Below are 56,927 nucleotides of genomic sequence, written 5' to 3' on the forward strand. Positions count from 1 at the left end.
CGGGTTGGCCGCCTGCGGCGGCGGAGGCGGAGACGAAGGCGGTGGCGGCGACGATCCGCTGCAGTACGGATACGTCTTCCCCGAGACCGGGGACCTCTCCCACCTCGGACCGCCCCAGATCAGCGCCGCCAAGTACGCGCTGCAGGAGATCAACGACGCCGGCGGCGTGCTCGACTCGGAGGTCCCCGGCATCCTGTCCGGGGACGAGGCCAACGACGCGGCCCAGGCCAACGACGCCGCCGGCCGCCTCATCGACCAGGACGCCGACATCATCCTGGGCGCAGCCGCCTCGGGCATGACCCAGGCCATCATGGACTCCGTCACCGGCGCCGAGGTCGTCCAGTGCTCGGGCTCCAACACCGCGCCCGGCCTGGCCGCCGAGGACGACACGGGCTACTACTGGCGCACCGCGCCCAGCGACACCATGCAGGGCCCGGTCCTCGCCCAGCAGATCGCCCAGGACGGCCACCAGAGCGTCGCGATCTCCTACCGGGCCGACGACTACGGCGAAGGCCTGGCGAACGCCGCCGCCGACGCGCTGGAGCAGAACGGCATCGAGGTCGCCGCGAACGAGGGGTACGACCCCAACACCGCCAACTTCGACTCGGTCGTCAGCGACATCTCCGCCGCCGACGCCGACGCGGTCGTGCTGGTCGCCTTCGAGGAGGGCGTGCAGATCATCACCGGCCTGATCGAGGACGGTGTCAGCGCCGACACGATGTACGGCACCGACGGCCTGAACGACGAGACCCTGGCCGAGAAGATCGACGCCCAGGACTCCAGCACCGTCGCCGGCTTCCAGGGCACCGCGCCCGACAACGGCGAGCAGGAGTTCATCGACGGCCTGCAGTCCTTCGACGAGGAGCTGGAGGTCCTCCAGTTCTCCGGGCAGGTCTACGACTGCGGCATCGTCACGGCTCTGGCCGCCGAGCAGGCCGAGAGCACCGATCCCACGGTCTTCGTCGAGGAGATCCGCTCGGTCTCGCGTGAGGGCACCGAGTGCTCCGGCTTCCAGGAGTGCAAGGACCTGATCGCCGACGGCGAGGACATCGACTACCAGGGTGTCAGCGGTCCGCTGAACTTCGACGAGGACGGCAACGTCACCTCGGCGACGTTCCAGATCTACGGCTACGGCGACGACGGGGCCCACAGCAAGCAGGACGAGATCACCGTGGACTCCGAGGCCTAAGGCCGCTTACGCGCAGGCGCGCACCGCCTGCGGCACAGGCCCCCGGCCGGTCTCCCCCGGACCGGCCGGGGGCTTTTCGTGCGCCCGGCCGGAGGAGCCCTCCGGAATCCGCACGGGCCGGGCCGCCCTGAAGCGGAGGCTGCGGCGACGGGGCCGGGCGCACGAAGCGCGTGGCCCCCGCCCGCTTCCGGCAGCCCCACCGGGGCACGCTCCACGGCACGCGGGGGCGGTGCGCCGTGCGCACCGCCCCCGCGTCCGGGCCGCCGTCTCCGCGGTCGCCGCTACTCCGCCTTGGCCAGGGTGCCCAGGTAGAGCTCGATGACGTTGGGGTCCTCCAGCAGCTCGCGCCCGGTACCGGTGTAGGCGTTGCGGCCCTGGTCGAGCACGTAGCCGCGATCGCAGACCTGCAGGCAGCGCCGGGCGTTCTGCTCGACCATGACGACCGAGACGCCCGTCGCGTTGATCTCGCGGACGCGGTGGAAGACCTCGTCCTGGAAGACCGGCGAGAGGCCGGCCGTGGGCTCGTCCAGCAGGAGCACCGACGGCTCCATCATCAATGCGCGGCCCATGGCCACCATCTGGCGCTCGCCGCCCGACAGCGCCCCGGCCTTCTGCTTGCGGCGCTCGCCCAGCAGCGGAAACAGCTCCGCCACGGCCGACATGCGCCGCCGGAAGACCTTGGGGCGCAGGAACACGCCCATCTCCAGGTTCTCCTCGACCGTCAGGCTCGGGAAGACGTTCTGGCTCTGGGGCACGTAGCCCACCCCGTTGGAGACCAGCTCGTGGGCACTGCGGTCGACGATGCTCTCGCCGCGCAGCGTGATGCTGCCGCCGCGGACCGGAAGCAGCCCGAAGACGGTCTTGACCAGGGTGGACTTGCCCGCGCCGTTGGGCCCGATGATGCCGACGACTTCGCCTTCGCGCAGCGTCAGCGTGCACCCGTCGAGGATGTTGACCTCGGGGACGTAGCCGGCCTTCACCTCGTCGGCGACCAGCAGGTACCGGGAGTGGTCCCCCACGCCTTCGGCGGGGCCCGCCTGATCCAGCACCTCCTCGCGGTGCTCCTGCAGCTGGCCGGCCTCGTCCGGGCTCTCCGGCGGGCGCTCGGCCGCGCCGCCTTGGGCCTGCGCTTCCCGCCCGGCCCGCTCGGCCCGCTCGGCTTCTTCGGACCCGCTCACGGCTGCCCCTCCTTCCGGTCGCCCCGGCCGTCCGCGCCGGCGTCGGGATCGTCGTGGTGCGCTCCCAGGTAGGCGTCGATGACCTGCTGGTCGGAGCGGATGTCGGCGGGCCGGCCCTCGGCGATCACCCCGCCTTGGGCGAGGACCACGATCCAGTCGCTGATGCCCATGATGACGTCCATGTCGTGCTCGACGAACAGCACCGTGGTGCCTTCGTCGCGCAGGGAGGTGATGTGCTCCAGCAGCGACTGCACCAGCGCGGGGTTCACTCCGGCCATCGGCTCGTCGAGCATCACCATGGCCGGCTCGACCATCAGCGCTCGGGCCATTTCCAGCAGCTTGCGCTGGCCGCCGGAGAGGCTGCCGGCGATGTCGTCCTTCTTGGCGTCGAGCTTGAACCGCGCCAGCAGCTCCATGGCGCGCTCGCGGTTGGCGGCCTCCTGGCCGGTCCACAGCCAGCGGCCGAAGGCGCCGACGAAGCGCTCGCCGCGCTGGCCGGGCGCGGCCAGCAGCATGTTCTCCAGCACGGTGAGCCGGGTCAGCGCCTTGGTGAGCTGGAACGTGCGCACCATGCCGCGCTGGGCGACCTTGTGCCCGGCCAGGCCGTCGAACCTGCGGCCCTGGAAGGTCCACTCCCCCGCGTCGGCCCGGTCGAAGCCGGTGAGCACGTTGAAGAGCGTGGACTTGCCGGCGCCGTTGGGGCCGATCAGCGCGGTGATGGTGCCCCGCTGGACTTCCAGGTGGCCCACGTCCACGGCGGTCAGGCCGCCGAAGGAGCGGCGGACCCCGTCGGCCCGCAGGATCGGGTCGGTCTTGCCCGAGCCGACCTCGGGTTCGGCGCCCGACATCAGGTCCCGGCCCGCCTCGGGCGCGCCGCGTGTCGCGTCACTTGACATTGACCAGCATCTCCTTGCGGTTTCCGACGATGCCCTGCGGTCGGTAGATGATCAGCAGCATCAGGACCACGCCGACGAGGGCGTGGCGCAGCGGACCGGAATCGGAGGTGGCCAGGAACGGCAGCACATCCGTCGAGGCGATACTGCGCAGGGTCTCGTCGAAGAGCGTGAGCAGGAACCACATGATCATCGGGCCGACGACCGGGCCCCAGAGGGTGCCGACCCCGCCCAGCAGCAGCATCGCCCACAGGTAGAAGGTGACCTGCGGCATGAACTGGTCGGGGTGGATGTTCTGCTGGTTGAGCGCGATCATGGCCCCGGCCAATCCGCCGAACACGCCGCCGAAGACCAGGCTCTGCAGCTTGTAGGTGAACGCGTCCTTGCCGAGGCTGCGCACCGCGTCCTCGTCTTCGCGGATGCCCTTGATGACACGGCCCCACGGGCTGTGCATCAGCAGCGCGGTCATCGCCACGCCCAGTGCCACCAGGCCCCAGCAGATCAGCGTCAGCCACAGCTGGTCGGCGTCGAAGTCGACGTCGCCCACACCGTAGGAGCCCGCGGGTACCGGGTTGGCCGCGTAGAAGGCGTCGGCGAAGCTGTTGCGGCCGTAGACGCCTCCGGTGACCGGGCGGGCGAACTCGGCACGGTAGACCAGCCGCAGCACTTCGGCCACCGCGATGGTGGAGATCGCCAAGTAGTCCGAGCGCAGCCGCAGCGTCGGGATTCCCAGGAGCAGCGCCAGCACCGCAGAGCAGCCCAGGCTGATCACGAAGCCCACCGACAGCGGGAGCCCGAAGGTCGTCACGCTGATCGCGACGCCGTAGGCGCCCACGAGCATGAACCCGACCTGGCCGAAGTTGAGCAGTCCGGTGTAGCCGAAGTGCATGTTCAGGCCGATGGCCGCGAGCACGTAGACGGCCGCGATCGGCCCGATCGCCGTCTCCAGGGACAAGGCGAGGATCGTCATTGTGTCCATCGTCCGTCTCCCTTAGCCGACCCGCTCGCGCCGACCGAGGATCCCCTGCGGTCGGACCAACAACACGACGATCATGATGAGCAGCGCCCAGACGTTCATCAGCTGCGGCGAGAACCACAGCGTCGACAGCTGGGCGATCAGGCCGATCGCCAGGCCGCCGACCATGGCGCCGTAGGCGGTTCCCAGCCCGCCCAGGATCACCGCGGCGAACATCAGCAGCAGCAGGTGGAATCCCATCTGCCAGTACACCGACTGGTTCAGCCCGAGGAACACGCCGCCCAGCGCCGACAGCGATCCGCCCAGCACCCAGACGTAGACGGTGACCCTGCCGACGTCGATGCCGGAGGATTCGGCCAGGTCGCGGTTGTCGGAGACCGCGCGCATGGCCTTGCCGATCCGGGTGAACTGCAGCATGCTCGCGACCAGGACCAGCACCAGGACCGACACCACCATGATCGACAGGTCGCGGGGCGTGACGGCGATCGGCCCCCACTCGATCATGTCCTGGATCCGGAACTGCACGTACTTCTGCCGGTTGGCGTCGAAGACCACCAGCAGGAGGTGGCGCAGCAGCAGGGCGATGCCGATGCTGACGATGAACATCTGGATCATCGCGACGTTGCGCCTGCGCAGCGGCCGCCACAGGAACCGCTCCAGCAGTCCGCCGAGCAGTCCGCCGCAGGCGACGGCGAGCACGGTGGCCACGACGAAGGGGTTGGTGAGCATGCTGAGGCCGGGGACGTCCCGGAAGGGCTCGTGCAGGGAGGTCAGCGCCGAGGTCCCGCTGAAGATCATCGCCATGATCGCGCCGAAGGTGACCATGTCGCCGTGGGCGAAGTTGATCAGCCGGGTGGTGCCGAAGATCAGCGAGAGTCCGACCGAGGAGATGGCGATGATCAGTCCGAAGAGCAGGCCGGCCAGCGTCAGCGAGACGACCTCGCCGGTCATGCCCGATCCTTCGGGTGCGGCGGGGGCGTCTACGCCACCCTCGCCGTCGCCGTCGGCCGATCCCGAACCGTCGGCGTCGCCGGTCTCCTCGGCGCCGTCCGACTCCGACTCGCCGGGAGAGGCGGGGGCCTGGCCCTGCCCGGCCGGGGCCAGTCGGTAGACGACGGCGAAACGCTGGTCTTCGCGGACCTCGACGTCGCGCTCGGCTCCCGCCGGGACTTGCATGACGTCGTAATCGTCGGGCACCGACTCCTCGTCGAGCACCACGTGGTAGCCGCCCGGGTCGGGCAGTTCCACTTCCCAATTGCCGTCGGAGTCGGTGGTCGCTTCGCCGACCTGTTCGCCGTCCTGCGAGACGGTGATGCCGATGTCCTGGACACCCGCGTCGTCGTCGCCGGGTTGGCGGATCTGGCCGAAGAGCGACGCACCGCCCTGGGTGTCTGCTGCTACCGGCCCCGGGATCGCCAGGGTGGCGGCGATCAGGGCGAGCAGCACCGTAACGAGGCGTGTGCGCACTCGCGCTCCTTGCGCATTCGTCAGTGGCCGGAGCCGGTCTGTGTCCGATTCCGGCTGGTTGCTGTTCGGTGGCGTGAGTTTAGCCCGCTTTACCGAGTGCGTTCAGCATCTCTTATGCCGCGTGATCCAAACTTCACCGCTTTGTGTGCATCCGTGATGGAAACGGGACATCGCTCCTGTTGACGGGGCATTTCCGCAGCGGCGTTCGGGGTGTTCCCGACGCCGGACGCGGACCGCCCCGTCGCCGCCCGTGTCGGTGCGCGGTCCCGGGCCGGCGGGGTGCGGGGGTGGGAATCGGCGGGGTGCGGGGGTGGGAATCGGCGGGCCCGCGGCCGCTGTCGCTCCTGCGCCGACCGGGCATACGCAACCCCGGCGCGAAGGCTCCGCGCCGGGGCGGGTCGAATGGGCCCGGATCGGGCTGCGGGGCTACTGCTCCTGCGGGCCCTGCTCTCCGAGGGTCTCGACGACGGTCTCGGCCACCTTGCGCATGGTGAGCCGGCGGTCCATGGAGTTCTTCTGGATCCAGCGGAACGCCTCGGGTTCGCTGAGGCCGTGCCGGCTCTGCAGCAGCCCCTTGGCGCGCTCGACCAGTTTGCGGGTGTCCAGACGCTCCTGGAGTCCGCTGACCTCGGCTTCCAGGGCCGAAAGCTCGGCGTAGCGACTGACGGCCATCTCGATGGCCGGTGTGAGGTCGGCCTTGTTGAACGGCTTGACCAGGTAGGCCATCGCACCGGCGTCGCGGGCGCGCTCGACCAGCTCGCGCTGGGAGAACGCGGTCAGTATGACGACGGGGGCGATGCGCTCGGCGGCGATGCGCTCAGCCGCCGACAGCCCGTCGAGGACGGGCATCTTGATATCGAGGATGACGAGGTCGGGCCGGTGCTCGGTCGCCAGGCGTATCGCCGTCTCGCCGTCCCCGGCTTCGCCGACGACGGCATAGCCGTCCTCCTCAAGCATCTCCTTGAGGTCGAGCCTGATCAGGGCCTCGTCTTCCGCGATCACCACGCGGCTCTGCGTCGTCGTCACCGTTCCTCCCGAAGGATGCCCCGGCCGTGCGGCCGAGGAGGAATCCGGGCCGCGTGTCCCCGGAATCGCTTATTCACGTGGTTCCCTTCTGCAAAACTGGAGGCATACGGGGGCCGACCGGTGCCGAACCCCGGGCCGAAGCGTCGGTGCAGGTGAACCGCACGTCGGCGGGCGCGCTACCCGGGTGGACCGTGGCCCCGGCCGACCGGCACCACGCCTACCATACCGAGGGCGCGAGGACCCGCTAAAGCAGGCCGACCCCGGCGCGGCCCGGTATGCGCCCGGTGTGCGCAGGCCACCGCCCGGCGCGACGCCCCCGTGCCGCGCACCGGAAGCGGCCCCGCCGGTCGGACGGGCGCACCGCCGCTCCGCACGGTGGAAGCCTCTGGCACACGGTTCCCGCGTTCCCTGAACGCTACCGGGATCCGCTACGATGAGCAGCAGCGGCCACGGGAACCGCAGCCGGGTTGCGACTCGGCTTCCGCGACATGTCGCCGGGTTTCGGCTGTGTCGACTCCGTTCCCGCTCCGCAGCCCTGATACGCCAACCGGCAGAGCGAGCGAGCTCAAACCTCGTACAGTGTGGGTTCGAATCCCACTCAGGGCACCGTGCACGCTTCCGCCCCGCGCCCGCAGCACCCGCGGCGCCGTCGGTGCCCGGCGGAGCCGCGCCCCGGTCCTCCCCGGTTCCCCGCTTCTCCTGCGGGCCCGATTCCGCTCCCCGGTGCGGCCACCGCACCGCCGGAGAGCTCCGCCCGGTCACAGTGCAGCCACAACACGAGCACGACCGGTGAGTACGGTCGCCATGGCCGCCGCGGGTCGCCGATCCTGGACTTCTGGCGGATACGTGGACAGCGACTCGGGCGGCACCTTGGGCCGCCGTGCGGAGCTGTCGGCAGCGAGCAAGAGGAGAGCCTGGTGCTGACCGCGGTGGCGGCGATCGCCGGGGCGCTGACGACGAGCGCCTGGATCCTGGTTTCGTGGGGCTCCCAGCGTCGGCAGCCCTGGCTGATGGCCCCGCTCGCCCTCGCCATCGTGCTGCTCGTCGTACTGGACCGGCCGGGCTGGGCGTTGGCACCCGCACTGCTGCTGGCCGCGGGCAGCTTCACGGAACTGGTGGTGGGTTCGCGCGAACCGCCGGGGCTGCACACCGCCGACCCCGAGGCCGCGCTCAGCACCGAGCGCTGGGCCGCGGCCGTAGCCGCTCCCTTCCGCACCGCCCTGGCCGAACCGTGGGACACGGTCGAGCGCCCCCAGCTGCGCCGCCGCTACCGGCGCACGCTGGAACGCGAATGGGGTGTCGTCGACCGTGCGTCGCTCCTGGCGGCGATCGAGCGGCTGTGGGAGGAGCTGCACAGCGGAGACGACGCCGACCTGCGCATCGACTTCGCCGCCGGGACGCTGCGCGGACGCCCCCGGCCCGGCACGCCCCGCGAACGGGTGGTGCGGCTCTCCGCCGAGCAGGTGGCGCGGCTGCGCGCCGTCACCGGCGCCGACGAGGGCACCGCGACCGTCGTCGTGGCCGCCCACCAGTGGTGGCGCTCGGCGCAGATCATCCGGTTGGCCTGCGGCGGGGCCGCCCTGGAGTGGCTCAGCCGGGTCGAAGTCCAGAGTCTGCTGCGCCGCACGGCAGCCGACCTGCAACGCCGCTACACGGGCTGGCAGCAGCTGGCCGAGGCCTTCCACGGGGGCTACCTGCTCACCTGCCCCCAGCGGGGGCCGGGCTGGGAGCGGACGTGGACCGCGCTGGGGCTGCTCGCCTTCGATCCGGCGAGCCCGTGGCAGCGGCTGCCCTGGGATATGCCGCTGGAGCGGGTCCCCTACGAAGGCGGGCTGCCCAGCGCCCTGCAGAGCTAGACGATCCACGAGGCCGGCGGGTCCCGCTCGGCCCTCCCCGGCCAAGCCCGGAGGGCCTGGCGGGGTGAGGGCCGGTGTGGGGAGGCGTCAGCCGCCTCGACCCGGGACCGGATCAGCGGCCGTGGGTGATGGCGTCGCCGATGCGGTGCACGCGCAGCGAGTTGGTGGAACCGGGTGTACCGGGCGGGCTTCCGGAGACGACGACGATCTTGTCGCCCTTCTGGTAGATGCCCATTTCCAGCAGTTCCCCTTCGACCTGGCGCACCATGTCGTCGGTGTGGTCGACCCAGGGGACGAGGTGGGTGTCCACGCCCCAGGTCAGAGACAGCTGCGACCGTGTCGACGCCTGAGTGCTGAAGGCCAGCAGCGGGACCGGCGAGCGGTAGCGGGCCAGGCGCCGGGCGGTTTCGCCGGACATGGTGAAGGCGACCAGGGCCTTGGCGCCGACGGTGGCTCCGACTTCGGCGGCGGCGCGGGCGATGGCCCCTCCGGTGGTCTCGGGGACCCGGTTGAGGACGTGGGAGGCCCGCAGGGACTCCTGCTCGGCGGCCGCCACGATGCGCGCCATGGTTTCGAGGGTCTCTATGGGGTAAGCCCCCACGCTCGTCTCACCCGAGAGCATGACCGCGTCGGCGCCGTCCAGGACGGCGTTGGCGACGTCGGAGGCCTCAGCGCGGGTGGGCCGGGCCGAGGTGATCATGGACTCCAGCATCTGGGTGGCCACGATCACCGGCTTGGCCTTGTCCCGGCACCGCTCGACGGCGCGCTTCTGCACCATCGGGACGTTCTCCAGGGGCAGCTCAACGCCCAGGTCGCCGCGGGCGACCATGACGCCGTCGAAGACCTCGATGATGTCCTGGAGCCGTTCGACGGCCTGCGGTTTCTCGATCTTGGCGATGAGCGGGACCCGCACCCCGACGTCGTCCATGATCCGGTGGACGTCGTCGGCGTCGGCCGGGCTGCGCACGAAGGACAGCGCGACCATGTCGACGCCCTCCTCCAGGGCCCAGCGCAGGTCGTCCTCGTCCTTCTCGGTCAGCGCGGGCACGCTGACCGAGACGCCGGGGAGGTTGAGCCCTTTGTGGTCGGAGACGGGGCCGCCGATGAGGACCCGTGTCTGGACCTCGGTGTTGGTGGCCTTGGTGCACTCCAGGACCACGTTGCCGTCGTCGATGAGGACGCGGTCGCCGGGCCGGACGTCGCCGGGCAGTCCCTTGTAGGTGGTGGAGGCCCGGTTGTGATCGCCGGGGACGTCCTCGACGGTCACCGTGAACTGGTCGCCGGCGGCCAGCTCGACGGGTCCGTCGGGGAAGCTGCCCAGACGGATCTTGGGCCCTTGCAAGTCGGCGAGGATGCCCACGCTGCGTCCGGAGGCCTCGGCGGCCGCTCGGACGTTGGTATAGCTCGCGTGGTGGTCCTCGTAGGTTCCGTGGCTGAGGTTGAGTCGCGCTACGTCGAGTCCCGCATCGACGAGCGCGCGGATACTCTCCGGGCTCGACGTCGCGGGACCGAGGGTCGCGACGATTTTGGCTCGACGTGTCACGCTTAACACTCTAAAGCGTATGGACAGTGCAGTGGTCTAAACCAGGTTGCGAGCGGGCGTACACCGGGCCGCTACTCGGCGAACGCGCTGAGCAGCGCTTCGTCGAAGGCCGGAATGTCGTCGGGGTTCCGGCTGGTGACGAGCTTGTTGGGCCCTGTGGAGCAGACCACGACCCGCTCGTCCACCCACTCCCCGCCGGCGTTGGTGATATCGGTCCGCAGACTCGGGAACGAGGTCAGGCTCCGTCCGGAGACGGCGTCGGCCTCGATCAGGATCCAGGGTGCGTGGCAGATGGCGGCGACCGGCTTGGCCCTGTCGAAGAACCCCTTCACGAAGGAGACCGCGCTCGGGACGGTGCGCAGGAAGTCGGGGTTGGCTACGCCGCCCGGCAGCACGAGCCCGGCGAAGTCGTCGGGGCCGGTGTCCTCGACGGTGGCGTGGACGGTGAAGGTGTCGCCCTTGTCGAGGTGGTTGAACGCCTGGATGCGCCCGGATGAGGTCGAGATCAGCTGCGGGAGGCCGCCGGCCTTCTCCACCGCCTCCCACGGTTCGGTGAGCTCGACCTGCTCGGTTCCCTCCGGAGCGGCGAGGAATGCGATGACGGATCCGTCGAGGTCGGAAGCCATAGGGGCGGGTCCCTTTCGTGCGACTGCGTTCCCGGCGGTCGCGGCGCCGCCTGGCGCCGCGGGCGCGTCCGGGCTCTGCCCGTGTCTCCGCTACCCACGGGCCGGCGGCTTACGCGCGTCCCGGGCGCGCCCCCGCACGGCCGGCCGGGTCCCAGCGCACCGGATCAGCCGCTGCGCACCGTGGGGACGTCGGAGGCAAGGCGGCCGTAGTCGCACAGGATCGTCAGATTGCGCACGGTCAGCAGGCCGCGCCATTCGTTGCGGGCGCTGGGTGCCCAGCTGTGCCAGGTGATGTCCCAGCCGCCGTCCTCGCTCCAGCGCTGCAGGAGCCCGTCGAGGTCGGCGGCGATCTCGTCGTCGCTGAAGAGGCGCCGCGCGATGTGGTCGGGGCGGCGGGCCAGGTCCAGGGGCCGGTGCACGTGGCCCTGGACCCGGGGGTCGGTCTCGATGACGGCGCGGATGGCCGGGGAGATCCGGTCGAACTCCTCCTGGGCGCGCCGGCGGTCGGGCACGTTCTCCAGGAAGGTGCATACGGCGATGGCCTCTTCGGGCGTGGTCCAGCGCAGCGCACCGATACGGGACCAGCAGAAGGCGGTGGCGCGGTCGCGCCAGCCGGGGCAGATGCGGTGGCGGTGCATGAGACCGGCCAGGGTCGCCGTGGGGTTCAGCGCTGCGTCGAAGTCGCTGCGTTCGCGCCACCAGGGCGCCGCCTCGGTGTGGCGGGCGGTGGGCAGCACGGGCGGGACTCCCCCGCTGTCGCGGGCGACGCCGGTGAGGTAGCGGCCGATGCCGTCGGCGATGCCTGCGGGGACGGGGCCGAGTTCGTCCAGGTAGCGCAGGGCGAGCGCGACGGCGGCGGGCTGGCTGCCGTGGCCGCGCAGGTCGGGTTCGAGGCCGTTGCCGAATCCGCCGTCGACGTTGCGGTAGGAGTCCAGGGCCGCGCGGATGGGCTCGCCGGAGCCGGCACGGAAGTGGTAGGCGAAGCGGTGGCGGTCGATCAGTCGGGCGTCGCGCGAGACGAAGTGCTCCGCGGAGCGGAGGGCTTCCGGGGTCACCATGCTCATACCCCCGAATGTACGCCTGCCCCTCGGGGCACCAACAAAGGGGAAATGCCCGCTATGCCCCGATATTACCCTTCCTTGCCTCACGGAATGCCCGCTTTGCGGGGATTTGCCGGAGCGAAATCCCCACGGTCCCTTAACGCGAGCCGGCTTGTCCCGCCCGTTCACCCGCGGCACGGCGCCACCGCAGCAGCAGGTACAGCGCCACCAGCCACGACAGCGCCACCACCACTCCCACGGCGAATTGGACCTCGGCCAGGTAGCGCTCCGGGTAGACGACACCGGTCAGGTAATGGTCGATGAACCCCTCGGCGGGCAGGCCCTCCAGGCCGGCTCGCTCACGCGCCCAGTGCTCGATCCCGGTGAGCGGGCACTGCCACTCGAAGTCGATGATGCCCAGCGCATAAGCGCATACCGCCAAGTGCGGCCAGAACGCCCGCGGCCACCGCCACACCAGGAATCCGCCCAGGGCCACGTAGCACAGGAAGCCGAAGTGCAGCAGCATGGCAGCATCGGCGAGCAGGCGGTAGCCCATGCCGGAATGCCTACCCGTCCCGCGCCCCGAATACCCGCTCGATACGGCGGTCCGGGGCGGGCGCCCGCCCCGCGGCGCACCGTGGCGCCCGGCGCGGGAGGGGCCGCCGGAACGGTGTCCGGCGGCCCCTCGCCTACGGTCCGGCCCGGGTACCCGCGGCGGGCGCGCACCCGTCCGCCGCGGGCCCGCCCGCGTTCAGCTCGCGGTCAGCGGCCGCTCCGTGGGCGGAACGGCGGTGGGCAGCACCGTTTCCTCGCCGCCGCTGAGGAAGCGGTCCACGCTCGCCGCCGCCGAGCGGCCCTCGGCGAGGGCCCACACGATCAGGGACTGGCCGCGGCCCATGTCTCCGGCGCAGAAGACGCCGTCGACGGTGGTCGTGTAAGCGGTGTCGCGGACGACGTTGCCGCGCCCGTCCAGGTCCACACCCAGGTCCTCGATCAAGCCCTCCTTCTCGGGGCCCACGAAGCCCATGGCCAGTGTGACCAGACCGGCGGGGATCTCGCGCTCGGAACCGGGCACCGGCTCGAACCCCTTGTCGGTGCGCTGGACGTCGACCAGCTTCAGCGCGCGCACGCGCCCCTGGTCGTCGCCCAGGAACTCCAGCGTGTTGACCGAGTAGATCCGCTCGCCGCCCTCCTCGTGGGCGGTGGAGACCTTGTAGACCATCGGCATGGTCGGCCACGGCTGGTTCTCCGGCCGCTCCGCGGCCGGCTTGGCCGTGATCTCCAGCTGCGTGACCGACAGGGCGCCCTGGCGGTGGGCGGTGCCCACGCAGTCCGCTCCGGTGTCGCCGCCGCCGATGACGACGACGTGCTTGCCCTCGGCGGTGATGGCGGGCTCGTCGGTGTCGCCCTCCTGCACCCGGTTGGCCAGCGGCAGGTACTCCATGGCCTGGTGGACGCCGTCGAGCTCGCGCCCGGTCACCGGGAGGTCGCGCGAGGCGGTGGCGCCGCCGGCCAGCAGAACGGCGTCGTGCTGGGTGCGCAGCTCCTCGACGGAGACGTCCGCTCCCACGTTCACGCCGGTGCGGAACCCGGTTCCCTCAGCGCGCATCTGGCCCAGGCGGCGCTCGATGTGGTGCTTCTCCATCTTGAACTCGGGGATGCCGTAGCGCAGCAGCCCGCCGATGCGGTCGGCCCGCTCGAAGACGGTGACGTCGTGGCCCGCCCGCGTGAGCTGCTGGGCCGCAGCCAGCCCGGCCGGACCCGAGCCCACCACGGCGACCTTCTTGCCGGTGCGGACCTCGGGCGGCTGGGGGCGCACCCAGCCCTCCTCCCAGGCCCGGTCGATGATGGAGTTCTCCACGTTCTTGATGGTCACGGCGGGCTGGTTGATGCCCAGCACGCACGCCGACTCGCACGGAGCCGGGCACAGTCGCCCGGTGAACTCCGGGAAGTTGTTGGTGGCGTGCAGCCGCTCGATCGCCTCGCCCCAGTCGTGGCGGTGGACGAGGTCGTTCCACTCGGGGATGAGATTGCCCAGCGGGCAGCCGTTGTGGCAGAACGGGATGCCGCAGTCCATGCAGCGCGACGCCTGCTTGACGACGGTGCCGCGGTCGGCCTCTTCGTAGACCTCGTTCCAGTCCTGGATGCGCACGTCGACCGGGCGCCGAGCGGGAAGCTCCCGCTCGGTGATCGTGAGGAACCCCTTCGGGTCAGCCATGTCGTGTCTCCCTCCTTTCGTGTCCGGCCGACGGTTCAGGACTGCGCTGCGGCCATGATGGCCTCGCCGACGTCGCGGCCCGCGCGCTCGGCCTCGGCCCGGGCCGCCAGGACCCGCTTGAAGTCGCGCGGCATGACCTTGCCGAACCGGGTGACGGCGTTGTCGAAGTCGGCCAGCAGTTCTCCGGCGACACTCGAACCGGTGGCCTCGCGGTGGCGGTCGAGGATGTCGCGCAGGAACGCGCGGTCGTCGTCGTCCAGCGGGTCGAGATCGACCATCCCGCCGTTGACCCGCTCGGGGTCGAGGTCCAGGACGTAGGCGATGCCGCCGGACATGCCCGCGGCGAAGTTGCGCCCGGTCGTGCCCAGGACGACGGCGCGCCCGCCGGTCATGTACTCGCACCCGTGGTCGCCCACGCCCTCGGCGACGGCCACGGCTCCGGAGTTGCGTACGCAGAACCGTTCGCCCACGACGCCGCGCAGGAACACCTCGCCGGAGGTCGCCCCGTAGCCGATGACGTTGCCGGCGATGATGTGCCGCTCGGGCGCGTACGGCACGTCCTCGGTCGGGCGGACCGTGATCCGGCCGCCCGAGAGCCCCTTGCCGACGTAGTCGTTGGCGTCGCCCACCAGCCGCAGCGTGACGCCCCGCGGCACGAACGCGCCGAAGGACTGGCCGGCCGAGCCGGTGAAGGTGATGTCGACGGTGTCGTCGGGCAGGCCCTCGGCGCCGTAGCGCTGGGTGATCTCGTGGCCCAGCATCGTGCCGACCGTGCGGTTGACGTTGCGCACCGGCAGGTCCAGCTTCAGCGGCTCACCCAGCTCCAGCGCACCCTCGGCCAGCTGGATCAGCGTGTTGTCCAGCGCCTTCTCCAGCCCGTGGTCCTGGCCGCGCACCCGGTGGCGGTGGTCGCCCGGCGCCTCCCCGACGTCCTGCAGCACCGGTGCGAGGTCCAGCCCGGAGGCCTTCCAGTGGTCCACGGCCTCAGCGGTGTCCAGCAGGTCGACGGCCCCCACGGCCTCGTCCAGGCTGCGGAAGCCCAGCGCGGCCAGGTACTCGCGGACCTCCTGGGCGATGAACTCGAAGAAGTTCACGACGAAGTCGGCCTGGCCGGAGTAGCGCTTGCGCAGCTCCGGGTTCTGGGTGGCCACGCCCACCGGGCAGGTGTCCAGGTGGCACACGCGCATCATCACGCAGCCCGAGACCACCAGCGGAGCGGTGGCGAAGCCGTACTCCTCGGCGCCCAGCAGCGCGGCCACGACCACGTCGCGCCCGGTCTTCATCTGCCCGTCGGCCTGCACGGAGATGCGGTCGCGCAGTCCGTTGCGCAGCAGGGTCTGCTGGGTCTCGGCCAGGCCGAGCTCCCACGGCGTGCCCGCGTGCTTGAGCGAGGTCAGCGGCGAGGCGCCGGTGCCGCCGTCGTGGCCGGAGATCAGCACGACGTCGGCGTGGGCCTTGGACACGCCCGCGGCCACGGTACCCACCCCGGCCTCGGAGACCAGCTTCACGTGCACCCGCGCCTGCGGGTTGGCGTTCTTCAGGTCGTGGATGAGCTGGGCCAGGTCCTCGATGGAGTAGATGTCGTGGTGGGGCGGCGGCGAGATCAGGCCCACACCGGGCGTGGAGTGCCGGGTGTCGGCGATCCACGGGTAGACCTTGTGGCCGGGCAGCTGCCCGCCCTCGCCGGGCTTGGCGCCCTGGGCCATCTTGATCTGGATGTCGTCGGAGTTGGTGAGGTAGTGCGAGGTGACGCCGAACCGCCCCGACGCGACCTGCTTGATGGCGCTGCGGCGGAGGTCGCCGTTGTCGTCGGGCGTGAAGCGGTTCGGGTCCTCGCCGCCTTCGCCGGTGTTGGACTTGCCCCCGAGGCGGTTCATCGCCACGGCGAGGGTCTCGTGGGCCTCGGCGGAGATGGAGCCGTAGGACATGGCACCGGTGGAGAAGCGCTTGACGATCTCGGAAGCCGGCTCGACCTCCTCGATCGGCACCGGCTCGCGGACCCCCTCCTTGAGGCGGAACAGCCCGCGCAGCGTCATCAGCTCGCCGGCCTGGTCGTCGATCTTGGAGGTGTACTCCTTGAAGATCTCGTAGCGGCGCGTGCGGGTGGCGTGCTGCAGCTTGAAGACGGTCTCGGGGCTGAACAGATGCGGCTCGCCCTCGCGCCGCCACTGGTATTCGCCGCCGATGGCCAGCCGCCGGTGGTCGGCGGGGTTGGCGGAGTAGGCGACGGCGTGGCGCGCGGCGACCTCTTCGGCCAGCACGTCGAAGCCGACGCCGCCCAGCGGCGAGGAGGTGCCGGCGAAGCACCGGTCGACGACCTCCGGGCCCAGGCCCAGCGCCTCGAAGATCTGGGCGCCGGTGTAGGAGCTGACCGTGGACACGCCCATCTTGGACATGATCTTCAGGACGCCCTTGCCGAAGGCCTTGACGGTGTTGGCCACGGCGTCCTCGGCGCTGATGCCGCCGACGACCCCGCGCTCGACCATGTCGCGCACCGTGGCCAGGGTCATGTAAGGCGCGACCGCCGAGGCGCCGTAGCCCAGCAGCAGGGCGATGTGGTGGCACTCGCGGGCGTCGCCGGACTCGACCACCAGGCCGACCTCGGTCCGGGTCTTCTCGCGCACCAGGTGGTGGTGGACGGCGCCGGTGAGCAGGAGGGAGGGGATCGGCGCCCGCTCGGGGCCGGCTCCGCGGTCGGAGAGTACGACGATGTGCGCGCCCTCGGCGATGGCCGCCGAGACCTCGGCGCAGAGTTCGTCCAGGCGCCGCGACAGTGCCGCCCCGCCGCCGGCGACCTCGTAGGTGCCGTTGGCGACGAAGGCGGCGAACGCCGGGTCGCCGTCCTCGGCGGTGCCGGCGCGCACGATCGCGGCCAGACCCGCCTCGTCGACGACCGGGGTGGGCGCCACGATCCGGCGGCAGTCCTCCGGGTCGGGCGAGAGCACGTTCTCCTCGGCGCCCAGCGCGGTGTGCAGGCTGGTGACCAGCTCTTCGCGGATGGCGTCCAGCGGCGGGTTGGTGACCTGCGCGAAGCCCTGCGAGAAGTAGTCGAACAGCTGGCGCGACCGGGACGACAGCGCCGCGACCGGGGTGTCGGTGCCCATGGAGCCGATCGGCTCGGCGCCGGTGCCGGCCATCGGCTGCAGGATCATGCGCAGCTCTTCCTCGGTGTAGCCGAATACCTGCTGCTGGCGCAGGAGGTCCTCGACCGGCTCGGCCTCGCCCGGCTCCAGGTCCGACAGCTGCACCACACCGCGCTCGAGCCACTCGGCGTAGGGGTGCTCGGCCGCGAGCTCGCCCTTGATCTCCTCGTCCTCGATGATGCGGCCCTGCTCGGTGTCGACCACGAAGATGCGGCCGGGCTGCAGCCGCCCCTTGCGGACGATGCGGGAGGGCTCGGCGTCGAGCACGCCGGCCTCGCTGGCCAGAACGACGACGCCGTCGTCGGTGACCCAGTAGCGGCCGGGGCGCAGGCCGTTGCGGTCCAGGACCGCGCCGATGAGGGAGCCGTCGGTGAAGGACACCGATGCGGGGCCGTCCCAGGGCTCCATCAGCATGGAGTGGAACTCGTAGAAGGCCCGCACCTGCGGGTCCATCTCGGTGTGGTTCTCCCAGGGTTCGGGGATCATCATCAGCACGGCGTGGGGCAGGGAGCGCCCGCCCAGGTGCAGCAGCTCCAGGGCGGCGTCGAAGGAGGCCGTGTCGGAGTCGTCGGGGGCGACGACGGGGCACACGCGCGCGATGTCGCCCGGCAGCAGGTCGCTGGCCAGCGTGGCCTCGCGGGCCCGCATCATGTTGCGGTTGCCCTTGACGGTGTTGATCTCGCCGTTGTGGGCGATGTAGCGGAAGGGGTGGGCCAGCGGCCACGACGGGAAGGTGTTGGTGGAGAACCGCGAGTGCACCAGGGCCAGTCCGCTGGCGTAGCGCCGGTCGGACAGGTCGGGGTAGAAGGGCTCCAGCTGGGGCGTGGTGAGCATGCCCTTGTAGGTGATCGTCCGCGGGGACAGGCTCGGGAAGTACACGCCCGTCTCGTGCTGGACGCGCTTGCGCAGGCAGTAGGCGTAGCGCTCCAGGTCGATGCCGCCCAGGCCGTCGGCGGCGGTGCCCTCCTGCCCGGCTACGAACAGCTGGGCGAAGTGCGGCATGGAGGCGCGGGCCGCGGGGCCGCAGAAGTCCGAGTCGACCGGGACGTCGCGCCAGCCCAGGACGCGCAGGCTCTCCTCGCCGGCGACGGCCTCGATGGTGGCGACGGCCGCGGAGCGCTCGTCGGCGTCGGCGGGCAGGAACGCGATACCGGTCGCGTAGCGGCCGGCCTGGGGCAGTTCGAAGCCGCAGACCTCGCGGTAGAGGGCGTCGGGCACCTGGGTACTGATCCCCGCGCCGTCGCCGTCCTCGGGATCGGCGCCGGCGGCGCCCCGGTGGTCGAGGTTGCGCAGTACCGTCAGCGCCTTCTCGACGATGTCGTGGCTGCGACGGCCGGAGAGGTCGGCCACGAATCCGACACCGCAGGCGTCATGCTCGTAGGCGGTGTCGTACAGGCCCTCACGGGTGGAGTCGGCGTCGGTCCGGGCGGACGAACGCTGCACCTGGCCAGCAGGCATCTACCCTCCTGTCGTCGTACGTATGGGCTTCGGGAAAGCGCATCCGGGACGACGTTGGCCCTGCTGCGTCAGCATGCGAAGGCGGCTCTGCCCGGAACCGGTCCCACAGCCGCGGGCGCCGGGCGCCCAGCTGCGTCACGTCCTCGTGTCGACCGGTGTCGGCCCAGGTCAGTGGCCGCACTCGTCAGTAGTGGTTGTACAAGGGTCCAGCCCCGAAACGGAATCGGAGGTCTAGACCGGGATACGGCCTCGGTGCGGCGGGATCGGACCCGCGGGCCCGGCCGCCGCGGGAAGGTCGGCGTCGACCCGCCCTTCGGGGCTAGCCGTGGTTCTTTCCAAGCGACACAACCCCGCAAACATCTCTTTCGCCCCGATCTCCACAGAGCGCGGCAAAGCGGAACGCATGAACCGTACACCGCCCCCGTGCGGCACTGAGCGCCGGGGGCGGATTCGTGTCACACACAGCGTACCCGCAGGCAACACGGGTGACATAAAGCGGCGGTGAGAAAAGGGCTGCGACTCGCGCCACATTCGCTCCGCGGATACGGGTCCGCCGGCACCGGATACGGGCCCGGGCCGCCGGCCCGGGACGGTCGGCAGCGGGCGGATCGGAGCCGCTGCGGGCGCACGCGGCGCGGCGGGTACGCGATCATCGGGGGATGAACGACCGCACCGGCGACGGCTCCGCTCCCCACGGCCCCGCCGATCCGCCCCCGGCCCTGACCGACCTCCTCGCGGGCCACGGCGTCGGCGCCGCGCGGCTGCACCGGGTACTCGCCGCGCTCGCCGACGGGGACTGGTGGTCGCCGCGGGAGCTGGCGCGCCGCACCGCCGTGGCCCACCGCGCGGTGCAGTCCGTGCTCGACGCCCTGACCGGCGAGGTCTGCTGGGACGGCGCGGGTGCTCGGGTGCGGCTCCTGCGGCCCGACGACTACGGCTCGTTCCACCGCCCGGAAACCGCCGACCCCGTCGCCCACCTGCTGGACGGCTACGGCGAGACCGCCGCCGAACTGCGCCGCCTGGTCGACGAGGCCCCCGCGCCCCGCACCGACCTGGACCACGTCGCCGCCACCGCCGAAACCGCGCTGCGCCGCGGACTGCTGCTCGCCAGCCGCTTCACGCTGGAGGGCGCGCAGCTGCTGTGCGTGGGCGACCACGACCTGACCTCGCTGGCGGCCACCCTGGTCGCCCCGGGGCTGCAGGCCGCCGTGGTCGACGTCGACGAGCGGATGCTGGCCTACATCGACGACGCCGCCCGCCGCCTGGACCTTGCGGTCCACTGCTACTTCGGCGACCTGCGGCTGGGCTTGCCCGACGCCGTGCGCGGCCGCGCCGATCTGGCCTTCACCGACCCGCCCTACACCCCCGAAGGCGTCGAGCTGTTCGTGCGCCGCGGCCTGGACGGGCTCGCCGATCCGCAGCACGGACGCGTGCTGCTGGCCTACGGCGCCAGCGAGACCACCCCGGCGCTGACGGCCAAGACCCAGTCGCGGCTGAGCGCGCTGGGGCTCGCCACCGAGGCGTTGTGGCCCGACTTCAACCGCTACCTGGGCGCCGAGGCGATCGGCGCGGCCAGCGACATGTACGTGCTGCGGCCGACCGGCCGCACCCCCGCGGCGGGACGCGGATCGGGGCGCACGGCACGGGTCTACAGCCGCGGCGCCAATGCGGCCGAGGCCCGGGGAGCGCTGGAGGAGTCGCACGCGCGCGCCGTCCTGCAGCGCGCCGGGGCCGAGACCGCCGTGGGCGAGTGGCCGCGCGCCGCTCTGGAACCGGCGCCGGGCGCCGACGGCGGCGCCGAGAGTCCCGCGCCGCACCGCGTGCGGCTGGACACCTGGCTGGAGAGCCCTGCCGACGCCGGGCGCGCGGCGCTGAACCTCACCGGCGGTTGGGAGGAGCTGCTGGGGCGGGCGCTGCTGGCCGCGCCCGGCCCCGAGGCGGCCGCCGTGGTGCCCGCGTCCCACACCGCGGTCCGCGACCGGGCGGGCCAGCGCGCGCTGGCCCGCCTCCTGGCCCCGCGCTTCCGGGTGCGCTTCCTGAGCGGAACCCCGGCACCGCGGCTGACGACGGTGCGGGCCGTGGAGAACGCGCAGGGCGCCGACTGGGCCGACGAGCTGCTCCTGTACTGCCAGCGCCGCCCCCACGGCCGACTCGCCGCCACGCTGCGCGCCGGGCTGGTGCGGGTTTCGAGCGCCGCCGGGGATCCGGTCAACAAGCGCACGGCCCGCCAGGAGGTCGCCGCGGCCGTGCCCTGGCTCAGCGGACACACGCTGCTCGACCTGCCGGAGCACCGCATGCCCCGCCTGCGCGCCGCGGTCGCCGACCTCGCCGCCCGGACGGTCACCGCCCCGTATCCCCCGCAGGGGGACTGAGCGGCTGCCGGGTATCCCGCGGCGCGCCGTGCGCCGACAGGTACCCGGCCGTCCCCCGGTCGAGGGCCGCCGGGACGCCGTCAGGCTCCCGGCACGGCCTCCTCCTGGTTCCCCTGGTTCCCCTGGTTCTCCTGGTTCTCCTGGTTCTCCTGGTTCTCCATGAAATTCTCCAGCTGGACCTCGCGGCTGTAGAGCGGGTCGCGGAAGTTGTTCAGCGCGATCAGCGGCGAGACCAGGCTCACGCGTTCGGCGGGGTCCTCGGAACCGAGCGGCTGCACCCACACGACGCTCAGGTAGTGGCCGCTGACGGTGGCCTCCGCGGCGCTGTACCCGCCGCCCAGAGCCGAGAAGGGATCCTCCTCGACGGCGGGCACGGTCATGAACCCGGACGGCTCGGCGTCGGCCTCCTTGGGCGGCTGCAGCGCCGTGGCCACCGACTGGGCGGCCTCGGCGTCGCGCAGGTTGAACATCACGGCCGCGCCGACGTAGTCGTCGGAGGTGTAGCCGGCCTGCGCCGCCTGGGTGCAGTCGGCGTCGGCCAGAGCGGTGCGCACCCCCTCGCCCCACACGGCCGAGGCGCAGTCCTCGCTCAGCGACGACGTCTGCAGACCGAAGGTGATGCCCTGGCTGGAACTGTCGATCTGCTCGGCGTCGCCGCCGAACAGCTCGCGCTCGCTGAGGGGGCGGGAGTCGACCTCGCGGGTCGACAGCACCTCGCTGCCCGAATCGTGGATCTGGAAGGCGGCGGGAACCGGGTTCTCCGGCGCGTCCGGGCCCCCGGTGGCGAACTGCAGGACGAGCACGACGACCAGGGCTACGACGGCCGCCCCGAGGGCGCCGAGCAGCAGGCGCAGCATTCTGCCGCCGCCGGGCGCTTTGGCGCGGGCGCCCTTGCGCCGGCGGCGGGCTCCCTTGCGGCGGACGGGAGGCGCGGCCAGACCCTCGATGGAGTCGGCTTCGTCGGGTTTCCTCCGCCGACCGGGGACACCGGACACGGACGACTTAGAAGACACCAGAACCTCTCGGACGGTCGCGGGGGCTGTGTTCTCATTCAGCGGGGGTGACGGCGACGCCGCATGCGCCCGTGCCGCCGGTGCGCAAATCCTAGCTTGCGGCGGCGACCGCCCGGCGCCCGCCGCCCGCGCACAGCGGCGCTCCCGCTCCCGCCTCCGCCGCGCCCGTACGGCGCCCCGCGGGTGAGCTACTTCTGCTCGGCCTCGCCGACCTGCCGGTAGACCCAGGTGGAGGCGTTCATCGCCGCGACGTTCACCGTGGAGAGGGTGTCGTCGTCGCCGGGCTCGGCACCGTCGGTGCGCGCCACCCAGTACACCGCGAGGTAGTGTCCCATGACCTGTGCGGTGGCCTGGCTGTAGTCCTTGTGCAGCCCGTCGACGCCGTCCTTCTGCGGCAGCAGGAACCCGGGGGCCGTGGAGGGCTCCCCGGGGTCGAGCGCCTCGGCCACCGACCCCGCCGAATCCTGCGAGGACAGGTCGAACAGGGTGAACTGCGCGATGTACTCCTCGCCGGAGTCCAGGAAGACGGCGCTGGCGGCCGATGTGCACTCGGCCTCGACCAGCGACTCGGCGGCGGCCTCGCCCCAGACCATGGACGTGCAGGTGTCGGTCGTCTCGGTCTGGTCGCGGATCAGCTTCTGGCCGTCCAGCTCCAGCTCCTCGGTGTCGGATCCGAAGAGCTCGTCCTCGGGGATCGGCCCGGCGCCGTCGGGCCGATCGGCGATGGGCTCGAACGCGTCGTCCTCGGGCTGGGACTGGTACAACTCGGGCACCAGGGTGGAGTGCCCCTCGGGCGGGGCGACGATGGCGCTGCTGCCGGTGGTACCGGTCCCGGCGACCGTGGCGTTGGCCAGTTGGTACGTCAGTACGCTCAGCAGCGCCACCAGGGCGACCACACACAGCGCCAGCAGGCCGGCCAGGGCCTTGGTGCCGTAGGCGCGGGTGCTCTGCTCGGCGAGGCCGTAGACGACCTGGGCAGGCCGATCGCCGAGCACGCTCACCCGGCGCAGCGCCGACGCGGAGAACTTGGATACGGGATCGACCGGGGCGCCCGGCCGGCCTCCGCGGCGGGCCTGGGACGCTCCGGTGCGCCGCCCGCGGCCTGGGGCCCCGGCGCCGCGCTGCGCTCCGGTTTCGGCATCGGAACCGCTGTCGCGGACGCCGCCGGCTTCGTCGGACTCCCGGGGTGCACGGTTGGGCGCGTCCGGGCGCGCACGCCGTCGGCCCCGTCCGGTTCGGTCGGAATTGCTCACGTGGTCATCCATCCTCGGACGACGCGGGGTCGGTGCCCCGGGGTCGCCCGGCTATGCCTGTCTCCTGGTCCGCGGACCCCGCTCCGCTGTCGCCGGACTCGGCGCCTCCGCTGTCCTGGGAGGTGGCGGGATCGGTATCGAAGACCTCGGTCCCGACGTCGTGGCCCACGGGGACCACCCGGCTGGAGAAGGCGTCCAGCCGCCGTCCGGCCCACACGAAGTAAGCGAGCGCGGCGGCGAACACCAGCACGGAGGTCCAGTTGTTCAGCCGCAGGCCCAGGATCTCGTTCGCGGGATCGACTCGCAGGTACTCGATCCAGAACCGACCCACACAATAGCCCATGATGTAAACCGCGAAGAGCCTCCCGCCGTCGAGGCGGTCGCCATAACGCCTGCCCAGCCAGGCGATCAGCACCGCGAGTGCGAGGCACCACAGTGACTCGTAGAGGAAGGTCGGGTGGTAGGTGCTGTAGTACTCCGTCGCGTTTCCGGGCAGCGGCTGCATACCGGGGCGGGGCGCACCTTCGGCGTTGTAGGTGTAATCCAGGGAGATGTGCACGGCCCACGGGAGGTCGGTGGGCTTGCCGAACAGCTCCTGGTTGAAGTAGTTGCCCCAGCGGCCCAGTGCCTGGGCGAGCGGAACGGCGGGGGCGATGGCGAACGACAGCTTGGACAGCGACAGGCCGCGCCGCCGGGCGACCCACCACACGCCCAGCGCCCCCAGCGGGATCGCGCCCCAGATGCCCAGACCGCCGTTGGTGATGTAGAGGGCTTCGACCGGGTTGCGTCCGGGGCCGAAGTACAGCTGGTAGTCGCTGACGACGTGGTAGATGCGGCCGCCGAGGAGCCCCAGCAGTACCGCGGGCACCGCGAGGTCGATGACGGTGCCCTTCTCGCCGCCCATCGCGGCCCACCTGCGCTCGGCCCAGAACACGGCGGCGAAGACGCCCGCGAGGATGCACAGCGCGTAGAAGTGGATGGTGACGGGTCCGAGCGAGATCGAGCTCACGTCGGGGCTGGGGAATGCGGCGAGGGCGCGGCCGGTCGCGGCCGCGCCCTCGGGGGCGATCAGCGGATTGGTCATCGCTCGGATCTGTCCTTGGGTCAGGGTGACACTTCTGGCTCAGGCGAGGCGCCGGCGTCGCCCGTACCCGCGGCGAGCGCTTCGGTGCTCACCTCGCCGGGGCCGGCCTGCTCGACGGCGTCGCGGACGCCGTCGCCGGAGAATGCGGCGTCGCCCATCTTCTCGCCGTTGACGTAGACCGAGGGTGTACCGGCGAACGCGTTCGCTCCGGCAGAGTACCTGTCCTTCACCGCCCCCGTGGCATCGATGACCTCCCGGACGTAGGTGTCCTCGAGGAAGGACCCGTCCACGCCGTTGTCGCCGCCCCATTCGATCAGACCGGCCACGCCCATCTCCTGGATCTCGGACTCGCTCAGCCGGTCCTGGGCCGCCGAGCGCAGCCGGGGCATGTAGTCGTCGGTGAAGGTCGCCGCGACCTCGCTTTCGTCTTCGACGCGCTGCGCGAAGGCGGGGTCGTCGATGCCGGCGTCCTCGCCCCACTGCTTGAGCTCCTCGACCGCGAAGCCCTCCGACCCCTCGGCGGGCTGGTTCTCGAACAGCAGGTCGTTGAACTGGACGAAGCCGCCGTGGTCGGCGGCCGCGCGGGCGGCGGCCGCGCCGCGCAGCGAGTTGGCGCTCAGCGGCGCTTGGGACTGGGCGAAGATGCTGACCGGCCGGTAATGCACGATCGCGTCGCCTTCGGCGGCCAGTTGCTGCAGTGTGGGGCCGCTGGCGTTCTCGAACTGCTCGCAGGCCGGACACTGGAAGTCGGCGTAGACCTCGACGACCGGGGCCTGGACGTCCTGGCCGGCGAGCACGACGCTGCCGTCCTCCTGCAATTCCTGCGCGGGCAGGTCCTCGTAGCGGTCGGCGAACTCCTGCTCCTGCTCCTGCTGTTGGGAGAACAGGAGGTAGCCGCCGCCCACCACGACCAGCACCACGGCCAGTGCGGCGCCGGCCACGCCGAGCATCCTGGTGCGCGCCGCCCGCTTCTTCTCCCTCTCCCGTTCCTGCCTGAGTCGCTCGCGGGACGCCTCCCGTGCAGCCTTGCCCATCAGCCGATCACCGTGATCCGTCGTGTCGTGTCGATTCGTCCGCCCGGCCCGGGCGGCGGGCCCGCGGGTCCCCGCCGCTCGGCGCCGTGTTCAGCGGTAGAGGCCGAACAGCCGGTCCAGCGCCAGCGGCGAGCGCGGCAGCACCGCGATGAACGCCGCCAGCGCCAGGAAGCCGAGGTCGCGCGCGATGTCGAGCCCGTAGCTCGTTTCGCCCTGGGAGACCTGGCCGCCGGTTCCGAAGCACCCGCAGTCGATGGCGAGGCCGCGCGCCCATGCCGAGGCGATCCCCGCGATGAACACGATCATCAGCAGGCCCGTGGCCGCGCCGGCGTAACGCGTGGCCAGTCCCAGAACCAGCAGCAGCGCGAAGGCGATCTCCAGCAGCGGCAGCGTGAAGCCGATGAACTCGGCGACCCCCGCCGGGAAGAGCTGGTATGCCTCGACGGACTGCACCGACAGAGCCGGCGGCAGCTTGCTCACCGCCGCCCACGCCAGCACGCCGGCCAGGACGAGGCGCGCGAGCAGGGTGAGCCAGGGCTGGGCCGCCGCCCAGCGGCGGTGCGCAGCCGACGGCTCGGTCGGCTCGGTCGGGGTCGCCGAACGGTCTGTGGTGTCCAAAGAGGGGTCCCGGGGAGGCGCGCGGTCACGTCGGTCAGGGCACCGGAACCGGTGCACCCTGCGGATACTACTCCAGGTGAATGCAGTGTAACCCGCAGCCTCGGTATTCCTCCGCTTCGGGAGGCCACCGCCCGGCGTCCTCGACGAACTGTAGCGGCGCCGGACCCGGCCGCCGGGCCCTCGGACGTCGTCCGGGGCCGAGTCTCACGGAACTCTTACCGTTCTTACCCGCAGCTCACCGGTGCGCGGGGCGCGCACCGGCGAGCTGCGGGTTCACACCCGACCGTCCCGCGCGCCCAGGGCCAGATCCTCGGCGAACGAGCGCACGGCACTGATACCGGTCTCCAGGTCGGGGGCGTCCAGCACCCGCTGGCAGAATCCGGCTCCGGCGATGACGCCGTCGGCGTAGGAGGCCACCTCGGCGGCCTGGGAGCGGTTGGAGATGCCCAGGCCCACGCATACCGGCAGCCCGCCGTCGCCGATGGCGTCGCGGGTGCGCGCGACCAGTCTCTCGGCGGTGCCCGAAACCTGGGCCCGGGTACCGGTGACGCCCATCAGCGAAGCGGCGTAGACGAACCCGCGCGAGGCCTGTGTCGCCAGCCGAAGCCGCCGGTCGGAGGAGGACGGCGCGACCAGGAAGATGCGGTCCAGCCCGGACGCGTCGGTGGCGGCGAACCAGTCGCCGGCCTCCTCGGGGATGAGGTCGGGGGTGATCACCCCGGATCCGCCGGCGGCGGCCAGGTCGGCGCAGAACCGGTCCGGCCCGTAGCGCTCGACGGGGTTCCAGTACGTCATCACCAGGGCCGCGGCGCCGGTGGCGGCGGTCGCCTCCACGACCCGCAGCACGTCGGGCGGTGTGGTTCCCGCAGCCAGCGCGGTGTCGGCGGCCCGCTGGATGGTGGGCCCGTCCATGGTGGGGTCGGAGTAGGGCAGGCCGACCTCGACGACGTCGCAGCCGCCTTCCACCATCGCCTCGACGACCTTGATCGAGGAGTCCGGGTCGGGGAAGCCGGCCGGGAGGTAGCCGATGAGGGCGGCCCGCCCGTCGGCCTTCGCGCGGGCCAGCGCGGTCTGCAGTGCGGTCCGGCTCATCGTCTCTCGCCCTCGCTCGTCTCGCCCATCGGGCTGTGCGCCCGCGCTGTCGCCCGCCGGCACGCTCACGCCGTCTCCCCTCCGCCGTCGACGAGCCCGAAATAGCTCGCCGCGGTGTCGACGTCCTTGTCCCCGCGCCCGGAGAGGTTGACCACGATTACGCCCTCGGGCCCCAGTTCGGCGCCGAGCTCGCGCACACCGGCCAGCGCGTGGGCGCTCTCGATCGCGGGAATGATGCCCTCGGTACGGCTCAGCAGCCGGAACGCCTCCATGGCCTGGGCGTCGGTGACGGCCCGGTAGGTGACACGGCCGCTGTCGGCCAGCCAGGCGTGCTCGGGTCCCACCGCCGGGTAGTCCAGGCCGGCCGAGATCGAGTGGCTGGGCAGCGTCTGGCCGTAGGTGTCCTGCAGCACGTAGGTGCGCGCGCCGTGGAAGACGCCGGGGGCGCCGCCGGAGATCGCGGCGGCGTGGCGGTCGGTGGACACGCCCTCGCCCCCGGCCTCGAAACCGTAGAGGCCGACACCGGTGTCGGGGACGAAGGCGGCGAACGCGCCCATCGCGTTGGACCCGCCGCCCACGCAGGCCGCCACCGCGTCGGGCAGCCGGCCGGTGAGGTCGAGCACCTGGGAGCGGGCCTCGTCGCCGATGACGTAGTGCAGGTCGCGCACCAGCGCCGGGAACGGGTGGGGGCCGGCTACCGTGCCGAAGAGGTAGTGGGTGGTCTCGACGTTGGCGACCCAGTCGCGGAACGCTTCGTTGATGGCGTCCTTGAGGGTGCGGCTGCCCACGGACACGGGCACGACCTCGGCGCCCAGCAACCGCATGCGGGCGACGTTGAGGGCCTGGCGGCGGGTGTCCTCCTCGCCCATGTAGATGACGCAGTCCAGCCCCATCAGGGCGCAGGCGGTGGCGGTGGCCACGCCGTGCTGACCGGCTCCGGTCTCGGCGATCACCCGGGGTTTGCCCATGCGCTTGGTCAGCAGCGCCTGGCCGAGCACGTTGTTGATCTTGTGGGATCCGGTGTGGTTGAGGTCTTCGCGCTTGAGCAGCACGCGGGCGCCGCCGCAGTGCTCGGCGAAGCGCGTGGCCTCGGTCAGCAGGCTGGGGCGGCCGGTGTAGTCGCGCAGCAAGGCGTCCAGCTCGGTGCGGAATCCCGGGTCGTTCTTGGCTTTCTCCCACTCCTCGGCCACCTGGTCGAGGGCGGCGACCAGCGCCTCAGGGCTGAAGCGGCCGCCGTAGGGGCCGTAGTGGCCGCCTGCGTCGGGGACTTCGGCGCGGTCGGGATCCGGTGTCGCGGGTGGCATGCGGTTCATCTCCATGTCGGCGCGCGGGGCGCGCCCTCGGCGATCGGAAGGCCGGCACGGTGCGGGGCGGATGCGCCCGGGACCGCCGGCCGGCCGGAGGTCGGCGCGGCAGCGGGGGCCGTCGCGCCGCTGCGCGAGGGCCCCCTAGAGCCATCGTCCGGCGGGGCGGCACCGCCGGGGCGCGATCGCCGGGCCGTCCACCGTCAGCCCCGGTCCCGCAGGGCGGGGTGGGCGCCCGCCGTGACCAGGTCGGCGACGGCGTCGCGGGGGTGGCCGCCGCTGACGAGGCTCTCGCCGACCAGTACCGCATCGGCACCGTGGCCCGCGTAGGCGAGCAGGTCGTGGGGCCCGCGCACGCCGGACTCGGCGACACGGACGCGGTCGGCGGGCACCAGCGGCGCCAAACGGGCGAAGGTGTCCCGGTCGACCTCAAGGGTTTTGAGGTTGCGGGCGTTGATCCCGACCACGGTGGCGCCGGCCGCGAGCGCGCGGCCGACCTCGTCTTCGGTGTGCACTTCCACCAGCGGGGTCAGGCCCAGCGAATGCGCCCGCTCGACGAGGGAGACCAGGGCCTGCTGCTCCAGCGCCGCCACGATCAGCAGCACGGCGTCGGCGCCGTGCACGCGCGCCTCCCACAGCTGGTAGGAGCTCACGATGAAGTCTTTGCGCAGCACCGCGGTGGACACCGACGCACGCACCGCATCGAGGTCGTCGAGACTGCCGCCGAAGCGGCGCCGCTCGGTGAGGACGCTGACGACGGCCGCGCCGCCGTCCGCGTAGTCGCGGGCGAGGGCGGCGGGGTCGGTGATGGCGGCCAGGGCGCCCTTGGACGGGCTGGAGCGCTTGACCTCGGCGATGACCTGTACACCGGGGCGGCGCAGCGCAGCGGCCGCGTCCCGGGGCCAGGGCGCGGATTCGGCCGCCTTCTGGAGCCGCTCCAGGGGTGCGGCCGCCTGCCGATCGGCGAGATCGGCCCGCACTCCCTCGACAATCTCGTCGAGCACGCTCACGTGGGACTGCCCCCTCATTCAACCGGTGTGTGGACCTGGACCGTCCCCGCGCCTGCGGATGAGCGCCGGGTATCCCGGGCGCCGCGGCCGAAGCGGTCACGGCGTACTCGGGCGGGGCTCGCCCGCCGCGGTCGCGCGCGGGGCCGGGCACCGGACCGCGGGGACCGCCCCGCGTTCGGGTACTACCGATCGTATCGAGTCCGGGCGGCGCCGTCGCCATCTCCCCCGGATTGCGGGGGCCGGTGCGGGGCCGGTGGCCTAACCCGGCGCGAGGACCTGGCCGAAGGGAACGTTGCGCAGGACCCAGAAAGCGGTGAGCGCACCCAGGAACAGGTAGAGCCACCCGGGGTGCACGGCCTTGGCGGGGGTGGTGCGCGGGGGCGGCGGGCGGAATGAGCGGTAGAGCCACCGGACGTAGCCGTAGGCCACGAACGGCGCCAGGGCGATCGCCGCGGGGTTCATCTGGAGGGCGCCGACGAGGTCCGCTTCGGTCAGCGCGTGGATCGCGCGCATGGTGCCGCAGCCCGGGCACCAGGTACCGGTTACCAGCAGCCACGGGCAGGTGGGGTACTGGCCCGGATCGTTGGGATCGACGAAATGGAGCAGGGCCGCGCCTGCGAGGCCCGCGGCTCCGACGAGCAGCGGCGCCGCCGCCGGATGCAGGCGGCGCCGCGGCGCACGGAGGTTCGGATGCTCCATCAGTAGGCGGAGGCGGGCGCGTTGCTGACGATCGAGGCGATGATCCCGAAGTAGCCGACGGTGGAGAGGAGGTACCAGATCACACCGACGATGACGGCGATGATCGTGAACCGTTTCGCCTTGGCGGCCCGATCCTGGGCGCCGGCGTAGTCGCCGAGGTTCCACAGCGCGTTGACCTTGGCCGCCGAGAGAATGGCGGGGATGGCGAACGGGAAGCAGCAGAACATCGACAGGATGGCCGGCACGAGGAAGTCGTTGGGCGGTTCGGTGCCGCCGGCGGCGTTCGGGAAGGAGCCCGGGCCCGCGGAAGGCGGGCCGTAGCCTCCCGGCGGCTGGTTCGGGGGCGGCTGGTTCGGGGGCGGCTGGTTCGGGGGCGGCTGGTTCGGGGGCGGCTGACCGTAGCTCATGGCGATGCGGCTTCCTGGTTGCGGTTTCAGGGAATGCGCCCCGCGCGGCGGGCGCCGGTGGCCGCCCTGCGGGGGGCTACCGGTCGCCGCACGTGGGGCCCACCGGGGCATCATGGCAAACCTGCGCCCTCCTGCACCGGAACCGCGCCGCGGCGTGCGGGCAGACCCGATCTCGTGCGGGCGGCGCGTCCGCTTTCGCGGATCGGCGCGCCCCTCCCGGACCGGCGGCGCCCCTGCCGGCTCAGCGGACCCCGGCGGCCTCGGGCTCCCCGGCGGCCTCGGGCTCCCCGGCGGCGTCGGCCCCGGCCTGGCCCGCGCCGGCGCGCTCGGACCCGCCCGCTTCCCACTGCTCGCGGGTGAGCGGTGCGGGGCGGGGGTGGGTGCGGCCCATCCCGGCCTTCTTCAGCAGACCGGCCACGGCGGCGCAGACGACGCTCGCGGCGAGGCCGACGACGGTCCACCGCACCACGTTCTCGTCGAGGAGGATGATCGCCAGTCCCGCGGCGGTCCACACGACGATCCAGGACACGGTCAGAAACCACGCCGCGACGGTGTTGCCGTGGTCCTCGTGGTGTTCGTCGGCCATCAAGGCTCCTTCTGCTTCTCGTGGTGGGTACCCGGCGCGGGCCGCCCGTCGCCGGCGGCGCCGGAACCGCCGACGGCCTCGGGCCCGGCGTCCAGGGTGGGGTCGGCGCCGCTGTCCAGCGACTTCCACAGGTCGGCGGGATCGCTGGAGGGGGCCGCACCGGGGGCGCTGTGGCGATCGTACCTGCTGCCCATGGCGGGCCAGGCGGCCCCCCGCACGAGCGTATAAGCGCCCGCGGCCACCAGCAGCGCGGCCCCGGCGGCGGCCGCCGCCGGCCACAGCGCGACCAGGTGCAGCGCCTCGATCCCGCCGTGGGCGGTGGAGCGGTCGGCGGCCGCCTGCTCCAGGGCGGCGGTGCGGGTTCCGCGCCAGACCGCGACCAGTGCGGCGGCGCCGAACAGCGCGACCACCGCCCCCAGACCGCGGCGTACGGCGCCCCTTGTGGCCAGCAGCGCGGCCAGCGCCGCCAGCCCGGCCGTGCCCATGGCGAAGACGGTCGGGGCGGTGTCGCCGCCGGTCAGCTCGACGGGCGCGGCGGCGACCGGGCCGGGGAGGTCGATCCGGGCGCGGGCCCAGGTGCGTCCGGAGGAGCCGAGCAGGGCCGCCGCCCCGGCGGCCACGACGGCCAGGGCCGCGGCGAACTCGCCGCGGCGCGCGCTCACGGGTCTTCCCCGTCCCGGGCGTTCGCGCCGGCGCCCAGGGGGAGGTCCCCGCCTTCATCGAAGCAGGTGCGGGCGCCGGTGTGGCAGGCCGCGCCGGTCTGGTCGACCCGGATGAGCAGGGTGTCGCCGTCGCAGTCCAGGGCGGCACCGACGACGCGCTGCACGTTTCCGGACGTGGCGCCCTTGACCCAGTACTCGCGGCGGCTGCGCGACCAGTAGGTGGCGCTGCCGGTCTCCAGGGTGCGGCGCAGCGCCTCGTCGTCCATCCAGGCCAGCATCAGCACCTCACCGGTGTCGTGCTGCTGCACGACGGCGGGCAGCAAGCCGTCGGGGTTTCGGTCGAGGCGGTCGGCGATCTCGGGGGCGAGCCGGGCTCCGGGAGCGCCCGCGGAAGGACTGGTGCTCATGGCTTCCAGCTTATGGGGGTGCCGGGGCCGGTCGCGGCCGGGTCGACGCGGACGGCGCCGCCGACGGCTCCCCTCCCCCGCCGCCGGCCGGTCGGCGCGGAGCGTAGGGTTTCTGGCGCCGCACCGACCCGTGCCGATCCCCAGGAGTGCCGTGTCCGCCGAGCTGTTCGCCGCCGATCTGGCCGGAAAACCCGACGCGCTGACCGCGCTCGCCGACCGGCTCGCCCGCGCCGACCCCTACCGGGCGCTGCCGGCGCTGCTCGACGACGAACCGGCGGGGATCCTGCTGCTGGGCGTGGGCGGCGCGCGCCACGCCTGCGCGGCTGCGGCGGCGCGGATGCGCCTCGCGGGCCTGGGAGCGGTGGCCGAATACGCGTCGGCGCAGGGGTCGCTGCCGCCGGGGCCCGGCACGCTCGTGGTGGCGGTGGCCGCGGGCGGCGGCGACCGCGAGCTGTGCACGATCCTGGACACCTACGTCGAGCGGTCCGCCGTCATCGTGCTCACCGACGCGGTGGAGGGGCCGGTGGCGCGCTACGCCGACATCCTCGTACCGCTGCTGGCCGGAACCGAGCACAGCGGCCTGTCCTGCCGCTCCTTCCAGCATGCGCTGGCCCTGTTGCTGCTGCTGGGCTACCGGCTCGGGGCGCCTCCGCAGGGCGGCGACGTGTCGGTGAGCCTGCGCCGCTGCGCCAACGCGACCGCGGGGCTGGTGGAGCAGGCGCCGCAGTGGGTGCCGCGGGCGGCCGCCGCGCTGGACTCGCCCGACGGGGTGCACCTGGTCGCCCCGGCCGAGCGGCTGTGCTCGGCGCAGCTGGGCGTGCAGGCGCTGCGCCAGGGGCCGGTCGTGGCGGCGCACGCGGCGGAGTCGGGCGAGTGGTCCCACACCGACCGCCACCTGGCGGCAGTGTCGGAATACCGGGCGCTGCTGTTCGCCGGCTCCCACTACGACGAGCGCACCATGGAGCACCTGCTGCAGCTGCGGGGCCGTGCGGTGGCCGTGGGCGGCGACGTCGCCGGAGCGGAGATGTCGGTGCGCTACCCGGGCGACGGCGACCCCGACGTCAGCCTGCTCACCGAACCGGTGGCGGCCGAGCTGCTGGCCGCGCACTGGTGGGGCGAACGCGAGCGGTCGGGGCGCGCCGCCGCCGGGTAGCGGCCGGTGCGGGACCGGCCGGGTCAAGCGGAGCTGCGCACCCAGGAGGCGTACAGGTCGGCGTAGACCCCCGGCCGCGCGACGAGTTCGTCGTGGGTGCCGCGCTGGACGACGCGTCCGGCGTCGAAGACCAAGACCTCGTCGGCGGCCTCGGCGGTGGACAGGCGGTGGGCGATGGCCACGGAGGTGCGCCCGCGGGTGAGCCGGTCGAGCGCGCGCTGGATACGGACTTCGGTGTCGGGATCCACCGCCGAAGTGGCCTCGTCCAGCACCAGCAGGTCGGGGTCGGCGATGTAGGCGCGCACCAGCGCGACGAGCTGGCGCTCACCGGCCGACAGCGACTCGCCGCGCTGGCCCACCGGGGTTTCCAGGCCGTGGGCCAGGCCTTCGAGCCACTCGGCCAAGCCGAGTTCGGTGACGGCCGCCTCCAGCTCGGCGTCGGTAGCCTCGGGGCGGGCGAAGCGGATGTTGGCGCCCAGCGAGCTGTCGAAGAGGAAGCCCTCCTGGGGCACCATCACCATGCGGGCGCGCAGCGAGGAGAAGGCGACGTCGCGCAGGTCGGTGCCGTCGACGAGCACACGGCCCCGGCCGGGGTCCATCAGCCGGGTGAGCAGCTTGACGAACGTGGTCTTGCCCGACCCCGTCTCGCCGACCACGGCGACCCGGGTCCCCGGCGCGATCGCCTCGTCGACGGAGTCGAGCACGGTGGGGCCGCCGGGGTAGGCGTAGGAGACGCCGTCGAAGCGCACCTCCACCGGGCCGCGCGGCAGCGCGGTCCCGGCCTCGCCGGGGTCGGCGATGTCGGGGACGGTGTCGAGGATGCCCAGCACCCGCCGCCACCCGGCGATGGCGTTCTGGGCTTCGTTGAAGATCTCGGTGGCCATCATCATCGGCTGGACGAACAGCGTCATCAAGAACAGGAACGCCACCAGCTCACCGGCGGTGATGCCGCCGCCCAGGCCCAGCAGGACGCCGGCGACCACGACGGCGGCGTTGCCCACGGCCGCGATCATCTCGGCGAACGGCGAGACGGCCATCGACAGCCGCTGGGCCTTGACCTGGGCGGTGCGGGTGGCCAGCACGGTGGTGTCGACGCGGCGCGCGGTGCGCTCCTCGGTGCCGTGGGCGCGGATGACCGAGGCGCCCATGACGGTCTCGCCGATGGCGCCGAGCATGTCGCCGGTGCGCTCGCGGACCGTGAGGTAGGCGCGTGAGAGCCGCTTCTGCAGCCAGCGGGCGCCCAGCAGCAGCGGGACGAAGCACACCCACACCAGCAGGGTCAGCTCCCAGGAGTAGACCGCCATGAGGGCGGTGGCCACCGCCAGCTGCCCGACGCTGACGATGAGCTGCAGCCCGCCCCACTGCATGAAGGTGCTGATCTGGTCGACGTCGGCGGTGACGCGGGCGACCAGGGAGCCTTTGCGTTCGCTGTTCTGGGTCAGCACCGACAGGTCGTGCACGTGGCGGAAGGCCTTGCGGCGCAGGGTGGCCAGCGCCGACTCGGTGGCGCGGTAGAGCCGCACGTTCATCAGGTACGCGCAGACCATGGTGACCACGAGTGTGCCGGCGCACAGCGCGACGGTCGCGGCCACGAATTCCATGTCGGGACGGCCGGAGGAGTCGATGCCGCGGTCGATGATCTGCTGGATGGCGATGGGCACGATGACTTTGCCGGCCGTGGCGGCGACGGCCAGCAGCAGAGTCGGTCCCAGCCCGCGGGCGAACTCCGGCGACAGCCGCAGGCCGCGCCGGATGGTGGCGATCGCGCCGTCGCGGCTGCGCTCCAGCCGGTTCCGGGGCTGCGGTCCGCCGGGGGCGGCCTCGTCTGCGCCGTCGGTGCTGCTGCGGTCGGCTGCGGGGGCGCTCAACGCACGGCCTCCTCGGGTTCGTCGGTCTCCTCGTCGCCGCCGGCGCCCCCGGAGGTGCGGGAGGGGCGCAGGCCGTGCGGTTCGGGGCCGCCCTCGCCGGGCTCGGGTTCGCCGACCCGTTCGGCGGCGGCGCGCTCGTAGGCGGTGACCAGGCGCCGGTAACCCGCGGAGCGCTCCAGCAGTTCGGTGTGGGTACCGCGGTCGCGCACGGTGCCGCGCTCCAGGTAGACGACCTCGTCGGCGAGCTCGATGGTGGCCCGGCGGTAGGCGACCACCAGCACGGTGGCGGCCAGGTCGGTCTCCCGCAGACCGGCGAGGATCTGGGCTTCGACCTGCGGGTCGACCGCGGAGGTGGCGTCGTCGAGAATGAGCAGGCGCGGGTCGCGCACCACGGCGCGGGCCAGGGCCAGCCGCTGGCGCTGGCCGCCGGAGAGGCTGGTGCCGCGCTCGCCCAGCCGGGTGTCGAGGCCGTCGGGCAGGGCGGCGACGAAGGCGTCGGCGCGGGCCAGCCGCAGGGCGGACCACACCCGGGCGTCGTCGATCTCGGCGCCCAAGCCGACGTTTCCGCGCACCGTGTCCTCGAACACGAACGTCGATTGGGGCACGAGGGCGGCGACGCGGGCGATCTCGCCCTTGGCCAGCTCGCACACGTCGGTGCCGTCGAGGGAGACGGTTCCGGTGTCGGGGTCGACCAAGCGGGCGAGCACGGTGGTCAGGGTGGATTTTCCCGAACCGGTGGAGCCCACCAGCGCGACGGTGCGGCCGGGGGCGATGTCGAGGTCGACGTCGCGCAGCACCGTGCTGCGCTGGGCGGCGACGGTGTCCTCGGCGTCGGAGAGGTCGCGTCCGCCGCCGGTGTAGGCGTCCTCATAGGAGAATCCGACTCCCTCGGCGGTGAGCCGCACACCGCCTCGGCCGTCGGGGACGCGGCGGCCGCCGTAGGGCATCGAGCCTTCGGCGGTGAGGACGGCCTGGACGCGGTTCCAGGCGACGACGGTGCGGGGCAGGTCGCCCAGCAGCCAGCCGAAGGAGCGGATGGGCAGGCTGAGCAGGGTGAACAGGTAGGAGACCTGCACGAGGTCGCCGGGGGTGATGGCGCCGTCGGCCAGCCGCCACATCCCCAGTGCCAGCACGGCCAGGATGCCGAAGTTGGGCAGGTGCTCCATGACGGGGTCGAAGGCGGCGCGCATCCGTCCGACGCGGATCTGGGCGTCGCGCAGCCGGTGGGCGGCTTCGGTGAAGCGCTCGGTCTCGGTCTCTTCGCGGCCGAGGCTCTTGACCACCAGGGCCCCGTCGAAGGACTCGTGGGCGACCTCGCTGACCTCGGCGCGCAGTGCCTGGGCCCGCGTGGCCGCCGGCGACACCCGGCGCTGGAAGACGACGTTGGCCACGGCCAGTGCCGGGAAGACCACGAACGCCACGAGCGCCAGGACCGGGTCGGTGATCACCATCGCGACCGCCGCGATGACGAGCATGGCGACGCTGCCGATCGCCATGGGCAGCGGGGCCAGCGGGCGCCAGGCCTCTTCGACGTCGGCGTTGGCGTTGGACAGCAGCTGTCCGGTGGCGTGGCTGTGGTGCCAGGACAGCGGCAGGCGCAGGTAGGTCCGCGAGACGCTGCGGCGGTAGCGCGCCTGCATCCGGAACTGCATCAGCCCGGCGAACAGCCTCCGGGCGGCCAGCCCGGTCGCTTTCGCCACGCCCACGGCCAGCAGCAGGCCCGCGGCCGCCAGCAGGGCCGCGGCGGTGGTCGAACCGCTGGAGAACGCGGGCATGATGACGCGGTCGGTGATCCCGCCCATCACCGAAGCGGAGCCGACGCTGACGGCGGCGTGCAGGGCGGCTCCGGCGGCGGCGACGAGGAAGACGAGCGGCTCGGTGCGGATGGCCACCCCCAGCACGTACATTCCGCGCCGGAACACCGGCCGTTGTGGCCGGCGGCTGCTCGTTCCGTCGTCCGGCATCGGTCCCCCTGCCCGTAGGCGCCGTCAATCGCAGCGGTCGTCGAGGCCGTCCCATGACCGGACGGCCGCGCTACAACCCACTCCGGCGCGCCGGGCAGGCCGTAGCCGACTAGCTTCAGCGGCCGGCGCGGGCAGACTATTCCGCCGTGCGGGGGTCCCCCGCGCGCCGTGCGTGTCCGAATCCGGTCGCCCGGCGCGCGCAGGCCACTGTTGGTGTCGGTCCCAGCCCGGTTGCGGCGCCGGCTGTATGGCGGTGAGCCGCCGCATCCTGTGCGACCGCTCGGCGGAGCCGACCGCGCTTGTGGCAGCACACCGCGACGGCGCCGATCCCGCACTCCGCGTTTCCGCCTGCCTCGGATGGGGGGTTGCCTAACCTGGCCGGCCGTGTCGAGGGCGGGCAGCGAACCGCCCGCCTTCCGGCTGGAGCGGGTCGCCTGGTCGCGCCGAACCCGGCCGGCGGTCTCGCCCCGCACGCGCGTGTGCGGCTTCTCGATGTGCGTGCCCGGTTCTCCGCCGCCCGTGCGGCGCGTCAGCTCGCCAGACCGCGACGGTAGGCGTAGACCACCGCTTGGACGCGGTCGCGCAGGTCCAGCTTGGTCAGGATACGCGACACGAAGGTCTTGACCGTCTCCGGGCTCAGCACCAGGTCTGCGGCGATCTCGCTGTTGGAAAGCCCGTCGGCTATCAGGCGCAGGACCTCCAGTTCGCGCGTCGTCAACGGGGTAGCCTCCGCCGCGTCGGCGGCGGGCCGGATGCGCGCGGCGTACCGGCCCACGAGTTGCCGCGTCACCTCGGGGTCCAGCAGCGCCGCTCCCGCGGCCACGGTACGGATGCCCTGCAGAAACCGGTCCGGCGGTGCTTCCTTGAGCAGGAACCCGCTCGCGCCGGCGCGCAGCGCCTCGTAGACGTACTCGTCCAGGTTGAACGTCGTCACCACGAGCACTTTGGCGGGGCGGTCGACCCCCGCGCCGGCCAGCAGGCGGGTGGCCTCGATGCCGTCGAGCACCGGCATGCGCACGTCCATCACCGCCACGTCGGGGCTCAACCGGTCGGCCAGGTCGACCGCGGACCGGCCGTCCCCGCACTCGCCCACCACCTCCATGTCGGGTTGGGCGTCGACGACCGTCACCAGTCCGGCGCGCACCAGCATCTGGTCGTCGCAGACCAGGACCCTCAGCGGCGCGGTCACGGCGCGCTGCCCGCGGGAATGCCGGCCCGCACCAGGAACCCCCCGCCCGGCCGCCAGCCGGCGCTGAAGTCGCCGCCCAGGACGTCGACACGCTCGCGGAGGCCGGCCAGGCCCCGCCCGCTGCCGCCGGCGGCCGCGTCCGGCGCGGCGGGGCCCGCGGCGCCGGCGCCTTCGGTGCCGACCTCCACGGTGATCCGCCTCTCGCCATGGCACACCCGGACCCAGGTGGGGCTGCCGGCGGCGTACTTGAGGGCGTTGGTCAGCGCCTCCTGCACGACTCGGTAGGCCACGAGGTCGGCGCTGCCGGTCGACTCCGCCGGCGTGCCCTCCTCGGTGAACGCCACCGGCTGGCCCGCCCGGCGGGTCTCCTGCACCAAGGTCAGCAGCCGGCCCGCGGGCGGCGTCCTGGCCTCGGGGCCGTGGCCGGGGGTGAGCAGGTCGAGCAGGTTGCGCAGGTCGGTCGTCGCCCGCCGGCCGGTGTCGCCGATGGAGCCGAGGGCCTGGTCGAGGCGCTCAGGCGCACCGGTCAGGTACCGCGCCGCCTCGGCTTGGACGACCATCGCCGTCACGTGATGGGTCACCACATCGTGGAGCTCACGGGCGATGCTCGTGCGTTCGGCGGTGCGAGTCTGCTCGGCGACGCGGCGGCGGTGCTCGGCTTCGGCGGCCCGGGTGGAGCGCAGCCACGCGCCGATGCCCCACGCGATGGCGGCACCGGCGTAGAAGGTGACGAACTCGGTCGGCGGCTCGCCGCCGATCCGCTGCAGCGCGATCGCCGGCGGCACGTAGGCCGCCGACAGCAGGAGCGGGGCCAGGCGCCGGTACCGCTCCAGGTGGGCGCCTGCGCTCAGCAGCGCGACGGCCAGTCCGGTGCCCGCCAAGAGGTGGTAGCCGCTCAACTGGTCCAGGGCGAAACCGAGCGCCACCAGGATGAGGCACAGCGCGGGCCACCGTCGGCGCACGGCAAGCGGCAGGCACTGCAGGAGCGCCGACACGACCGCCAGGGCGTCGAACGGGCGGTCGGGCAGCCCGCCGACGTCGGTCCCCAAACCGTGCAGCGACGGCACGAAGGACCCGACCAGCAGCAGTAGCCCCAGGGGGAGGTCGCGGACGGCGACATCGAGCCGTTGCCACAGCTGAAGGAGCCGCCGGGTATCGGTCACCGGGGAAGCGTAGCGCCCGTCGCGGGCCGCTCGGTGCGGCGGAAGGGCACCAGGCGTCCGCGTCGGTGGGCGATCCACAGGAACACCAGCATGGTCAGCAGGCAGAACGCGAGCGAGTACGGGCTGCCCTCGGGACCGAACCCACCGCCGGTGATCAGCGCCGGCCCCGACAGTTCCGCGTCCAGGAGCCCGCTGGTGGCGCCATTTCCCGAGACCTCGGTACTGAAGACGCCGGCCGCGGCGAAGTTCCAGCCGAAATGGATGCCGATCGGCAGCCACAGATTGCGTGTGGCGGCGTATGCGGCGGCGATCATGGCGCCGGCCACGCCCGCCGCGACCAGACCGATCCCGGTGGCGTTCGCGTTGGGCAGGTGCCACAGGCCGAACAGCAGGCTTGTCAGTCCCAGCGAGATCCAGCTACCCGCCTTCTCCTCGACGATGCGGTACAGGACGCCGCGGAACAGCACCTCCTCGGTCGCCGCGGCGGCGGCCATGAAGCCGACGAGCCCCGCTGCGCCGACAACCGAGCCGACCCCTTCGACCGTGTAGAACCCCAGGAAGAAGAGGTTCAGGACGACCATCGCGAAGAGGCCGAAGCCGATCACCGTGCCCAGCGCGGTCTGGGGCACAACGCCCCCCGGGGCGACCTCTGCGACGGTACGCCTTTCGGTGCGCCGCACCACCCACGCATAGACCAGCACGCTCAGCGCAGCTGTCACAGCGCCGAACGCGAAGGTGAGCCAGGGGGCGCCCTCCACCGACGCGACGACGTTGCCTCCGATGATGCCGATTCCCACGACCGCCAGAAGCTGCCAGACCGATCTCACGTTTCTCCTTCCCGACTCCCTGCGGCGGGATCGCCGCGGACGACGGGAACGCTACGGATCCGGCGGTGCCGAATCGTCACCGCGTGGTGGACACCTGCACGTAGCTCGCGCGGGGGACGCCAGCGCCCGGCGGGTTCGCGGACGCGGCCCCGAGTGGCGGCGGCGCGCTCGCGCTGCGGGCCGGGCCGCCAGTGCGACCGCGGCCGAGGCGACGGCCGCCGCGGCCCTGCGCGCCTCCGTTACCGGTTCCATGAGTACGCTCCTGCCTGGTCGTCTTCGGTGCGTACACGGAGAAGGGCGCCCCTCATGAACCACTGTTCCTCCGAAACGAAACACGCAGGCCACTCTCGGTCGCATTTCGTCGGGGCGACCACCCGCAAGCGCCGCGGCGCGTCCGCAACCGACCGATGCGCCTATCGCCCGGACCGCCACCGGTTCACCGCACGGGATGGCCGTGCGCGCGCAGTTCGGACTTGACCTCGTCGACGGTGAACTCGCCGAAATGGAAGACGCTGGCGGCCAGGACGGCGTCGGCGCCGGCGTCCACCGCCGGCGGGAAGTGCTCGACCTTGCCGGCGCCGCCGCTGGCGACCAGCGGGATCTCCACGGCGGAGCGCACGGCCCGGATCAGCTCCAGGTCGAAACCGGTGCGGGTGCCGTCGGCGTCCATGGAGTTCAGCAGCAGCTCGCCGGCGCCCAGTTCGGCGCCGCGGACGGCCCACTCGACCGCGTCGATGCCGGTGCCGCGCCGGCCGCCGTGGGTGGTGACTTCGAACCCGCTGGCCGTGGTGTGCTCGCCGGCGGTGCGGCGAACGTCGGCGGAGAGCACCAGCACCTGGTTGCCGAAGCGTTCGGCGATCTCGCGGATGAGGTCGGGGCGCGCGACGGCGGCGGTGTTGACACCCACCTTGTCGGCGCCGGCGCGCAGCAGCCGGTCGACGTCGTCGGAGGTGCGCACGCCCCCGCCGACGGTCAGCGGGATGAACACCTGCTCGGCGGTGCGGCGCACGACGTCGTAGGTGGTCTCCCGGTCGCCGCTGGAGGCGGTGACGTCCAGGAAGGTCAGTTCGTCGGCGCCTTCGGCGTCGTAGCGGTCGGCGAGTTCGACGGGGTCGCCGGCGTCCCGCAGGTTCTGGAAGTTGACGCCCTTGACCACCCGCCCCGCATCGACGTCGAGGCAGGGAATGACGCGCACGGCCAGAGTCATGCTTCCAGCACCGCCTTCAGGGCCTCCTGCAGAGTGAAAGCGCCTTCGTACAGGGCCGTTCCCACGATCGCGCCTTCGACGCCGTCGGGGGTGAGGCCGGCGACGGCGGTGAGGTCCTCCAGGGTGGCGATGCCGCCGCTGGCGACCACGGGCTTGTCGGTGCGGCGGGCGACGGTGCGCAGCAGCTCCAGGTTGGGGCCGGTGAGCGTGCCGTCCTTGGTGACGTCGGTGACGACGTAGCGGGCGCAGCCCTCGGCCTCCAGGCGGTCGAGGGTCTGGTGGAGGTCCCCGCCCTCACGGGTCCAGCCGCGGGCGGCCAGCGTGCTTCCGCGCACGTCCAGGCCGATGGCGATGCGGTCGCCGTGCTCGGCGACGATGCGCGCGCACCAGTCGGGGTTCTCCAGCGCGGCGGTGCCGATGTTGACCCGTGTGCAGCCGGTGTCCAGAGCCGAGCGCAGCGACGCGTCGTCGCGGATGCCGCCGGAGAGCTCGACACGGACGTCGAGGCGCCCGACGATCCCGGCGAGCAGTTCGCGGTTGTGGCCGCGGCCGAAGGCGGCGTCGAGGTCGACGAGGTGGATCCATTCCGCTCCGGCTTCCTGCCAGCCCAGCGCCGCCTGGAGCGGGTCGCCGTAGCGGCCGCCGGATCCGTCCTCGCCCTGGACGAGCTGGACGGCCTGCCCACCGGATACGTCGACGGCGGGCAGCAGTTCAAGGGTGGAGGACATGGGTGCCTTACTGGTGGTAGTCGGCGGACGGGGGCGGGCGGTGCGCCGGGGGCGCCATTACAGGGTGCCGACCCAGTTGGCCAGCACCCGGGCTCCGGCGTCGCCGGACTTCTCGGGGTGGAACTGGGCGGCCGCCAGAGGGCCGTTCTCCACCGCCGCGACGAACGGGCTCCCGTGGGTGCTCCAGGTGACCAGCGGCGGCGGGATGTGCGGGGATACGGGCTCCATCGTCCACTCCAGCACGCCGTAGGAGTGCACGAAGTAGAAGCGCTCGTCGGCGCCGACCCCGGCGAACAGCCGGGTCCCCTCGGGCGCCTGCAGGGTGTTCCAGCCCATGTGCGGGACGATGGGCGCCTGCAGGCGCTCCACGGTTCCGGGCCATTCGGCGCAGCCGTCGCTGGCGACGCCGTGCTCGACGCCGCGTTCGAACAGCACCTGCATTCCCACGCAGATGCCCAGCACGGGCCGCCCGCCGGCCAGCCGCTTGCCGATGACGCGGTCGCCGCCGACGCCGCGCAGCCCCTCGATGCAGGAGGAGAACGCACCGACTCCGGGCACGACCAGGCCGTCGGCCTCGACGGCGGTGTGCGGGTCGTCGGTGACGGAGACGTCTGCGCCGGTGCGTTCCAGGGCGCGCTGGGCCGAGCGCAGGTTGCCCGACCCGTAGTCGAGGATGACGACGCGTTTGCTCACGTGGATCCCGCCTTTTCGGATCGTGGGTCGTCGCTGGGGTGGGGGCCGCGGGGGTCAGCCGCCGAAGTAACCCAGGTGCAGGGCTCCGGCGCCCGCGGCCGGCAGTGCGCACACCGCCAGGGCGGCCGCCAGCGCCCGGCTCGACTTCCACGCCGAGACCGCCCCGCCGACCAGCAGACCGCCCAGGGCGACGAGCGCGACACCCCACACTTCGGTCACTACAGCGCGCCCTTGGTCGAGGGGACGCCGCTGACGCGGGGGTCGGGCTCGCACGCCACGCGCAGCGCCCGGGCGAGCGCCTTGAACTGGCACTCGACGATGTGGTGGGCGTTTCGGCCGTAGGGCACGTGGATGTGCAGAGCCACGCGCGCCTGGGCGACGAACGACTCGAAGATGTGCCGGGTCATCGTGGTGTCGTAGTCGCGCCCGATCACCGGTGCCATGCCCGCGGGCTCGCTGTGCACCAGGTAGGGCCGCCCGGACACGTCCGCGGTGACCTCGGCGAGGGCCTCGTCGAGCGGGACCTTGGCGTCGGCGAAGCGGCGGATGCCGGCCTTGTCGCCGAGGGCTTCGGCGAAGGCGGCGCCCAGCGCCAGCGCGGTGTCCTCCATGGTGTGGTGGGAGTCGATGTGCAGGTCGCCTTCGGTGCGCACGGTCAGGTCGAACAGGCCGTGCTTGGCGAGCTGGTCGAGCATGTGGTCGAAGAACCCGACACCGGTGGAGACGTCGGCGGCTCCGCTGCCGTCCAGATCGATCTCGACGGCGACCCGGGTCTCTTTGGTGGCGCGTTCGGCGCGGCCGGTGCGGCTCATCTCGGGCGGTCTCTCCATCAGGGGCGGCGGTGGGGGCGGACGGTACTCGCGCGGGCGGACCGGCGGTCACCTGCGGTCGGCGGTCACCTGGAGCAACGCATCGCGGAACGCCGACATTTCCTCGGGGGTTCCGACGGTGACGCGCAGCATGTGCGGCGGTCCGACCTCGCGCACGAGCACACCGTGCTCCAGCATGGCCGAGAACACCGCGGAACGGTCGTCGAAGTCGCCGAAGAGCACGAAGTTGGCGTCGGAGGCGGCCACCGCGAACCCGTGCGAGCCCAGCCACTCCACCAGCGCGTCGCGCTCCTGGCGCAGGTGTTTGACCTGGCTCTGCAGTTCGCCGGCGAATTCCAGGGCGGTGGCTGCGACCGCCTGGGTGACGGCCGACAGGTGGTAGGGCAACCGCACCAGTTGCAGCGCGTCGACCACGGCCGGGTGGGCGGCGAGGTACCCCACCCGGGCTCCGGCCAGCGCGAAGGCCTTGGACATGGTCCGCGAGACGATCAGCCGGGGGTACCGCTCCAGCAGGGTCAGCGCACTGGGTGTGCCCTCGCGGCGGAACTCGGCGTAGGCCTCGTCGACCACGACCATTCCGGGGGCGGCTTCGGCGATCTCGGCGACGGTCTCCAGTGGCAGCGCAGTGCCGGTGGGATTGTTCGGCGAGGTCAGGAAGACGACGTCGGGCCGGTTGCGGCGCACGGCTTCGACGGCGGCCCGGGTGTCGAGGCCGAAGTCGTGTCCGGTCCGCTCGGCGGAGACCCAGTCGGTGCAGGTGACGCGGGAGATGACCGGGTGCATCGAATAGGAGGGCTCGAACCCCATGGCGGTGCGGCCGGGACCGCCGAAGGTCTGCAGGATCTGCTGCAGGATCTCGTTGGACCCGTTGGCGGCCCACACGCGGGCGCCGTCGAGTCCGTGGCCGAGGTAGTCGGCCAGGGCGGCGCGCAGCCGGGTCGCGTCGCGGTCGGGGTAGCGGTTGAGGCCGGCCGCGGCCTCCTCGACGTTGCGGGCCAGTGCCGCCGCCAGGGCGGGCGAGGGCGGATAGGGGTTCTCGTTGGTGTTCAGCGCGACGGGGACCTCCAGTTGGGGCGCCCCGTACGGGCTGCGTCCGCGCAGGTCCTCGCGCAGCGGCAGATCCTCCACCGTGGTCTGCGCCGGTGCGGTGGCGTCCGCGCCGGCGCCGCCGGTCTCGGGGCTCACCGGGATCCCTCCTCGCCGCCGCCGACGCGGGCGGCGACGGCTTCGCCGTGGGCGGGCAGGTCTTCGGCCTCGGCCAGCGCCGCCACGTGGGGGGCGGCCGCGGCCAGGGCTCCGCGGTCGTATTCGACGACGTGCACGCCGCGCAGGAACGTCTGCACGCTCAGGCCGGCCGTGTGCACGGCGCTGCCTCCGGTGGGCAGCACGTGGTTGGAGCCGGCGCAGTAGTCGCCGAGGGAGACCGGCGAGTACGGGCCGACGAATACGGCGCCGGCGTTGCGCACGGCGGCGGCGCGGTCGGCGGCGTCGGCCGTCATGATCTCCAGGTGCTCGGCGGCGTAGGCGTCGACGACGGTCAGGCCGTGGTCGAGGTCGTCGACCAGCACGATGCCGGACTGGCGGCCGCTCAGCGCCTCGGCGACGCGGTCGCGGTGGCGGGTGGCGTCCGCGCGGGCCGCCAGTTCGGCCTCGACCTTGCCGGCGAGCTCGGTGGAGGGCGTCACCAGAACGGAGGCGGCCAGCACGTCGTGCTCGGCCTGGCTGACGAGGTCGGCGGCGACGTAGGCGGGGTCGGCGGTGTCGTCGGCCAGGACCGCGATCTCGGTGGGCCCGGCTTCGGCGTCGATGCCGATGACGCCCTTGAGCAGCCGCTTGGCGGAGGCCACCCAGATGTTTCCGGGGCCGGTGACCATGTCGGCGCGCCGGCATTCGCCGGAACCGTAGGCGAACATGGCCACCGCCTGGGCGCCGCCGACGGCGTAGACCTCGTCGACGCCCAGCATGGCGCAGGCGGCCAGCGTGGTGGGGTGGGGCAGCCCCCCGAACTCGGCCTGAGGCGGCGAGGTGACGGCCAGCGAGGCGACACCGGCCTCTTGGGCGGGCACCACGTTCATCACGACGCTGGAGGGGTAGGCGGCGCGGCCGCCGGGGACGTACAGGCCCACGCGGCCGACCGGGACCCAGCGCTCGGTGACGGTGCCGCCGGGCACCACGCGGGTGGTGGTGTCCGCACGCCGCTGGTCGGCGTGCACGCTCCGGGCGCGCTCGATCGACTCCTGGAGCGCGGCTCTGACACCGGGGTCCAGGGACTCCAGCGCGGAGTCGAGCTCGGCACGGGGGACGCGGATGCCGGGGAGCCGGACGCCGTCGAAGCGCTCGGTGAGCTCGACGAGCGCCTCGGTGCCGCGCTCGCGGACGTCCTCGCAGATGGGGCGCACCTTGTCGAGGGAGGCGCTGACGTCGGTCGCGGCGCGCGGGAGCAGCGCGCGCGGGTCGCCGGAGCTTCCTCGGAGGTCGATTCGGGAGATCACGGGTTCATTCTAGGGGGTCGGGGGTGGGTGAGGAGCGGACGCCGCGGCCGGCCCCGGGGCGGGGCGCCCGCAGGCGCACGGCACCGGTGAACCGATTTGAGGGAAGCCTTGCCGAATGCCCGGGAATTTAGCTTCGCCTAACTTCGGAACACCTAACCTAAATCAAACACGGCAAGGTTTTCCTAAGTGTCGGAGGTTACGCCCCAGGAAATCGACAATCCATTTGTTCGGCGTTATTGTCGAACCATGAACGCGACGACACGGACCTCTGAGCACGGACTTTCCAAGTTCCACCGCCTGCTGCTTGAGCAGGTAGGACACGAATTCACCGCGTCGCACCAGTACTTCGCGCTCGCAGCCTGGTTCGACGACCGGGACCTGCCGGGGCTCGCGCGGGTGTTCTACCGGCAGTCGCTGGAAGAGCGCGACCACGCGACGATGATGGTGCGCTACCTCCTCGACAACGGCGTCTCCCCCGACATTCCCGGTGTCGACGGAATCCAGACCGACTTCACCGAGCCGCGCGAACTCGTGGCGCTGGCACTGAGCCAGGAGCAGCAGGTGACCGCCCAGATCCGCGGGCTCGCCGGGGCGGCCCGCGAGGAGCAGGACTACACCGGTGAGCAGTTCGTCAACTGGTTCCTGCAGGAGCAGGTCGAGGAGGTCTCGACCATGTCGACCCTGCTCAACGTCGTCGACCGCGGCAACGGCAACATGTTCGACGTCGAGACCTGGGTCAACCGGGAACTGCCGGACTCCGCGGCCGACTCCGGGGCGCCCGAGACCGCGGGGCCCGCGGTCGGTTGAGACCGCGGCCGGCCCGCTGGGCCGACCCGGCTCCGCGGCGCCTGCCACCGGGGGTGGCAGGCGCCGCGGAGCCGGGCATAGGTGTGATTCCATACCGGTTGCCGCTCTTTCCGCCGAACACCGTGCTCGGGCCCGGGACACCTCGGCCGCTGTGCCGGTTCGACGGGTGCTACCGCCGCCCGATCGCCGACCTGCCGGACGGTTTCGACGGCGCGGAGGAGGCCGGCGAAGGCGCGACGACGAGGAGGCGGGATGGGCTCCGGGCAGACTCCGGCCACGGCCGCGGCGCAGCGCGACGGGATCGACTACCGGCTGCACCCCTACGACGCCGGCGGGGCGGCCCCACGGGACGGCGCGTCCTACGGCGAGGAGGCTGCCGCGGCCCTGGGGATCGGCCCCGACCGGATGTTCAAAACCCTGGTGGCCGAGGTCGACGGCCGCCTGGTCGTGGGTGTGGTGCCGGTCGCGGGCGGGCTCGACCTCAAGGCGCTGGCGGCGGCCGCCGGCGGCAAGCGTGCCGCCATGGCCGATCCCGCCGACGCTGAACGGGCCACCGGCTATGTGGTGGGGGGTATAAGCCCGTTGGGCCGGCGCAAGCGGCTGCCCGCCGTCGTCGACTCCTCGGCGGCCGGCTACGACACCGTGTTCGTCTCGGCGGGGCGCCGGGGCCTGCAGATGGAGCTGGCGCCGGCCGACCTCCTGCGCGGCGCCGGCGCCGAGACCGCACCCATCGCCGCCCCCTGAACCGGACCGCGCCGGTCCGGCGGCCGGCCCGCACCGCCCGCCGGGCCGGGCGACCCGTGCACGAGCGGGGCCCGGCGCCCCCCTTTCCTCGGCGGCCCGTCGGTCTTACCGTTGTCCCACCGAGGTGAACACACCGGGGCGTGTGGAGGAGGCGCGATGGTCGCCGGAATCGTGTCGGCCGCGACACTGGGCTACCTGACCGTCGCCGCCTGCTACATCGCCACCCGGCTGGCGTATGCGCGCATCCGCCGCGGCGGCCCGCGGCTCCCGCCCGTAGGTCCCGACGAGCTCGACCCCTTCGACCTGGCCATGCTCGCCGGCGGCCGCCAGCGCATGGGCGAGGTCGCACTCGCCGAGCTGTACCTGAGCGGGCGCGCGGTCGCGCGGGGCCGAGGGCTGGTCTCCCGCCCCCAGCAGGCCGAACAGCAGCAGTCCCGGCTCTCCCCGACGCCGTTCGCCCGGCTGCTGGACGCCCGCTTGGACCCGTCCCGATCCGTGGCCGCCGTGCGGCTGGTGCGCCTGGCCGCCGGCGCCGATCCGGCGACCGGCGTGCTGTGGCGGCTGCGCCGACTGGGCCTGTTCGTCGCGCCGGAGCGACTGGCCCGGGTCACGCTGCCGCGCACCGCCGCGTGGGGCCTGCACACGCTCATCGGCGCCGCAGGGGTGATCGCGGGCGGGGGCGCGGTGCTGTGGGCGACGATCCCCGCGGGGCAGCGCCTGCACGCGGTGCCGCTGGTGATCGCGGCCGTGCTGATCGTCTACCCGGCGCTGGTCTACGCCGGCGCCCGGGCACTGGGCGCAATGCAGGGAGCGGTCGCCGTCGCGGCGGCGGCGACCGCCGCCGCGCTCCCCGTTCTGCCGTCGCCCCGGGAACCGGCGGCCCTCCTGGCGCTGCTGGCGGGCTGGTGGCTGCTGCACGGTCTCTACCGGGGCACCGGCGGCACGCTGGGGCCGCGCACGGCGGCCGGCGACGCGCTGCTCACGGAGGCCGGCGCGGAGGCCGGAGACGCCGGTTCCGCGGCGTCGGCGCTGCGGTCGACGTCCCTGCTGGGGTTCCGCGCTCTGCGGCGCGGACGGCGCGGACGCGAACCGCTGCCGCCGGAGCACGCCGAGTTCGCCGCGGTGTGCTCCTTCGCCGCCGCGTGCGGCGCCGGGGTGGGCCGCCCCGACCGCGGACTGGGCGGCAACTTCGGCTGTGACGGCGGCACCGGCGACTGGCGCCGCGAGGGCTCCGCGGCGGCGGCCGTGCGGCGGCGCCCGGGACGCGGTCCCGAAGCCGCCGCGTGAAGCCGCGGCGGGCGGCGGGATCCGGCCTTCAGCCGGAGTCGCGGGCCTGCTCGCCGCCGGTGGCGCCGGCGTCCTCTCCGGCCGCGCCGCCGCGACCGGACGCGGCGGGTTCACCGGCCCCGGGGGCTTCGGCGCGGCGCTCGGCGGGCACGTCGCCGCGCCACAGGCTGACGGCGTCGAAGAGCCCGTACTGCAGCACCGCGACGAACGGCCAGACCATCAGCGCGCTGAGGGCGTGCAGCTGCAGCCCCGACCGGACCACTGTGCCGGGGCTCGCGGAGGAGACGACCCGGCGGAACTCCGCGGCGTCGATCAGCGTTCCCACCTGCCAAGCGGCGAACGCACCGAGGAGCGACCCGGCCGCCAGGGACACCAGGCAGACCATGCGCAGGTCCGCGGCGTCGCGGGCCGCCAGCCGGTACTGGACGATGTAGACGGTGTAGCCGCACGCCAGTCCGGCGGCGGTCATGATCAGTACGAAGAAGCCGTCGACCGCGAAGTCGGCGTCGGAGACGGGCAGGGGCAGGATCCTGCCGTCGCGGCCGACGGTCACCTGCGGCCGCGGGGCCAGCAGCCACCACAGCGGCCCCAGCGCAGCCCCCAGCGCCGCCGTTCCCCCCAGTACGGCCCCGCCTACGGCGAGCTTCCGGCGCTTCATCGGACGCCGCACCCCCTTGTCCGGTCCGGTCCCGGCCGGCCGGCGGCGCGGCTCCGCGGCTGCAACCGCGGGGACCGCCGCAGGCCCGGCGCATGGTCGCGGTCACCCGGTCGGCGGCGCGGCCGGCCGGCTTTCCCCGTCGGCTTGTGCGGGCAGGACGTCACCTGCTCCGCCTCCTTTCCGGTCCGCGCAGCGGGAAACCGGGAGCGTCGGGCACGGTGGACCCGTGTCGGCGCCGCGTCCGCTCCCCGCTCTCCCCGATTCTCCGCAACAGCCGGCGCGCAGCGCCGGCCGTCGGGTTCGGCCGGTGCGCCCCTGCGGTCACGCAGCGGCACCGGCACCGCTCAACGGTACGGCAGATGCGCACCGGTCCGGCCGCGGCCCCCGTCGGGCGCGCCGGGGAACGCTGCCGGACGGCACCGCGCGGCCGCAGCGAGCCCCGCCCCGAGGGGGCGGACGCATGCGGGCACCGGCCGCAACGGCGCCCCCGCGCCCGTTGCGGCCGGTGCCGGGCGGGGCGGGCGGGAAGCCCCGCCCCGCCGGAGCGCTCTACGTCGGATCCGGCCCGTCGGCTCCGTTCCCGCCGGCGTCCTCGGTATCGCCGTCGTCCTCGGCGAGGATGCGGTAAAGGCCGCGCTTGCTCTCGGCCAGCAGGCGCTTGGCGCGCTCGACCTGATCGTCGGTCCCGGCCTGGGCGACCTGGGCGGCGGCCGTGGCCAACTGGTAGGCCAGCGAGCTGATCTCTCCGTAACGGGCCTGGGAGTCCTCGGACTCTTCGGACACGGCGTCCCAGGGCGGGGTGAGGTCGGCGGCGTTGCCCTCGACGTACTCCCGCCCCTCGTCGGTCAGCTCGAAGGGCCGGCGCCGGCCGGCTCCGGCGTTCGCCGCCTGGCGCACGAGCGCTTCGTCCTCCAGCTGCTGCAGCATCGGATAGACCGACCCCGGACTCGGGCGCCAGGCGTTTCCGCTGCGCTCGCGCCCTTCGCGGATAATCTCGTAGCCGCTGCGCGGCTCCTCCGCCAGGAGCAGCAGGATCCCGGTGCGGACGTCGCCCCGGCGGGCCCGCGTCCCCCCGCGGCGCCGGCGCCCTTCACCGCCGCCGAACGGTCCCGGGAAGGGGCCGGGCGGGAACGGCATTCCGCCCCAGTGCCCCCCGGGAGGTCCGGGAGGTCCGGGAGGCGTCGGAGGCCCGGGAGGACCTCCGCCTCGCGGGCCCCGTGCCCAGTCCGCCATCCCCTCGAACGGCCCGCCGCGGAAGCCGCCGCGGCCGCGCCGGTGGTTCCGCAGCCGCTCACGCATGTCGTCATTCCAGGCGCCGGTTTCGCCGGCGCCCGCATCGTCGGGCCGCCAGGCGCCGCGACCGGGTATGCCGGCACGGCCTCCCCACGGCATCGGCATAGCAGTCATGTCCGTACCCCCGTACGTCTCGACACGGTTTATCGTCTTCTCGATACGTAACTGCCTATCGAGATACTTTTACGATATATCTATAACATCGCACCGTCAACACGCGGCCGCCTATCCCGGTTCCGCCCGACCGGACACGGCTGCGCGACTGTTCACCCGGAGACCTCCGCAGCGCCGCCCGGCGGTGGAACGGTGGGACACCGCCGGGCGTTCACGGCCCGGCGGCAACCGGACACCCCGGCTCGGAAAGGACCCCCATGCCCCGCACCCGACCCCGGACGCTGCTCACCTTCGCGGCGGCGCTGGCCTGCGCACTGGCCACCGCCCCCACCGCCATCGCCGCCCCGGCCGGCTCCGGCGGCGGACACGGCGGCTCCGGACGCCACGGCACCGAAACCGTGCGCTTCGCGACGTTCAACGCCTCGCTGAACAGAGCCGAAGAGGGCGCGCTGATCGCGGACCTGTCCGATCCCGGCGACGCGCAGGCGCAGGCCGCTGCCGAGGTCGTCCAGCGCGCCCGCCCCGACGTCCTGCTGGTCAACGAGTTCGACTACGACGAACAGGGCCGTGCCGCCGAACTGTTCCAGCGCAACTACCTCTCGCGCCCCCAGAGCGGCGCCGACCCCATCCGCTACCGGTACCGCTACAGCGCGCCCAGCAACACCGGCGTGGCTTCCGGATCCGACCTGAACGACGACGGCCGCACGGTCACCCGGCCCGGCGCCGACGGCTACGGCGACGACGCCTTCGGATTCGGCGCGTTCCCCGGCCAGTACGGGATGGTCCTCTATTCGCGCCATCCGATCGACCGCGACGCCGTGCGCACGTTCCAGACCTTCCGCTGGGCCGACATGCCCGGCGCGATGCTGCCCACCGACCCCGGGACCGGCGAGGACTACTACTCCGCGCAGGAGCTCCGGAAGCTGCGGCTGTCCTCCAAGAGCCACTGGGACGTGCCGGTCCGGATCGGCGCCGGCAGGCCCGTGCACCTGCTGGCGTCCCACCCCACGCCGCCGAGCTTCGACGGCCCCGAGGGGCGCAACGTCGCGCGCAACCACGACGAGAACCGGTTCTTCGCCGACTACGTGTCCCCGAGCGACAGCGGCTACATCTACGACGACGACGGACGGCGCGGCGGCCTGCGCCCCGGCTCCCGGTTCGTGATCGCCGGGGACCTCAACGCCGACCCCTACGACGGCGACGGCCATCCGCGCGCCACCCGGCAGCTGCTTCAGGCCCACCGCGTCGACGAAAGGGTGCGGCCCACAAGCGAGGGCGCGGTGCGGGCCGCCGACGAGCAGGGCGGCGCCAACGCCGAGCACTCCGGCGACCCCGCGCTGGACACCGCCGACTTCGGCGAGCCCTCTCCGGGCAACCTGCGCGTGGACTACGTGCTGCCGTCCCGTGGGCTGCCGGCCTCCGACGGCGGCGTGTTCTGGCCGGAGCCGGGGCGCCCCGGCTCCGGGGCCGCCGCGCAGGCCTCCGACCACCGCCTGGTCTGGCTCGACGTACGCCGCCACGGCTGACCGGCTGCGGGCCGGGGCGGCGGGGCCTGCCGCCCCGGCCCGGTCCGGCCGCCGCGGCGTGTAGCGGCGCCGGGCCCCGGGTAGCCGCGCAGCCGGGAACGCGCGGTCGCCGACCGCCGGAACGGGGGAAATCATGGACCGGTCCGCCGACTCCGGAGCCGCGCCGGGCGACGCGCGGGACTCGGCTCTCTCGCGGTACCGGCGCCGGCGCGACTTCGCCCGTACCGCCGAGCCCGACGGCTCCACCGGCGACGGCGGCCGCGAGGGCGGCCCGCTGTTCGTCGTCCAGCGCCACATCGCCCGGAGCGAGCACTACGACCTGCGCCTTGAGGTCGACGGGGTGCTCAAGTCCTGGGCCGTGCCCAAGGGCCCGTCCACCGATCCCGACGACAAGCGCCTGGCGGTGCCCACCGAGGACCACCCGCTCGACTACGCCGGGTTCGAGGGCACCATCCCCGCCGACGACTACGGCGGCGGCACGGTGCTGGTCTGGGACACCGGCACTTACGCCAACACCACCGGGAGGAGTATGGCGGAGGGGTTGGCGCACGGCCACGTCTCGTTCGAGCTGAACGGCGAGAAGCTGACCGGCCGCTTCGCGCTTCACCGGTTCCGCCCGGGCGGTGCGGACGAGCAGGGGCAGTGGCTGCTGGTCAAGGAGCACGACTCCGCGGCCGGGTCCGGCAGCGGCCCCGTATCCACGCGGCCGGAGTCGGTGCGCACCGGCCGCGGGATCGGCGAGGTGGCCGACGAGGAGGGCCGTACGGTCGAGGGCCGCCCGCGCGATGGGGACCGACGATGAGCGCGGACGCGGTGGCGCTGCGGGCGGGTTCGCGCACCGTCGAACTCGGCAAACCCGACAAGGAGCTGTTCGGAGGCGGCGGTGTCACCAAGCGGGAGCTCGCCGAGCACTACCGCGCCGTCGCGCCGGTCATGCTGCCGCACGTGCGCGACCGGCCGCTGGCACTGCACCGCTTCCCCGACGGGATCTTCGCCGACGGCGGCAGTGCGGGGTTCTTCCAGAAGCGGCTGCCCGCCCACGCCCCCGACTGGGTCGGCGGGGTCGAGGTGCACCGCGAACAGGGCGGCTCCATCACCATGGCGGTCTGCGACGACACCGCGGGCCTGCTCTGGCTGGCCGACCAGGCTGTGGTCACCCTGCACCCGTGGCTGAGCCGCACCGGCGACCTGGAGCGCCCCGACCGCGTCGTCGTCGACCTCGACCCGGCGGGAGACGATTTCGCCCTGGCGCGGGAGGCGGCCCGCGACGTCCGCGCCGGTCTGGAGGAGGCCGGGTTGGTCCCGTTCGTGATGACGACGGGATCGCGCGGGCTGCATGTGGTCGCGCCGATCCGGCCGCAGCGGCAGTTCGACACGGTGCGCGCGTTCGCCCGCCGCCTGGCCGACCGCGTGGCCCGGCGCCGCCCCGACGCCTACACGACCGAGTTCCGCACGGACAAGCGCCGCGGACGACTGTTTTTGGACGTGCTCCGCAACGCCTACGCGCAGCACGCCGTGGCGCCCTACTCCGTGCGGGCCCTGCCGGGAGCGCCGGTGGCCGTGCCCGTGGCCTGGGAGGAGTTGGACGGGCTCGGCTCGGCGCGGGAGTGGACGGTGCGCACGCTCGGCGGGCGGCTGGAGCGCATGAAGGAGGCCGGCGGCGACCCGTGGCAGGGCATGGCCCGCCGCGCCCGCTCCCCGCACACGGCGGCGGAGCGCTGGGAGCGGGCACAGCGGCGCTCCCGGTGAGGGGCCGGACCCGCCGTGCGGGCCCGGGACGGCTCACCGCTTGGCGTACATCTCCTCGACGGCGTCGCTGTAGCGGTCGGCGATGCGCGCGCGGCGCAGTTTCAGTGTCGGAGTCAGCGTCTCGTCCTCGACGCTGAACGACTCCGGCAGGATACGGAACGCGCGCACGGACTCCGCCCGCGAAACCGCGGCGTTGGCGCCGTCGACGGCCTTCTGCACCTCGGCGCGCAGCGCCGGGTCGGAGTCGGGGCCGCCGTGCGGCGCGTCGGCGGCGTAACCGTTGTCCCGCTTCCACCGGGCGAGCTCGTCGGGATCCAGGGTGATCAGGGCGACCACGAAGGAGCGGCCGTCGCCCAGGAGCATGCACTGCTCCACGAGCGGGTGGGCGCAGACACGCTCTTCGGCCGGTACCGGCGCGACGTTCTTGCCACCGGCTGTCACCAGGATCTCCTTCTTGCGGCCGGTGACGCTGACGTAGCCGTCGTCGTCGATCTCGCCGAGGTCGCCGGTGGCGAACCAGCCGTCGACGAACGCGTCCTCGGTGGCCTGGGGCCGGTTCCAGTAGCGGGTGAAGACCGGGGCGCCGCGGACGAGGATCTCGCCGTCGTCGGCCAGGCGCACCTCGACGCCGGGCAGCGGTCCGCCGACGGTTCCGGGCCGGACCCGCCCGGGAGTGTTGGCCATCACCGCGGCCGTGGTCTCGGTCAGGCCGTAGCCCTCGTAGACGTCCAGGCCGATGCCGCGGTAGAAGTGCAGCAGGCGTGCGTCCAGGGCTCCGCCCCCGGAGATGACGCGCTTGCAGCGGCCGCCCAGCGCCGCGGTCAGCTTGCGGTAGACCAGCCGGTCCATGACGGCCCGGCGCAGGCGCAGCACCGGCCCGGGCCCGCCGGCGTCGACGGCCTCGCTGTAGGCCACCGCGGTCGCGGTGGCGGCGTCGAAGATGCGCCGACTCAGCCCGCCGGTGCGTTTGCGCGCGCTCGCGTGGATCTTCTCGAACACGTAGGGCACGGCGAGCAGGAACGTCGGACGGAAGGTGCCCAGGTCGTCGATGAGCGAGGCGACGCCGGCGGTGTGGCCCAGACGGGCGCCGGAGTGGATGACTCCGACCTGGACCATGCGCCCGAACACGTGGGCCAGCGGCAGGAAGAGCAGCGTCGCCGGCGGTGTGCCGTCGGGCTCGGGCTCGAACATCGTGGGCAGCGACAGCTCCACCGCCTGGATCTCGGCGAGGAAGTTGCGATGGGTGAGCACGCAGCCCTTGGGGGTTCCGGTCGTGCCGGATGTGTAGACGATGGTGGCCGGATCGTCGTGGCCGACACCGGCGCGCCGCTCCTCCACCGTGCTGTCGGCGACGTCGGCGCCGGCGGCACGCAGCTCGTCGAGGGCGCCGGTGTCGAAGCACCACACCGCTTCCAGCGCCTCGGGGCCGTCCGGGGACGCACGCAGTTCCTCGACCATGGCGGCGTGGTCGGTGTCGTCGACGACGCAGGCGACGCATCCGGAGTCGACGAGGATCAGCGCGGCCTGCTCGGCCGAGGAGGAGGGGTAGATCGGCACCGAGACGGCGCCGGCGGTCCAGACGGCGTAGTCCAGCAGCGTCCACTCGTAGCGGTTGCCCGACAGCAGCCCCACCCGGTCGCCCGCCCGCACGCCTCGGGCGACGAGGCCCTTGGCCAGGGCCACGACCTCGTCGCGGACCTCGGCGGCGGACATGTCCTGCCAGCGTCCGCCTTCCTGGCGGCTGAGCATGGGGCGGTCGGGGAAGCGTCCGGCGCGCGCGAAGAGCGTGTCGGCGAGCCCGCCCTGCACGGGGAGTTCGACCGGTGTGGGGTCGGCAGTACTCATCGTCACCACTCCGGTGTATCGGACAGACGATGCGAAACCGCCCATAAAAAGGCGATAAGGTCCATGATCTAGCTCATACTCCGCCGACCGCCCATAACCGCGCGTGTCGCGGGTAGCCGCCCGTGAGGCAGGGAGTGCGGCGGACGCCTCTCCCCTCCCTGCGGACAGCGATCCGCGGATCGACGAGAGCCATCCCCCGAGGAGGATCCATGGGGATCCGAAACAACCGGATCGAACGCACGATGCGCCGGGCCATGGGCGGCAGGCTCGACGGCATGGGCGGCGGGTCTCCCGCCTCGCGCACGCATCGCCCCCACCTCAAGGGCGGCGCTGCGCAGGCCCGAGGACTGGGCGCCGCCGTCCGGCCGAACCCGCAGAACCGCGGCGGGATGCAGCGCGGCCTCCGGAGGATCGAGAACCGGCTGCGCCGGGCGATCCGCCGCTGAACGCGCACCCCGAGATCCCGCAACGAGCGCCGCACGGCAGGGCCGGGCCCTGGCGTGCGGCGCTGTTCGGCTGTGCGCCGCGGACAGCGCGGCCCCAGGCCCCGCCGGCGCGGCGCGGCTACGCGCCCCCGTCCCCGGGAAGGTTCATGCGGACCATGAGCGCGGTCCCCTCGGCGGTGACCTGGCCGTC

The 56,927-nt window shown here is 73.1% G+C and carries 51 protein-coding genes and 1 tRNA gene (2 of these 52 only partly in view); 12 read left to right on the forward strand and 40 right to left on the reverse strand.

All coding sequences use genetic code 11. From position 1 onward, the window contains the following. Positions 1-1,189, forward strand: the 3' portion of a protein-coding gene (locus HNR25_RS02095; protein ID WP_184632980.1) for an ABC transporter substrate-binding protein. 53 nt of this gene lie to the left of the window's left edge; 1,189 of the gene's 1,242 nt are visible here — the last part of the coding sequence; its start codon lies beyond the left edge, outside the window; its stop codon occupies positions 1,187-1,189. Positions 1,190-1,470: 281 nt separating this feature from the next. Here the strand turns inward: HNR25_RS02095 and HNR25_RS02100 are convergent, their stop codons facing one another. From HNR25_RS02100 to HNR25_RS02120, 5 genes are all read right to left on the reverse strand, one after another. Next, complete coding sequence (locus tag HNR25_RS02100) at positions 1,471-2,259, reverse strand: ABC transporter ATP-binding protein (RefSeq protein ID WP_184638699.1); 789 nt, start codon at positions 2,257-2,259, stop codon at positions 1,471-1,473. Between the two features lie 104 nt (positions 2,260-2,363). After that, a complete protein-coding gene (locus HNR25_RS02105; RefSeq protein ID WP_184632981.1) occupies positions 2,364-3,263 on the reverse strand; it encodes an ABC transporter ATP-binding protein in 900 nt (299 codons plus the stop codon). Then, entirely contained in the window at positions 3,253-4,239 is a 987-nt protein-coding gene (locus HNR25_RS02110) for a branched-chain amino acid ABC transporter permease (protein WP_184632984.1), read from the reverse strand. The genes HNR25_RS02105 and HNR25_RS02110 overlap by 11 nt, the downstream gene beginning before the upstream one ends. A 12-nt stretch (positions 4,240-4,251) precedes the next feature. After that, positions 4,252-5,703: a branched-chain amino acid ABC transporter permease gene (locus HNR25_RS02115; protein ID WP_184632986.1), complete on the reverse strand. Its 1,452-nt coding sequence runs from the start codon at positions 5,701-5,703 to the stop codon at positions 4,252-4,254. A 426-nt stretch (positions 5,704-6,129) separates the two neighbouring features. Beyond that, positions 6,130-6,708 carry an ANTAR domain-containing response regulator gene (locus HNR25_RS02120; protein ID WP_184638701.1) on the reverse strand — a complete coding sequence of 193 codons (579 nt, stop codon included), beginning with the start codon at positions 6,706-6,708 and terminating at the stop codon, positions 6,130-6,132. Between the two features lie 553 nt (positions 6,709-7,261). Between HNR25_RS02120 and HNR25_RS02125 the strand changes: the two genes are divergently transcribed. Beyond that, positions 7,262-7,335, forward strand: a tRNA-Leu gene (locus tag HNR25_RS02125). A 311-nt stretch (positions 7,336-7,646) separates the two neighbouring features. Next, positions 7,647-8,585 (forward strand): DUF1266 domain-containing protein, encoded by a 939-nt coding sequence (locus HNR25_RS02130; RefSeq protein WP_184632988.1) that lies wholly within the window; start codon positions 7,647-7,649, stop codon positions 8,583-8,585. 112 nt (positions 8,586-8,697) lie between these two features. On the opposite strand, the gene pyk is transcribed toward HNR25_RS02130, so the two are convergent. The 6 genes from pyk to gltB form a co-directional block, all read right to left on the reverse strand. After that, positions 8,698-10,128, reverse strand: a complete 1,431-nt coding sequence (gene pyk / locus HNR25_RS02135; protein ID WP_184632990.1) for a pyruvate kinase — start codon at positions 10,126-10,128, stop codon at positions 8,698-8,700. Positions 10,129-10,199: 71 nt separating this feature from the next. Continuing rightward, positions 10,200-10,754, reverse strand: a complete 555-nt coding sequence (locus tag HNR25_RS02140) for a type 1 glutamine amidotransferase domain-containing protein (protein WP_184632992.1) — start codon at positions 10,752-10,754, stop codon at positions 10,200-10,202. 164 nt (positions 10,755-10,918) lie between these two features. Next, positions 10,919-11,818, reverse strand: coding sequence for a prenyltransferase (locus HNR25_RS02145; RefSeq protein WP_221457411.1), 900 nt, complete (start codon positions 11,816-11,818; stop codon positions 10,919-10,921). A gap of 133 nt (positions 11,819-11,951) precedes the next feature. After that, positions 11,952-12,350, reverse strand: a complete 399-nt coding sequence (locus HNR25_RS02150; RefSeq protein ID WP_184632994.1) for a DUF2784 domain-containing protein — start codon at positions 12,348-12,350, stop codon at positions 11,952-11,954. A gap of 195 nt (positions 12,351-12,545) precedes the next feature. Next, entirely contained in the window at positions 12,546-14,012 is a 1,467-nt protein-coding gene (locus HNR25_RS02155) for a glutamate synthase subunit beta (protein WP_184632996.1), read from the reverse strand. A 35-nt stretch (positions 14,013-14,047) separates the two neighbouring features. Continuing rightward, on the reverse strand, positions 14,048-18,613 hold the full coding sequence (gene gltB, locus HNR25_RS02160) for a glutamate synthase large subunit (RefSeq protein ID WP_184632998.1): 4,566 nt from the start codon (positions 18,611-18,613) through the stop codon (positions 14,048-14,050). A 659-nt stretch (positions 18,614-19,272) separates the two neighbouring features. Between gltB and HNR25_RS02165 the strand changes: the two genes are divergently transcribed. After that, complete coding sequence (locus HNR25_RS02165; protein WP_184633000.1) at positions 19,273-20,985, forward strand: bis-aminopropyl spermidine synthase family protein; 1,713 nt, start codon at positions 19,273-19,275, stop codon at positions 20,983-20,985. Between the two features lie 80 nt (positions 20,986-21,065). Here HNR25_RS02165 and HNR25_RS02170 read toward each other — a convergent pair whose 3' ends face one another. The 13 genes from HNR25_RS02170 to hisI form a co-directional block, all read right to left on the reverse strand. Beyond that, entirely contained in the window at positions 21,066-21,980 is a 915-nt protein-coding gene (locus HNR25_RS02170) for a hypothetical protein (RefSeq protein WP_184633002.1), read from the reverse strand. A gap of 206 nt (positions 21,981-22,186) precedes the next feature. After that, positions 22,187-23,251, reverse strand: coding sequence for a hypothetical protein (locus HNR25_RS02175; RefSeq protein ID WP_246463502.1), 1,065 nt, complete (start codon positions 23,249-23,251; stop codon positions 22,187-22,189). A 4-nt stretch (positions 23,252-23,255) separates the two neighbouring features. Then, on the reverse strand, positions 23,256-24,335 hold the full coding sequence (gene lgt, locus HNR25_RS02180; RefSeq protein WP_184633006.1) for a prolipoprotein diacylglyceryl transferase: 1,080 nt from the start codon (positions 24,333-24,335) through the stop codon (positions 23,256-23,258). Between the two features lie 20 nt (positions 24,336-24,355). Continuing rightward, positions 24,356-25,369, reverse strand: a complete 1,014-nt coding sequence (locus HNR25_RS02185) for a DsbA family protein (protein ID WP_184633008.1) — start codon at positions 25,367-25,369, stop codon at positions 24,356-24,358. Positions 25,370-25,459: 90 nt separating this feature from the next. Then, positions 25,460-25,987: a MauE/DoxX family redox-associated membrane protein gene (locus HNR25_RS02190; protein WP_184633011.1), complete on the reverse strand. Its 528-nt coding sequence runs from the start codon at positions 25,985-25,987 to the stop codon at positions 25,460-25,462. Positions 25,988-26,260: 273 nt separating this feature from the next. After that, entirely contained in the window at positions 26,261-27,079 is an 819-nt protein-coding gene (gene trpA / locus HNR25_RS02195; RefSeq protein ID WP_184633013.1) for a tryptophan synthase subunit alpha, read from the reverse strand. Between the two features lie 65 nt (positions 27,080-27,144). Then, entirely contained in the window at positions 27,145-28,383 is a 1,239-nt protein-coding gene (gene trpB / locus HNR25_RS02200; RefSeq protein WP_184633015.1) for a tryptophan synthase subunit beta, read from the reverse strand. A 203-nt stretch (positions 28,384-28,586) separates the two neighbouring features. Continuing rightward, entirely contained in the window at positions 28,587-29,393 is an 807-nt protein-coding gene (trpC, locus tag HNR25_RS02205) for an indole-3-glycerol phosphate synthase TrpC (protein WP_184638705.1), read from the reverse strand. A 258-nt stretch (positions 29,394-29,651) separates the two neighbouring features. Next, positions 29,652-30,092 (reverse strand): DUF2752 domain-containing protein, encoded by a 441-nt coding sequence (locus HNR25_RS02210; RefSeq protein WP_184633017.1) that lies wholly within the window; start codon positions 30,090-30,092, stop codon positions 29,652-29,654. Next, complete coding sequence (locus HNR25_RS02215) at positions 30,092-30,499, reverse strand: CD225/dispanin family protein (protein WP_184633019.1); 408 nt, start codon at positions 30,497-30,499, stop codon at positions 30,092-30,094. The genes HNR25_RS02210 and HNR25_RS02215 overlap by 1 nt, the downstream gene beginning before the upstream one ends. 241 nt (positions 30,500-30,740) lie before the next feature. After that, entirely contained in the window at positions 30,741-31,085 is a 345-nt protein-coding gene (locus HNR25_RS02220) for an HGxxPAAW family protein (protein WP_184633021.1), read from the reverse strand. Continuing rightward, positions 31,085-31,747: a Trp biosynthesis-associated membrane protein gene (locus HNR25_RS02225; protein WP_184633023.1), complete on the reverse strand. Its 663-nt coding sequence runs from the start codon at positions 31,745-31,747 to the stop codon at positions 31,085-31,087. Before HNR25_RS02225 ends, HNR25_RS02220 begins: the two co-directional genes overlap by 1 nt. Next, positions 31,744-32,154 (reverse strand): phosphoribosyl-AMP cyclohydrolase, encoded by a 411-nt coding sequence (hisI, locus tag HNR25_RS02230; protein WP_184633025.1) that lies wholly within the window; start codon positions 32,152-32,154, stop codon positions 31,744-31,746. The genes HNR25_RS02225 and hisI overlap by 4 nt, the downstream gene beginning before the upstream one ends. A 151-nt stretch (positions 32,155-32,305) precedes the next feature. On the opposite strand from hisI, the gene HNR25_RS02235 reads away from it, so the two are divergent. Then, positions 32,306-33,307, forward strand: coding sequence for an SIS domain-containing protein (locus tag HNR25_RS02235; RefSeq protein WP_184633027.1), 1,002 nt, complete (start codon positions 32,306-32,308; stop codon positions 33,305-33,307). A gap of 23 nt (positions 33,308-33,330) precedes the next feature. Here the strand turns inward: HNR25_RS02235 and HNR25_RS02240 are convergent, their stop codons facing one another. The 12 genes from HNR25_RS02240 to hisD all read right to left on the reverse strand — a co-directional run bounded on the left by HNR25_RS02240 (position 33,331) and on the right by hisD (position 46,268). Next, positions 33,331-35,175 (reverse strand): ABC transporter ATP-binding protein, encoded by a 1,845-nt coding sequence (locus HNR25_RS02240; RefSeq protein ID WP_184633029.1) that lies wholly within the window; start codon positions 35,173-35,175, stop codon positions 33,331-33,333. Then, positions 35,172-37,139 (reverse strand): ABC transporter ATP-binding protein, encoded by a 1,968-nt coding sequence (locus tag HNR25_RS02245; protein ID WP_184633031.1) that lies wholly within the window; start codon positions 37,137-37,139, stop codon positions 35,172-35,174. Before HNR25_RS02245 ends, HNR25_RS02240 begins: the two co-directional genes overlap by 4 nt. A 529-nt stretch (positions 37,140-37,668) precedes the next feature. Next, entirely contained in the window at positions 37,669-38,328 is a 660-nt protein-coding gene (locus tag HNR25_RS02250) for a response regulator (protein WP_184633033.1), read from the reverse strand. Next, complete coding sequence (locus HNR25_RS02255) at positions 38,325-39,491, reverse strand: sensor histidine kinase (protein ID WP_184633035.1); 1,167 nt, start codon at positions 39,489-39,491, stop codon at positions 38,325-38,327. Before HNR25_RS02255 ends, HNR25_RS02250 begins: the two co-directional genes overlap by 4 nt. Then, positions 39,488-40,318, reverse strand: coding sequence for a CPBP family intramembrane glutamic endopeptidase (locus HNR25_RS02260; RefSeq protein WP_184633037.1), 831 nt, complete (start codon positions 40,316-40,318; stop codon positions 39,488-39,490). Before HNR25_RS02260 ends, HNR25_RS02255 begins: the two co-directional genes overlap by 4 nt. Before the next feature lie 436 nt (positions 40,319-40,754). After that, positions 40,755-41,525 (reverse strand): imidazole glycerol phosphate synthase subunit HisF, encoded by a 771-nt coding sequence (hisF, locus tag HNR25_RS02265; RefSeq protein WP_184633039.1) that lies wholly within the window; start codon positions 41,523-41,525, stop codon positions 40,755-40,757. After that, positions 41,522-42,253: a bifunctional 1-(5-phosphoribosyl)-5-((5-phosphoribosylamino)methylideneamino)imidazole-4-carboxamide isomerase/phosphoribosylanthranilate isomerase PriA gene (gene priA, locus HNR25_RS02270; protein ID WP_184633041.1), complete on the reverse strand. Its 732-nt coding sequence runs from the start codon at positions 42,251-42,253 to the stop codon at positions 41,522-41,524. Before priA ends, hisF begins: the two co-directional genes overlap by 4 nt. A gap of 57 nt (positions 42,254-42,310) precedes the next feature. After that, the gene (hisH, locus tag HNR25_RS02275; RefSeq protein WP_184633043.1) at positions 42,311-42,946 is read right to left on the reverse strand and encodes an imidazole glycerol phosphate synthase subunit HisH; all 636 of its coding nucleotides are present in this window, start codon (positions 42,944-42,946) and stop codon (positions 42,311-42,313) included. Positions 42,947-43,000: 54 nt separating this feature from the next. Further along, positions 43,001-43,165 (reverse strand): CG2302 family histidine operon protein, encoded by a 165-nt coding sequence (locus HNR25_RS02280; RefSeq protein ID WP_184633045.1) that lies wholly within the window; start codon positions 43,163-43,165, stop codon positions 43,001-43,003. Beyond that, positions 43,165-43,758 carry an imidazoleglycerol-phosphate dehydratase HisB gene (hisB, locus tag HNR25_RS02285; RefSeq protein ID WP_184633047.1) on the reverse strand — a complete coding sequence of 198 codons (594 nt, stop codon included), beginning with the start codon at positions 43,756-43,758 and terminating at the stop codon, positions 43,165-43,167. Before hisB ends, HNR25_RS02280 begins: the two co-directional genes overlap by 1 nt. 66 nt (positions 43,759-43,824) lie before the next feature. Further along, positions 43,825-44,961, reverse strand: a complete 1,137-nt coding sequence (locus HNR25_RS02290) for a histidinol-phosphate transaminase (protein ID WP_184633050.1) — start codon at positions 44,959-44,961, stop codon at positions 43,825-43,827. Next, positions 44,958-46,268 carry a histidinol dehydrogenase gene (gene hisD / locus HNR25_RS02295; protein ID WP_184633052.1) on the reverse strand — a complete coding sequence of 437 codons (1,311 nt, stop codon included), beginning with the start codon at positions 46,266-46,268 and terminating at the stop codon, positions 44,958-44,960. The genes HNR25_RS02290 and hisD overlap by 4 nt, the downstream gene beginning before the upstream one ends. A 246-nt stretch (positions 46,269-46,514) precedes the next feature. Here hisD and HNR25_RS02300 point away from each other — a divergent pair, with 246 nt between their 5' ends. The 3 genes from HNR25_RS02300 to HNR25_RS02310 all read left to right on the forward strand — a co-directional run bounded on the left by HNR25_RS02300 (position 46,515) and on the right by HNR25_RS02310 (position 49,106). Continuing rightward, positions 46,515-47,075, forward strand: a complete 561-nt coding sequence (locus HNR25_RS02300) for a ferritin (RefSeq protein ID WP_184633054.1) — start codon at positions 46,515-46,517, stop codon at positions 47,073-47,075. A 252-nt stretch (positions 47,076-47,327) separates the two neighbouring features. Continuing rightward, entirely contained in the window at positions 47,328-47,819 is a 492-nt protein-coding gene (ybaK, locus tag HNR25_RS02305; protein ID WP_184633056.1) for a Cys-tRNA(Pro) deacylase, read from the forward strand. A 156-nt stretch (positions 47,820-47,975) separates the two neighbouring features. Beyond that, positions 47,976-49,106, forward strand: a complete 1,131-nt coding sequence (locus tag HNR25_RS02310; RefSeq protein ID WP_184633058.1) for a TIGR04222 domain-containing membrane protein — start codon at positions 47,976-47,978, stop codon at positions 49,104-49,106. 28 nt (positions 49,107-49,134) lie between these two features. On the opposite strand, the gene HNR25_RS02315 is transcribed toward HNR25_RS02310, so the two are convergent. After that, positions 49,135-49,764, reverse strand: coding sequence for a hypothetical protein (locus HNR25_RS02315; protein WP_184633060.1), 630 nt, complete (start codon positions 49,762-49,764; stop codon positions 49,135-49,137). A gap of 549 nt (positions 49,765-50,313) precedes the next feature. Then, positions 50,314-50,901 carry a PadR family transcriptional regulator gene (locus HNR25_RS02320; RefSeq protein WP_376767415.1) on the reverse strand — a complete coding sequence of 196 codons (588 nt, stop codon included), beginning with the start codon at positions 50,899-50,901 and terminating at the stop codon, positions 50,314-50,316. A gap of 527 nt (positions 50,902-51,428) precedes the next feature. On the opposite strand from HNR25_RS02320, the gene HNR25_RS02325 reads away from it, so the two are divergent. From HNR25_RS02325 to ligD, 3 genes are all read left to right on the forward strand, one after another. Further along, on the forward strand, positions 51,429-52,697 hold the full coding sequence (locus HNR25_RS02325) for an endonuclease/exonuclease/phosphatase family protein (protein ID WP_184633064.1): 1,269 nt from the start codon (positions 51,429-51,431) through the stop codon (positions 52,695-52,697). A gap of 133 nt (positions 52,698-52,830) precedes the next feature. Further along, positions 52,831-53,499 (forward strand): DNA polymerase ligase N-terminal domain-containing protein, encoded by a 669-nt coding sequence (locus HNR25_RS02330; RefSeq protein WP_184633066.1) that lies wholly within the window; start codon positions 52,831-52,833, stop codon positions 53,497-53,499. Then, positions 53,496-54,446, forward strand: a complete 951-nt coding sequence (ligD, locus tag HNR25_RS02335) for a non-homologous end-joining DNA ligase (protein ID WP_184633068.1) — start codon at positions 53,496-53,498, stop codon at positions 54,444-54,446. The genes HNR25_RS02330 and ligD overlap by 4 nt, the downstream gene beginning before the upstream one ends. Positions 54,447-54,479: 33 nt before the next feature. Here ligD and HNR25_RS02340 read toward each other — a convergent pair whose 3' ends face one another. Continuing rightward, positions 54,480-56,291, reverse strand: a complete 1,812-nt coding sequence (locus HNR25_RS02340) for an AMP-dependent synthetase/ligase (protein ID WP_184638707.1) — start codon at positions 56,289-56,291, stop codon at positions 54,480-54,482. Positions 56,292-56,500: 209 nt separating this feature from the next. On the opposite strand from HNR25_RS02340, the gene HNR25_RS02345 reads away from it, so the two are divergent. Next, a complete protein-coding gene (locus HNR25_RS02345; protein ID WP_184633070.1) occupies positions 56,501-56,737 on the forward strand; it encodes a hypothetical protein in 237 nt (78 codons plus the stop codon). A 118-nt stretch (positions 56,738-56,855) separates the two neighbouring features. Here HNR25_RS02345 and HNR25_RS02350 read toward each other — a convergent pair whose 3' ends face one another. Beyond that, positions 56,856-56,927, reverse strand: the end of a protein-coding gene (locus HNR25_RS02350; protein ID WP_184633072.1) for a PaaI family thioesterase. Its footprint extends 603 nt past the window's final position; the window shows 72 of its 675 coding nt (coding positions 604-675); its start codon lies off the right edge, out of view — the gene reads right to left on this strand; its stop codon occupies positions 56,856-56,858.

The organism is Streptomonospora salina, from assembly GCF_014204715.1.
Taxonomy (GTDB): Bacteria; Actinomycetota; Actinomycetes; order Streptosporangiales; family Streptosporangiaceae; genus Streptomonospora; species Streptomonospora salina.

What these genes read in the sequence shown, in the direction of transcription:
- HNR25_RS02140 (WP_184632992.1), bottom strand. Translation starts at nt 10,754, where the DNA reads ATGGCTTCCGACCTCGACGGATCCGTCATCGCATTCCTCGCCGCTCCG.
- HNR25_RS02320 (WP_376767415.1), bottom strand. Translation starts at nt 50,901, where the DNA reads ATGCCGTTCCCGCCCGGCCCCTTCCCGGGACCGTTCGGCGGCGGTGAA.
- hisB (WP_184633047.1), bottom strand. Translation starts at nt 43,758, where the DNA reads ATGAGCCGCACCGGCCGCGCCGAACGCGCCACCAAAGAGACCCGGGTC.
- HNR25_RS02325 (WP_184633064.1), top strand. Translation starts at nt 51,429, where the DNA reads ATGCCCCGCACCCGACCCCGGACGCTGCTCACCTTCGCGGCGGCGCTG.
- HNR25_RS02155 (WP_184632996.1), bottom strand. Translation starts at nt 14,012, where the DNA reads ATGGCTGACCCGAAGGGGTTCCTCACGATCACCGAGCGGGAGCTTCCC.
- priA (WP_184633041.1), bottom strand. Translation starts at nt 42,253, where the DNA reads ATGTCCTCCACCCTTGAACTGCTGCCCGCCGTCGACGTATCCGGTGGG.
- HNR25_RS02340 (WP_184638707.1), bottom strand. Translation starts at nt 56,291, where the DNA reads ATGAGTACTGCCGACCCCACACCGGTCGAACTCCCCGTGCAGGGCGGG.
- HNR25_RS02315 (WP_184633060.1), bottom strand. Translation starts at nt 49,764, where the DNA reads ATGAAGCGCCGGAAGCTCGCCGTAGGCGGGGCCGTACTGGGGGGAACG.
- HNR25_RS02150 (WP_184632994.1), bottom strand. Translation starts at nt 12,350, where the DNA reads ATGGGCTACCGCCTGCTCGCCGATGCTGCCATGCTGCTGCACTTCGGC.
- lgt (WP_184633006.1), bottom strand. Translation starts at nt 24,335, where the DNA reads ATGACCAATCCGCTGATCGCCCCCGAGGGCGCGGCCGCGACCGGCCGC.
- HNR25_RS02210 (WP_184633017.1), bottom strand. Translation starts at nt 30,092, where the DNA reads ATGGAGCATCCGAACCTCCGTGCGCCGCGGCGCCGCCTGCATCCGGCG.
- ybaK (WP_184633056.1), top strand. Translation starts at nt 47,328, where the DNA reads ATGGGCTCCGGGCAGACTCCGGCCACGGCCGCGGCGCAGCGCGACGGG.
- HNR25_RS02345 (WP_184633070.1), top strand. Translation starts at nt 56,501, where the DNA reads ATGGGGATCCGAAACAACCGGATCGAACGCACGATGCGCCGGGCCATG.
- HNR25_RS02300 (WP_184633054.1), top strand. Translation starts at nt 46,515, where the DNA reads ATGAACGCGACGACACGGACCTCTGAGCACGGACTTTCCAAGTTCCAC.
- HNR25_RS02245 (WP_184633031.1), bottom strand. Translation starts at nt 37,139, where the DNA reads ATGCCGGACGACGGAACGAGCAGCCGCCGGCCACAACGGCCGGTGTTC.
- HNR25_RS02215 (WP_184633019.1), bottom strand. Translation starts at nt 30,499, where the DNA reads ATGAGCTACGGTCAGCCGCCCCCGAACCAGCCGCCCCCGAACCAGCCG.
- trpA (WP_184633013.1), bottom strand. Translation starts at nt 27,079, where the DNA reads ATGAGCCGGACCGCACTGCAGACCGCGCTGGCCCGCGCGAAGGCCGAC.
- HNR25_RS02310 (WP_184633058.1), top strand. Translation starts at nt 47,976, where the DNA reads ATGGTCGCCGGAATCGTGTCGGCCGCGACACTGGGCTACCTGACCGTC.
- trpB (WP_184633015.1), bottom strand. Translation starts at nt 28,383, where the DNA reads ATGCCACCCGCGACACCGGATCCCGACCGCGCCGAAGTCCCCGACGCA.
- HNR25_RS02185 (WP_184633008.1), bottom strand. Translation starts at nt 25,369, where the DNA reads ATGGGCAAGGCTGCACGGGAGGCGTCCCGCGAGCGACTCAGGCAGGAA.
- HNR25_RS02145 (WP_221457411.1), bottom strand. Translation starts at nt 11,818, where the DNA reads ATGAGCATGGTGACCCCGGAAGCCCTCCGCTCCGCGGAGCACTTCGTC.
- HNR25_RS02220 (WP_184633021.1), bottom strand. Translation starts at nt 31,085, where the DNA reads ATGGCCGACGAACACCACGAGGACCACGGCAACACCGTCGCGGCGTGG.
- HNR25_RS02110 (WP_184632984.1), bottom strand. Translation starts at nt 4,239, where the DNA reads ATGGACACAATGACGATCCTCGCCTTGTCCCTGGAGACGGCGATCGGG.
- HNR25_RS02165 (WP_184633000.1), top strand. Translation starts at nt 19,273, where the DNA reads ATGAACGACCGCACCGGCGACGGCTCCGCTCCCCACGGCCCCGCCGAT.
- hisI (WP_184633025.1), bottom strand. Translation starts at nt 32,154, where the DNA reads ATGAGCACCAGTCCTTCCGCGGGCGCTCCCGGAGCCCGGCTCGCCCCC.
- gltB (WP_184632998.1), bottom strand. Translation starts at nt 18,613, where the DNA reads ATGCCTGCTGGCCAGGTGCAGCGTTCGTCCGCCCGGACCGACGCCGAC.
- HNR25_RS02105 (WP_184632981.1), bottom strand. Translation starts at nt 3,263, where the DNA reads ATGTCAAGTGACGCGACACGCGGCGCGCCCGAGGCGGGCCGGGACCTG.
- hisF (WP_184633039.1), bottom strand. Translation starts at nt 41,525, where the DNA reads ATGACTCTGGCCGTGCGCGTCATTCCCTGCCTCGACGTCGATGCGGGG.
- HNR25_RS02330 (WP_184633066.1), top strand. Translation starts at nt 52,831, where the DNA reads ATGGACCGGTCCGCCGACTCCGGAGCCGCGCCGGGCGACGCGCGGGAC.
- ligD (WP_184633068.1), top strand. Translation starts at nt 53,496, where the DNA reads ATGAGCGCGGACGCGGTGGCGCTGCGGGCGGGTTCGCGCACCGTCGAA.